This is a genomic window from Flavitalea sp. (assembly GCF_035489435.1).
Taxonomy (GTDB): Bacteria; Bacteroidota; Bacteroidia; order Chitinophagales; family Chitinophagaceae; genus DATHKG01.
The window spans coordinates 115343-162277 of the sequence record NZ_DATHKG010000039.1; the positions used below are offsets into that span (position 1 = coordinate 115343).

Below are 46935 nucleotides of genomic sequence, written 5' to 3' on the forward strand. Positions count from 1 at the left end.
TGATCCTGATGCTAAGGCAATCAAGCTTGCTGCGAAAATGGTCGGACGCTGGCCCGAAGGACAGTCGCTCGCCGTTTGTCCCGAACTGCCTTGCAAACCTGATCACGACCTGAACAATTTCCTGTATTATGAGGCTGACAAAGCTGGTACAGGTTGCCCATTTGGTGCCCATGTGAGACGAACTAACCCGCGTGACCAGGTACATGCCGGTCGCGATGGTGATAGCAATCTTTCACTTGCTATGTCAAAAAAACACCGGATTCTGCGCAGGGGAAGAATTTATGGTGAGCCATTGGGCAAGGAGCTGAAGGCTGAGTCAATCTTAAAAACTGCTAAGAACAATGCCTTTAAAAGCAAATGGATACCCAATGAAAATGCAAAAACAAATATTAACAGGGGCATTCATTTTATGTGTTTTGTGTCGGACTTAAGCAGGCAATTTGAATTTATTCAAAGCGTGTGGTCAAACACGTCATCCTTCGCGGAACTAAACAATGAAGTTGATCCCATCATATCTCCGAGACCAACACCGGATCAAAGGGAATGTCATGAATTCACAACTCCCCAGGCCATTGTCAGAAACAGGTATAAAAATGTACCCGAATTCACTACAGTAGTCGGAGGAGCTTATTTTTTTATGCCAGGGATCCGGGCCTTGAAGTTTATTTTGAAATAATTCCAACAGAACCACTACTCGAGGAACAACTAATATGAGTGTTATCAAAACATTTATTATAAAAACTTTATTGCTGATAATAGTCTTCGGCCAGGCTCAACTATTCTGCCTCGGGCAGGCAATTAATGTGACGATATGTGATAGCACTACCCGGTTCCCTGTAACCAAATACGTCTATTACCTTCAAACAACAAAACAGGTTTCTTTAGATTCAGTCCTCAGATCCCAATCAAACTTTAAAAAATCATTTAGAAGCACGGTGATGGTGTTTAATTATGATCCCTACTATTATTGGTTCAGAATCACTGTCAGGAATACGCCTGATACAAAAAAAGACCTGATGTTGTTAATGGCACCATTTGGTCTGAATGACGGCCATTTGTACCAGCAGATTAATGGAGCCTGGAAAGATGTAGCACACACAGGTCTTAAATATCGTTTCCGCGATCGAAGCTATCAATTCACTCATCATGTGTTTCCATTCACGCTTGATCCGAAAAGTGTAGACACACTTTATCTAAGCATCGACGCAAGCAATGCATATAAATCGTTTGGATTTGCGCTCTTAAGGCCAAGAGAGCTTTCCATCTTTGCAAACAAAATCTATTTTGTTTTCGGTATTATAGAAGGCCTGCTGATTCTGCTTTTCATTCTTAACATTGCTTTGTTTGTTGCGCTGAAAGAAAAGCTCCATCTATGGTATGCGCTGTATATAGCTTTACTATTCGTTATTGTACTAAAAAATGACCACCTTGATCAGCAGTTCCTCGGCCTGGATTCCGAGCTGGCTTTTCGGTTAACTCCCTATATGACTATCGGCGCATTAGCTATTGCAGTATTGATGCATGTAGCACAACGCTTTTTAAAACCCGTGCTCAGCCATAACAAAAAGTTATACCGGCTATCCATTTTTTTAAAAATAAACGTGTTGAGCGCCGCGATTGTTCATGCATTTGTATTTGCGTTGAGCCATGATTACCGGTTGCATTCAGCTGTATTCAGCTGGGCCAAGCTCAGCGTCTTTATCGGGGTATGTATGATCATCATTAATTGTATCTATTGCGTCAGGAGGGGGTTCACCGGGGCATTATTTATTTTGGCGGGCTCTTTGTTATTTATGATAGGCTCAGTTCAGCGGCTCTATTTCCCAAGTACTTTATCATTTCTGTTTCCGCCCACTACCTTCCATATTGGGATCATCCTGGAAACATTGGTGGTCAGCATGGCACTTATCTACAGGTATTGGTCAGAAAAAGAATTACAAAGAACCAAAGAAGAACAGATACAGACACAAACACTGAATGATATCTCCGAAGAAATACATGACAATATCGGACAAACCCTGGCGCTGGCTAATCTCAACTTAAGGACCATCAACTTTGACAACGAAACTTCCATTCAAAATAAGACAAACGAAACAAAAACGCTGATCAGCAAAGCAATTGCCGACCTGAGAGATTTGTCGAGAACGATTAAAACAGAATCATTTTCACGTATCGATCTGATCGACCAGATAAGAACCGAATGTGCAGAGCTTGCGAAGCCGGGCACATTCAAAATCGACTTTCAATCAAATGTCGAAACGCTCCCGATCGAGAACAAAAAACAGGTAATTATTATGAGAATAATGAAGGGAGTTTTTCAGAATATTATCAAACACTCACAGGCTTCAAAAGTAGTTGTTGCATTGTTTGTGAAACCAGGCTTATTGTCTGTCCAGGTAACCGATAATGGTGTTGGTTTTGAATTATCAGATGACACTTTAAACAGCAATGGATTAAAAAATATCCGCAACAGGTGTGTGTTGCTAAAGGCGGCCTGTTCTATTGAAAGCGAAGTAAGCCTGGGCACCACAATCTCCATCGAAATGCCGGTTTAACTATACGGTATTCAACCTTCCATGCCAATCGCGATAACATCTCCGGCTTCTGACACACTATGCATTCTAAAGATGATGAATTATCGTACAATTTTTACACAATCATTTCATTCGCTCTAAAATAAATACCACTGGTCGATCCGTCCAAGCCATTTTAAGGTGCAAATACTGATCTTTGATCCGGTAACTAATCTTTTCAGTTCGAATTATTCCATCGTCGCCAATGGCGTCACACTCAAGTATTCCACCTTTTTTATCTTCTCTGTACTTCCCCTCGTCCAATGGAAAGGAATCGTTAAGGAAAGCTTTGTACTTTCCGTCGTTACCAAAATGATATTGCATGTTCTGCCACATTACAATTTGAATATTAACCAATTGTTTTTGCTTTTCCGGTTCGGGGTATGTCAACTTTATTTCATCAGAAACAGAAAATGAATCGGTTTTCAGATTAAAATATATTTCGTCATCCGATAAACAAAATAACTTCCATTTGCCGACCAGCGAAGACGTTGACTGGCTGATACAAGTGCTATGAATAAGCAGAAGACAAGCCAGCCAGATTATCTTATTCATTTGTCAAGGTTTAGTTTTGTTGTCAATAGAATTTCTAATGATTGAAGTTCTAATTCACCCGAACAATCCCATGTCTGATTGCAAATAACACAAGGCCTACACGACTTTTTATATTAAGTTTATCAAACAGTGCATCCCTGTATCCATCAATTGTACGAACACTTAAGTTCATTTCAGAAGCAATTTCCTTATAAGTCATTTCGGAAGTTGCCAATTTTAGAAAATGAATTTCCCTGTCATTCAGTTTGCTGAAAACATTGTACTCGGATTTTTCTGAACCATCTTTATCCCAAAGTGAATGAACCAGCTTGCCGGTTACCAGGTCAGAATAATAAAACCCTTTTGAATAAATCGCATCTATCGCGTATTTCAAATGTTGTGGCTCTATATCCTTAACCACATAACCCCTGGCGCCATTTCTTATCATCCTGATTACCGAATCTTCATCTTCATACATAGTAAGAGCGAGCACGCGCACCAGGGGATAATTTTCTTTCAACCAAAGAGTAGACTCGAATCCATCCCTGTTTGGCATATTTATATCCATCAGAATTATATCCGGTTGATTGTCCTTATCCAGCTTTGCTACCAGATCCATCCCATTATCAGCTTCAAACAACACTTCATAATCGAGGCCGCGGACCAGGTCTGCCAAACCCTTTCGAAGCAGAACATGGTCATCAACAAGAGCGACTTTTATTGGCTGGTTCATACTGTTTGTTTATAAGGTTATTTGTTGAATGTTACTGACGAAGAAAAATTGCGAATCAATTTAAATATTGAATAACGCAAAGCAGGTATCTTGAAAAAATAAGGCAGGGAAGCGATTGAATAAACTATGAGTTAAATATAGACTCGAGATCAGGTATCAAAAACGAGGAAAACACCTATTTTATTAATAATTGTAGATGAACGGGTACACACCTTCTTAAATCTACCTAAAACCGCATTATAAAACAAATTGAGCATAATCACTATTAACGCAATCAAAGCTGTAGATCTATGCGGCCCTCGTAAAGTGACATTGCAATAAAACGCTGCTTCCCCTGTTTCGAGTCTTTTCTAACGTTTCCCGTGATTACACCTGTTAATATCAAGAGAAACACCCGGTGAAGGGTGTATTTCACCCTTCAACAATAGGTCTTATCATCGATAGGAATCGCTCCTCCCAGGGGTGACATTTACAATGAAATCAAACAATAATTTAACCACTTAAAAATCACAAAACATGAAAAAGTTTATTTGCTCAATCGCCATCATGATTATCTTCGGCTTGTTAATCCATAGCATGGCAAATGCCCAGTTGCGCACACTTTCGACAACCCTGGCCACCGAAAATTTTAATTCCGTGGCAGAAGCAAAAGCGAATGCCAAAGCCGTAGTGTCCAAAGCAAAAGCTGAACGGAATTTTAAAAAGAACTACAAAACATCTGCTGAAGTGCGGTGGAGTAGTAACGCGAAATCCATCCTTGCCTATTACAAAGAAAATGATGTGGCTACCAGGATCACTTATGACAACAAAGGCAGATGGTTCCGTACAATCAAAACCTACAATGCGGATAAGCTGGACAAAAGAGTTGCCGGTACAGTAAAAAGACAATTCAAAGGCTATACCATTACCTGCATTAATGACATACAGGAAGGCACTATGCATTGTTATTTCTTAAACATTATGAAAGACAAGGACTTCAAACAAGTCATTTTCTATCAAGGCGAGATAACAATCTATGATCAATTCCAACTTCAGTGATGTCTTTTAAACCCGTAGGTTAATAAAGCTGTTTCAGTACCTGGAACAGCTTTTATTTTGTATTCACAGCGTTGCCATATCAATCACAAACCGATACCGTACATCGCCCCTGATCAGTCTTTCATAACACTCATTAATATCCTTCATATTGATAATCTCAACATCGGCAGTGATATTATGATCCGCACAATAGTCAAGCATCTCCTGGGTTTCGGGAAGGCCACCGATCAGTGATCCGGCAACAATTCTTCCATAAAATATTACTCCAAGTGTTGAGACTTTAATCGGATCAGTAGGAATGCCGACACAAACCAGGGTTCCCTTTGGCTTCAGCAATGCCAGGTACATTTCATAATCGTGTGCCACTGCAACTGTATCCAGGATCAGATCAAAATAGTTGGCAACATTTTTCATTGCTGTTTCATCTGTGGAAAGCACAAAGTTATGGGCGCCGAGCTCTTTTGCATCCGCTTCTTTAGACGCGGTGCGGCTTATCATAGTAACCTCTGCTCCAAATGATGCGGCAAACTTCACTGCCATATGACCAAGTCCACCTAATCCCAATACGCCAACCCTCTGGCCTCTGCCAACTTTGAATCTTCTTAATGGTGAATAGGTAGTAATGCCAGCGCATAATAAAGGAGCAACATGTCCCAAAGGCAGTTTATCCGAAACCCTTAAAGTAAAATCTTCCTGCACTACAATTTCCTTTGAGTATCCACCGAAAGTGGGAGTTTTGCCGTCCATGTCGAGGCTGTTATAAGTTGCTGTCCACCCATTGAAGCAATACTGTTCTTCGCCGATAATGCAATTATCACATGTGCGACAGGAATCGATCAGGCATCCAACCCCGGCTATGTCACCTACTTTAAACTTCTTAACATGGTCACCAACTTCGGTTACCCGGCCTACGATCTCGTGACCTGGCACCATTGGATAAATCGAAAAGCCCCAATCGTTGCGAACCTGGTGAAGGTCTGTATGACAAACCCCACAATAAAGAATTTCAATCCTTACATCGTGTGGACCTGTTTCTCTTCTTTCAATAATAAAATCGGATAGCCGGTCAGTAGGAGATTGAGCCGCGTAACTTTTTGTTTGCATAATCCATGAGTTTAGTGATTACTACAATTGTCGCCTCCGGTGCTCGAGGTGGTACGACCTGGCTCACGGCAGATATAAAGCAGGCAAATTGATGGGGAGCTCTCGAATAATATATAAAAGTTATTTCATTTGTCTGACACTATCAATTCATTTTTTTAATTTTTTCAAACAATGGAGAATAAAATATCAACCAGTTCAAAATAAAATGGCTACAGGCTTGTTTTCGGTTTATGTAATTTGTCCGGCAATCGCATCTTCCCCTAAACTGCCTTATGAGAATTACATTGCTTGTAATTGTTTGCCTGATTTCCTGGCCGGTGTTTGCACAACATAACCTGTCTGGCACCCGCAAATCAGGAGCCTATACATATATCTATCGGATCACACCAGGTCAAACGCTTGCATTCACAACAAACAGTGCTTTAAAAAACAATTCTAAATCCAGGCGCTCAACGGCAGCTCTCATCAAAAAGCATCTCAATCAATCTAACAAAACCGACTCTTTTCTTACGGATAATTCCATGCCCAATTTATCTCCTGGCAATTACCTATTGGTTAGCGCTATAAAAAGTAAGCTTCATTATGAGTTGAAAACCTACGGTGACCTGGAATATAAGATCATCGAAAACAATCATGACCTCGCTGTTTACCTACATACAAAAAACGGCGACCCGATACCAGATGCCAAAGTTCAGGTTGGAAAAAAAGTGATTCATTACAACTCAGCCGGACGCTACTACCTGCTAAAGAACACAAAGAAAAAAGGCTTGTTACAAGTGCTTCATAAAAACATTCTGTATTTGGCAGATATTGAAACCAACAAACAAGATGAATATCGGAAACAACCAGGCGTTGCAAGGTTATGGTCAGACATCAAAACTGCTTTTCCATTAAAATATCTTATAGCCTTCAGCTCAAGACGCAATTCTTATAATGACTATCAAACCTTTTTTGATAATATAACAGGTTACGAAACAAAATTCAAAGGTTTCATGGTTTTTAACAAACCCATCTACAGGGCTGGAGACACCGTGCGCTTAAAAGCTTTCGTCACCACAAAAAAAGGAAATCCTGTCAACAGGCAGATGATACTCAGGCTGAGTGGGGCCGATTTTTATACTGACACCATATTGTCGACCATCGCTCCATACACTAAGGGTGGATATGAATTCTCTTTTGTATTAAACGATGACCTTGATCTAGACCTTGATGAAAAATATCTGCTGACCCTCGAAGAAACAAAAAGCTCAAAATACGATGTTAACGAATACGATGGGGATCTTGAGGAAGATGAATATGCCATGAAACGCAAGGTGGTGATGAGGAATACTTTTGAATTTGAGGAGTACGAACTGAAATCTATTACATTCAATGCGCGGACAGAAAAAAAGAAAACACATCGCGGTGAACAAAATTTTTTATACCTGAAAGCCAGTGATGAGAACGGCTTGCCGGTGCTGGATGGAAGGGTTGATATTACTATAGAACCAATTCAAAATAACAACCTGAGGTTTCACGACGAATCTATTTATCTAAAAGATACCCTGTTTACAAAAACAATTAACCTGGAACCCATGGGAGACACCCGTGTTTCCATTCCTGATTCTATATTTCCTGCGATTTCCCTGGATTACAAAATCACCTGCGATTTTCTAAACGCTAACAATGAAAGTCGGAACAAGACAATCACAAATAGCTTTGAAAATACAAATGAGAAGATCTTATTCGAACTGGTTAATGATAGTTTGCTGATTACAATCAACCGCTATAAAACAATGCGGGATGCCAATACAGGCCAGGATACAAAAGAAGTTCCGGATACAAACACAAGGAGGGAATCTAACACGTTTATAACGGCGATCAACACCCGGGGCGATACAATCCTGCAACAAAGTATTGAACTGCCCGCAAAAATTAAGCTGAACCCCTTCGCTTCAATATACAAATTATCTTCCGGTGAATTACAGGATTCGTTTGAACTGGACAATAGCAGTAATCTTATCTCCTGTGCCGTTATTCGTACCAAAGATTCATTATCTATTGAACTTAGCAATCCTCATCAACTTCCGGCCTGGTACACGATTTTCGCTGGCAAAGATCCGGTTCAAAGGTCAACAGTTGGTGATACCATCATCTACCTGGAATCAATCACAAAAAACAATTATTTTGTTTCGCTTCAATATGTATACGGAAACCGGGTGTTTACCAAAGATTATACTGTTCCGTTTTACGACAAACAATTGCAGTTAAACGTTGACCAACCCGGTTTTATATACCCCGGGCAAACAGCAGAAATAAAAATTAATCTGACAGATATCTCAGGTCAACCGGTAAAAGATGCAGATCTGACGGCCTGGTCATACACAAATAAGTTTGAAAACAGCCGGGATCCATCAATCCCATATTTTGGTAAACGCTACCGCAACCGTAAGCTGATCAATGATTATGATGAGGCAGAAGAAAGAAATACTGAATTCATACAGCCTTTAAACTGGACCAGGTGGAGCAAAGAAATGAAACTTGATGCCATTGAATACTATAAGTTCCTTCATCCTTCCGGCATTTACTACAATCATCAACCCGCACCAGGATATCTGACACAGATTGCACCCTTCGTGGTTAGCAAAGGTGAGTTACAACAGATCCATTTTTTATATATCGACGAACAGCCGGTGTTTTTCAGTAGGTCGGAGAATCTGTCTAGATATAGTTTCCCTGTTTCTGATGGAAGACATTCTATTCGTATCCGGACCGACAAAGCATTAATTTCTGTTGACAGCATTCAGGTTGTCTTCGGAATGAAAAATGTTTTCAGCATTTCTCTCGACAGCGCAAATCCAAAAGTCCGGATCGTGAAAATGCCTTCGAAGCTAACTCTCCAGGAAACGGCATTGTGGAGTAAATACATGATACTCATCGAGAGTAATTATGGCGAAAACCTGGCTTATATAAAACAGCACAATAGAATATTTACCATAAATAAAATCGAAAGATACTTTGGTTCAAGGTCGAAAAACTTCATGATTGGACCCCTAAAATACCAGTATGCGGAACTGGTAGTAAAGACCGAATTTACCCAACCTTTCGAAGCGGAAGGTTCATATCAATACCAGATACGCAAAGGCCTTGTCAAACAAAAACAACTGCCTTATCCCCTTATTCAAAATACAGAACTCTCTAACGGTGATATGGACAATGAATTCAGCGATCTTGCTATGACTGAAAAAGAAATAGACAGCCTCTGGCGCGATTATCTTGACCAGCGTAGTCAAAATGAAAACTTATTCTGGAACCGAACATTTAAAGGTTACAATAATGCCAGGTTGCGGATAGCGGTCACCCATGATGCACGATTGAAAGAACCATTTGTCAGGCAGGTGATAGTCTTCAAAAAAGACAATTCGGACTTTATACTGATGTTTAAAGGGAGCGAGCGGGATCTCGGTTATTTTGATCCCGGCGAATACAGGATCTTTTTACTACTGAAAGATGATGACTACTTTCTTAAAGAAGGGATAATAATAAAGCCAAATGGCATCAACTATTATACGGTAAATGTGAACCGTCTTAAAAGAAAAGACAGCCTGAGTACGAGTATTGCCAATACCATTGATGAAAAGAGTCTATACAGACAATTTGAAACTACCGGAGATCTTGATGCAATAAAACAATCATTCAACACTGTATATCTCGACCCTAAAACCTTTACCCGGCGGGTATCGGGTAGAGTGTTGGACGATAAAAAGACTCCTGTATCTGGCGCCACCATTTCCATAAAGGGATCTACTTTTGGCACCGTGTCAAACGAACAAGGATTTTTTTCGCTGGCAACGCCGGATCAATGTACGATATCGATTGGTGCAATAGGTTATACGTGGATCGAGATAAATGCAGCCAGCCTCAGTGAAATCATCATCCTGAAACCACTGACCAGTGCTTTGAACGAAGTTGTTGTAGTCGGCTACGGCGCATCAAAAAAGAAAGAGATGACCGGCGCCATCACTCAATCCGCGGAAATGTATGCATTAAGTGGCCGCGTTGCTGGTGTTAGCATACGTGGTGGATCGACTATTACTTCTGGCAATGCACCTCTCATCATTCTTGATGGCCTACCTTATTCGGGAAAACTGGAAGACATCGACAAATCGCTGATAAAAGATATAAATATTCTTAAAGGAGAAGCTGCCTCATTATATGGTGCAGCAGGTTTAAATGGAGTAATTATTATAACATCAAACTCAACAAAATCGGTGGAGGTAAACGAGCAGGAGTTACCACAATCACAAAACAGTATTCGTAAAAACTTCAGGGATTATGCCTATTGGCAACCAAAACTTCGCACAGATGCAAATGGATCGGCCAGCTTTCGCACAACATTTCCTGATGATATTACAAACTGGAAAACATTTGTGATTGCTATGGCCGATAAAAAAAGAACCGGTTTTACAACCGGAAATATCAGGGCGTTTAAGACAGTGAGCGCAAGTTTAAGCCTGCCTGCTTTCCTGGTTGTGGGTGATTCAATCAACATAATTGGCAAAGCTCAAAACTACCAGGCTGACTCAATCCGGATAACCCGCGTGTTCAGTATAAATGACAGCATCATCCAACAAAATCAATTTGCTATTACCAGTTCAAGGATCGACACATTTGCTATTGGTATTAAGGATGCAGATTCGATTTCCTTCACCTATTCGTTGCAAAAAACGGATGGCTACCGGGATGGTGAAAACCGGAAGCTGGAGATAGTAAAGGCGGGCGTGCTTGAAACTTCAGGAATGTTTGTGGCTTTGGATAAAGACACTTCTTTTCTCCTGGCTAACAATGTGGCGGCGGGAGAAGTAACCATCCATGCGGAGGCCGGGGTATTGCCTGTTCTACTGGACGAAATTGAGCAGATCCGGAGTTACGCATATTTTTGTAATGAACAGATGGCTTCAAAATTAAAGGCACTGCTTCAACAAAAATTTATCTATAAACTACTCGCAAAAGAATTCAAAGCAGAACGCGATATCAAAGACTTGATCGGCCGGATAACAAAAGCGACTTCAAGTGACAACCTCTGGGGATGGTGGAAAAATGACCGTTCGCAATTATGGATAAGCAAACATGTACTGGAAGCTTTGATATTAGCTGAGCAAAATGGATATCCTAATTCTATAAACAAACCTGCTGCGATAAATTATCTGGTTTATAATCTTGAGAAAGCGGATAGTATTTCAAAAATATCATCGCTGGAATTGCTGCATATACTGGGAGCAAAGGTTAATTATCAATCATACCTCGATACAATCAATAAATACAGGCACAATCTTCCGCGACAGTCTGCATTGGAATTGATGGCGCTCCGGCAAAAAGCAGGTCTTCCCATTGAGTTAGACTCTGTTGTCCGAACATCGCATCATACGATGATGGGTAACATATATTGGGGAAATGAAGGTTATTATCTTTTAGATAATTCGGTAAATAATACCATTAGCATTTATAAAATGATGAGAGCTTCGGGTGGATATGAGCGTGATCTCGCTAAAGTAAGAAACTATTTTTTCGAAAAACGGCGCGATGGAAGATGGCGGAACACTTATGAATCATCGCTGATTCTTGAAGCTATCTTGCCGGACCTGGTTAAAGAAGGATCAATCAACTCAAAGCCAACTCTTAATTTTTCCGGCACCAAAACGGCTGTGATCACAGAGTTTCCCTTTACTCAAAAGTTCAGCCCTTCTGATACGATAAGGATTACCAAAAGCGGCGTAGTACCTGTGTATTTTACAAGTTACCAGCAACAATGGAACAGCAAACCTGCCAGGGTGGAAAGCGATTTTACAGTGTCTTCGGCTTTTGAGAAAAACGGAGTGAAATTAAATACGCTTACAGCAGGAAAAGCTGTTGAATTAAAAGTGATAGTAAACGTAAAAGCTGATGGCGATTATGTGATGATTGAAATTCCCATCCCGTCTGGTTGTTCATATGAGAGCAAGCCCCAGCCATACGGCAACAATGAAGTGCATCGGGAATATTTCAAAAACAAGGTGAGCATATTTTGTACTTATTTGAAAACCGGTTCATATACATTTACGATTCCATTAATGCCCCGTTATACCGGCAGGTTTAACCTAAACCCGGCAAAAGCTGAGCTTATGTATTTCCCGGTGTTTTATGGAAGGGAAGGGATGAAAAAGATAGAGATCAGGTAATACCTTATCTTATACCAACTCAAAAACACCTCTTTAAAACTGTATTGCAAAATCAGGATTTGACGGCTACAGCATTTTTCAGTTGACTATTGCTGATAACAACATGCATAATCTTTTTCCTGTTCCATGTATAAGTAATATGAACTGAACCATCTTTGGATTCTATCACAGCCGGGTATGAATATTCGCCTGGCTCGTTTTCCAGCACAATTATGTCTGTCCATTTTTGCCCATCTTTTGATACCGCTACATTTAACGGACTTCTGAGTCCACCCCATTTGCCAGCCGCTTTTTCAGTCGGATTATAAACCAAAACATGCAATCCGTTTTTCAGTGTTACAGCGTCTGTGCCGGAATTAGGATTCGGCAGATCAGTAAGAACCGGTGCCAGCCAGGTTTTTCCGTTATCATTCGACCAGTTAGCGACTATTCGATTTTGTTGGCTCCTGCTTAACAACTGAAGTGTATTACCAGGATGAATGAGTATGCTTGGCTGAATGATATTAAAATGCTGACCGTCATTAATCGGTTCAGTTTTTGTCCAGGTTTTGCCCTTATCAACTGAGACTTCAACATGCGCCAACCAACGTCCGTCTTTGTATTCGATACTGCTTGGGCTCAACAATCGGCCATCAGCGAGTAATACCGGCTTATTTTTAATCGGGCCAAGTATACCATCGGGAAGTTTTTCGGGTTTTGACCAGGTTTTACCATTATCCTCAGAGCGTATGATTTCTCCCCACCACTCAACCGGATTGGGTCCTACTTTATAGAAAAGCAACAAAGGACCTGAAGGTAACTGGAACAACACCGGATTCCAGGTTGGATACCTAGTGGTCGCAGACTGGACACCATTTGCAACTGATACAGGTTTCTCCCATTTACCATTTATTTTTCGGCTTAACCAAATTTCCACATCAGGGTTCTTTTCGTGTTTACCACCAAACCATGCAGCGATCAATCCCGCAGGAGTTTCAACTATCGTTGAAGCGTGACAACTGGGAAAAGATGCCGTGTCATAAATAAATTCCTTCACATATAAATTTTTCGATTCTTTTGTTTGAGCTGTCAGCACTTGCGACAGCAGGATAACAGACAGGGAGAATGTACCGATGTATTTAATCATAATAATGCTTTTAAAAAATACCGATTATATATTTTACCTCGCTTGAATTCAGCTATTAAATTTTGATACCAAGATTGAGTTCGTTCACCATTGCAGTGTATTCGTCGTGAAGCCTGTTTATATTCATAATAACCGCTGCAGATAATTCACTAACCTTTTGCCTCGTAAAGGTTGTAATAGGCATACCTCTTTTCTGCCAGTAGTATTTTGTTATAGCGGGATAAACATCATGCATCAATTGCATATTTTTTTTTAAGAAATCCATGATCATAGTTCGCTCAGTTGCAACATCCGGATTTTTATAATTATCACATATCCAGACGATGAGCTCTGGCCAGTAATTTCCCTGTATGCATGAAAGACCTGCCGAACCCGCTGTTAGTGACTCAATCGCATGAACCATATAAGCATCATACAATCCAAATTGAATATAGTCTTTGGTAGCATTTAGTTTTTGTTTTACCTGTTCAATATCCAGGCAGGTATCTTTAAGATAGATAAGCCGGCTGGTATCCGCAAACAGTTTCAACTGGCAGGCATTGATCGTTCTTTTATATGGACTGGGGCATTCATATAAACCCATTGGGATATTTGATGTGTGTTGAAATAACTGAAACACTCTTTCTTCAAAAACAACATCGGGTTCGTCTTCGGTAGCCAGCATATTTGTAATCGCAATAACTGCATCAACTCCAAGATCATATATTTTTTTTACAAAAATTGCCTGTTCATTAATTGACCCCCCAAAAGTTCCAGTAGCCATGACGGGCACTGTACCATTCACTATATTAATTACGTGTTTTACAAGTCGCAATCTTTCCGTCTCGCTTAAATCAAACATTTCACTTGAAAGGCAATTGGCAAACAGACCCGTGACACCTGCTTCGAGGTATCTTTCGGTCAAGCTGGTCAGGCCATCGAAATCAATCTCTCCTGTACTATGGAAAGGAGTGATCATTACCGGAACAAACCCTTTTTTGATGGCCTTCATTATATTTGGTTTATAGTACCTGCTGAACCAGGTTATTTTCTTTTTATCGCCGTTAACAGAAGACCAACCAGGAAGATAGACAAGGTTCCAATAACTATGGCCATATTAACATGAAGTGTGTTACGCAGCATACCAAAGCTTGCCGGCAGACGTGGTGAAAATGTGAGCCAGAGTATCACCAGCAAACCAATTATTGTTGCTGTTAGTGCCTCAGTATTCCTGGTGTTTCTACTGATGATGCCCAGCAGAAACAAGCCCAACACTCCCCCTGCAAAAATTCCTGACAACTGCCACCATATATCGAGCAGACTCTTCACACCAATCATCATGATACCAGTTCCCATACCCAGCAGTCCAAAGCAGATAGTGCCAAAGTGTAATACCCTCAGGTTTTGTTTGTCACTCATATCAGGTCTGAAATATCTTTTATAAATGTCAACTGCAAATACAGTTGCCGACGCATTCATACCGGAACTGATAGTACTCATTGCGGCAGAAAGTAAAGCTGCAACGATGATTCCCATCAATCCTGTCGGAATTTTTGTGACAATAAAATAAGGCACAATTTTATCGCCATAATCGGCCGGAGTTAAAGTTGCAGCATAAGCTGACAAATCCAACATGGACGCGTTGGAACCCAATTGTTCCTTTGCCACCTGCAGGCGGACAATATCAATCGCCTCCGGATTCACCTGGTAGTATGCATATAAACAGCTGCCTATTACGAAGAACAAAAACGATACGGGCACATACATCCAGACGCTGAACCATACTGAACGGGAAGCTTCTTTTGCCGAACCAACAGTATGATAGCGCTGAACATAGTTTTGATCCATGCCGAAATTGTTCAGGTTGATAAAAAAACCATATAAAAGTACCATCCAGAATGTTGACTGGGTAAAGTCAGGGGAAAAGCTACCTAAACTGAATTTATTGTTTTGCTGACCAATCTCAATAATTTTTGATACGCCCCCGGGCATGTCATCAATTACCAGGTAAAGGATCAGGATTGCGCCCGCAGTTTTGATAATACCCTGCACTACTTCTGTCCAGATCACTGCTTCAATGCCACCCATTACAGTATAGAAAATAATACAAAGTCCCATCACCATCATTATTAGTGACATTTCATATCCGGTTAATGCCTGGAGTGCGAGGGCAATGCCAAAGAAGATAGAACCCATCCTTGCCAATTGTGTAAGTAAAAAACAAATGACAGCATAAGTTCGCGCCCAGGGGCCAAAACGATGTTCAAGATGTGAATAAGCAGAAACGCCGCCATTTTTTCGATAAAAAGGAACAAAATATTTAGAAGCGACCCAGGCTGCGAGTGGTAATGAAAGACTAAAAACAAAAGCATTCCAGTTGCTTCCGAAAGCCTTACCAGGAACTCCGATAAAAGTATTACTGCTTAAGAAAGTAGCATATATAGAAAGACCGATAGCCCAGGATGGGATTTTGCCTGAGGCTTTTGTAAACTGATCTGAGCTTTTTTTCTTCCGGGAAAAATAATAACCTACAACCATCATCCCCAGCATATACAAGATAACTATGGTAATATCTATAATTGACAATTTGCTCATATCGGTAGTTTACATCGTATCAGTTCTTCAACTTACCGAAACTATTATTATAAACTTTTCCTTTTTTAGGGAAAGTGAATTTTAATTTGGCTTAATTCCCATTTTGTCAGCAACTGACGTTTTCATATAATGAATAATTCCTGCTGTTGTAAATATAGCCTGAAATAAAATTATGTTTTGATAGAAGGCTTCAGCAAATCAATTAACTCTTCCTGCATTTTTAATAAATTTTTTTTGGTGGGAACTTAAAAATAAATCTAGATTTATGTGCCGGTACCTACCGGAACTATATTGCTCACATCACTTAACCTCACTGTTTATGAGAAAAAACGCAACACGTGTTTTGCTTTTCTGCATGCTCGTACTGTTCACTATTGCCGGTTTTAGTCAGCAAAGAAGAAGTGTTACAGGGCTGGTGCAGGATGATAAAGGTGTTCCGGTCGCGGGTGCCTCTTTTGTAGAAAAAGGAACACCTAATGGTACTTCGAGTAGTACTGACGGTACATTTTCCCTTTCAGTTCTCCCCAATGCAATTTTGCAAATTTCTGCGGTTGGTTTTGAGACACAGGAAGTAAATACCGGGAACGAAACAAAGATCACCGTTATCCTGAACCCGGCTACTACAGAATTGGGTGGAGTAGTTGTCACTGCCTTAGGGGTTACCAAGCAAAGGAGACAGCTTGGGTTTTCAGTTACTGAATTAAAAGGATCTGAAGTAGCAAGAACGAATGAAATAAATCCTATTAATGCACTACAGGGAAGAGTAGCAGGTGTACAGATAGACCAGGGTGCCGGTGGATTGTTTGGTAACACCAAAATAGTTATCCGCGGTAATTCAACTCTCGGCACTAACAATCAACCAATATTTGTTGTAGATGGTGTGATCATGGATAATGGAACTTTTAGCGGAACTGGAAGAGATTTCGGAAACGATTTTAAAAATCTGAATCCGGAAGACTTCGCATCAGTATCGGTATTAAAAGGATCCGCAGCTGCTGCCCTGTATGGCAGCAGGGCTATCAATGGAGTGGTATTGATCACAACAAAGAAGGGTTCCTCAGGAAAAGGCATCGGCGTTTCGGTTGCCCAGTCGGTTAATGTCAGCAATCCATATGCAGGTCCTGATTTTCAGAACGAATTTGGTGGAGGTACCGTTGGTGCATTTTTCACAGATAATCGTGAACCAAATTATAAACCTGATGAAGCCTGGACCACAAAAGTTTTCCCGGTTGATCCGGCAACCGGCGAACAATATATCGACAGGCAGATTTATCGTGAACTGGAAAACTGGGGGCCGCGTATGCTGGGGCAGGATGTGAGAAATTATGATGGCACGCCAACGAAATATCTTCCGCAGCCAGACAATTTCCTGGATGCTTTTCAAACAGGATTAGGCTCCAACACTAACATAGCCCTGGACGGAGCGACTGAGAAATCCACTTTCAGACTATCGTATAATCACAACCAGGGTAAAGGCATTGTTCCCACAAACAAATTTACAAAAGATGCCTTTGACATGCGGGCCACTCACCAGCTAACAAAGGCTATCCTGGTTGATGTTGGCGCATATTACAGCAATTTTGAAGGGGAAAATCCACCGCGCCTTGGAGGACTTGATGCATTCGCTTCTTATAATTTCGGAAAGCTATTCTCATGGATGCTTCCGCGGAACTATGATACCAAATACTGGATGCAACAAGATAAATACACAAGCATATTGGGCGGAACACCGCAGTTAAATGATCCCGACGAACCAAATAAAGCACCTGAATCAAGATTCTGGTTTAGTCTTTTTGAAAACAAATATTTACAGAACGAGCAGTTGCTCCGCGGTAGAATTACAGTAACCGCAAATCTTACTTCATGGGCAAAGCTGCTTGTTGAAGGAAACATTAATAACGTCTATATAAAAAAGGAGAATAAGGAACTGGGAGAGCAGAGAAAATTCGCCGGTGGATTGTATGGTATTGGCTTTGAACAAAAAAGAAGCAAGTTTCTTAAGGCCATGCTGATGATGAATAAGGAATTCAACTCAGACTTTGCCGTATCCGGATATGTCGGAGCAGAAACACAACGTTTTGAAAACTCTTATTCTTACAATGAAACAAGAGGCGGGCTAAATTATCCTGGCAATTATTTTATCACCAATTCAAGAAACCCGGGAACTGTTGAAGCGGGAATCAGCAGCTCAAAAAAATTCAACTCGCTTTATGCAAGTGCCGATTTCAGCTGGAAGAACATGGTTTTTTTACAGGCTACCTGGAGAGGTGACTGGTCATCTGCATTGACTTATTCTGACGGAACCGGTAACAACTTTTATAATTATCCTGCTTTAAGTGCATCATGGATCTTCACTGATGCCTTCAAAGGACTTCCTGCATTCATCAGTTATGGAAAACTTCGGGCTAACGTTGCATGGCTGGGTTCGGACACTGATCCTTTCCTGATCAATCCTGGTTTCTCATTCAATGGATTCAGCAACGCAAATGGTGGAACTGTTCCAACATCTACCTATAATTCATCATTTGTTTTACAAGAAAATCTTCAGCCTTCAAGAAAGTTCTCAAGAGAACTCGGCCTGGAAATGAGGTTCGCGAAAAGCAGGATTGGCTTTGATTTCACGTTTTACCAGGACAACACCAAAAACCAGATATTACCTATAGAGGCCCCATTTGAATCCGGAGCAACTTCAATTTTGATTAACGCAGGTAATATCCAAAACAAAGGAATTGAAATTACAATTGATGGTACTCCTATAGCCACGGCAGATTTCAGATGGAACACGGCGCTGAATTATTCGAGGAACAGGAATGAAATAATCGAATTATATCCCGGCAGAACTGAATACCAGCTTCCTGGAACAGATGTAGGTGAAATCAGTTCATGGGCTATAGTTGGCGGTTCATATGGCACACTCAGAACATTGATTCATTCGTCTGCATACCAGGCGAAAGATGCCAGCGGAAACGATGTAGCGGATCCAAAAAACGGTTTACCTATACTTACCTGGAGATCTGATGCAAGGGCTGCTTTCCCTGCCCGAAGCAATGTATGGCAGGATGTTGGCGATATGAATGCAGACTTCAGAGGCGGCTGGGATAATACATTCACTTACAAAAATTTTAGTTTGAATATATTGTTCGATGCAAAGATCGGCGGTGATTTTGCATTGATGAGTTATCGCCAGGGCACACACTCTGGTGTTTTTCCAAATTCAATATTTGGCAGAGATGCTCAAAGCGGCGGTATTACTTTCACCAGTAAATATGATAACAAACAATATGACGACGGACGTATTGTGGATGGTGTATTTGCCCCGGGCCAGATGATCAGCCAACCAAATGGATCGCAGGTTGACGTTGGTGGAATGAGTTTCAAGGAAGCCTATGATGCCGGCTATGTTGAACCGACACATACACCACAATTTTTCTATCGTTATGGTTCGTCTTCAACCGGTGTAGCTGATTTCTGGGTATTGGAAAATTCATGGATATCATTGCGCCAGGTAGCTTTGACATATAATTTTTCGAAAACATTTGTTCAAAAACTTAAACTGAACAACTTGTCATTCGCGGTAATCGGACGTGATCTGTTTTATGTCTATCAGACACTACCCCACAATTGGAACCCGGCTTCCAATAGTTCAAACAATACCGGCTTCTCCGGTGAAAATGGCTTCCTGCCAAAAACAAGAAACATCAATTTTACACTGAGAGCAGCATTCTAAACGGTTAACCGACTAATTATTTAATTATGACAAGTCTAAAAAAATATATCTCTGCAACCTTAATAATCGCTGTACTCTTTGGAGCCGGCGGATGCAGAAAAAACTTCGGAGAAATTAACACCAATCCAAGTGTTGTTATTAATCCTGATATCGGCTTTCTGCTCTCTTATTCGGAAGATAGGATGATTACTTATCAATACACAGAATGGATCTGGGAAAGTATGGAGCAGCTAATGCGTTTCACGCAACATCTCACTACCGATCCATATGAACTTACAAGTAATGTAAATCTCCGTTATGGTACGCTTTACAGAGACGTTCTGCCAAACCTGGTTGAAATAAGAAACCAGATATCGAAGAAAGAAGATAGCAGCAGTTATAGAAAAGCCACAGCGCTGACTTATGTTGCCGGTATTCTGCATGCATTGAAAGTAACCGATATGAATGGATCGATTCCTTATATCAATGCAATAAAGGCAAGAACTGAAAACCGCTTTGATCCGGAATACGACAGCCAGGAAACCCTGTTTGCCTTATGGCTCAATGAACTCAATGCCGCTATTGCTACGATGGGTGATAATTCACTGACAGGTCAGTATTCATTCGGCACCGCTGATGTTTTTTATAAAGGTGACTGGATAAAATGGATTAAACTCGCAAACTCACTGAAGCTAAGGATTGCTGCAAGGCTTGAAAATGTTGACAATGCCAGGACCAGGACAATCTTTCAACAGGTGCTTGCCGATACAAGAGGACCGATCACCGATATCGCAGACCAGCTTAACTACCAGAGCCTGGAGTATCTTCCTTTCGGCAGCGGCGGGGAAATAGTATATAGAAGTCAGCGTTTTGGAACTACTTCCATCATTGATTTCATGAAGAAAGTCAATGATCCGAGATTACCCATTTATTTTGAACCGAACGGACTTACAGGAAGTTTCAAGGATACGTTAACAAAATATGGATCAACACTTCCTGCGTTTATTGCTATCAATGATCCATTGATAGCATACCAGGGAGGACCAGCAGATTTTACTACAAACCCTACACGTGCCGGTTATATAAAAAATGCTTTCCCGGTTGGCAACAATAACCCCGGAAACTCTGTAACCAATTATTTCCTGATATCACCGGTTAACAGGTTTTTCTTCTCTCCTAAATTCAATAAACCCGATGGTGGTCAATATAGAGAAGTGGCAGTTAGTGCCGCAGAAGGCTGTTTACAGATTGCTGAATTTATTCAGAAAGGATATGCAGGTACTGTAAATACAAAAGGCACATTGAAGGAATGGTATGAAAAAGGCATCAGGGCTTCCATTCTCACAATGAATGAGATTGCCACAATTGCCCAGTCTACTACAGGCTTTTCGGGAAATGGTTTATCTGAAATTAATGCTTATCTCGCCAGCACAAATGTTGCGCTTAACGGAACAAACGATAAAGAGAGAATTTATATTCAGCAACATCTTAACTTCTATCGCAATCCGAACGAGGCTTATGTTTTTTCAAGGCGGACGGGTTATCCAAGAACAGGGTCTGCTTATTATGGAAGAGAAACATTTAATGAGCCAATCCCAAGAAGGTTCTGGCTTTTAGATCCGGGAGAAACAAACAGGGCTAACTGGCAAAAAGCAATGACCGACCAGGGCTTTACTCCCAATGCACAGGATCTTCCAACTTTAAGCACTCAAAGAATCTGGTACGATAAAACTGCACCGGCATTTGGAGCTGGCAATTAAAGCAAAGTAGCTGCTACTTAATTTCCAGTCCACGAAAAACGTCAAACAATAAAAAAAATGTCAGTAAAAAGGACTCTTGAAGTTTGCGCGTTTAATATTCAATCATGTATCGTTGCAGAGAAAGGTGGGGCAGTCAGGGTAGAACTTTGCGATAATCCTGTTGAAGGCGGCACTACGCCAAGCTATGGTACCATCAAACAGGCAAGAGAAAAAATATCAATATTGTTGTACCCGATTATTCGTCCGCGCTCCGGAAATTATTATTATAATGAAGATGAGTATGATATTATCAAACATGATATTATGATTTGCCGCGAACTTGGATGCAATGGAATTTCAGTTGGAGCCCAGAATATTGATGCGACTATTAATATTGAAATGCTGAAAAGAATTGTTGAATGGGCGGGACCTCTGGGTGTAACCTGTAACCGGGCATTCGATGGCACTCCGGATCCTTTCCAGGCACTTGAAGATATTATTGAGGCCGGCTGCGAACGGGTACTTACTTCAGGACAGGAATCGGCTGCTCCTGATGCAGGTGAACTCCTGGGCAAGCTGGTTAAACAGGCGGCGGGACGAATAATCATTATGCCAGGTGCAGGTGTTAAGTCTTCTAACATTAAAAAACTAGCTGAACAATCGCAGGCTACTGAGTTTCACTCGTCTGCCAGGGTAGTTGCTGTCAATCCGCAGACTTATATTAACGAACGGGTTACAGATTATGGCAAGGTTTATATTTCAGATGAAGATGAAGTGAGGGCAATGGTGTCTAACCTTGTTTAACCTACCTGGTCATATTCACGTTCACAATTTTTGCAGGTGTCAAATTTTTTTGCATCGATTCCTTCATTCTCTTGCAGTGTATTCAGGGTTTTATCCTGTTGTACTTTTTCAATACATCCAATACCTGCTTATGGGGCAATGCATATGCTTTGTTACCATTGATTCCTTCCATTGTTTCAGCAGCCACCATTGCATTCACAATTGCTTCTTCCACAGCCTGAACCGTTGCATCAAACAAAGGATTCATCAGGTCATTGGGCAACACATCTACCTTGGTAAAATCTTCTCTCTGAAAGGCACTAGCATTTGCCGTTGAAAATGTAATGAAAATATCGCCTGATCCGTTCTCACCGCGGCCACCCATTTTACCCACGCCAATTGCCACTCTTGCAGCTAATCTTTTTAACTGGTGAGGTAAAAGCGGGGCATCCGTTGCAAGCACTACGATAATGGAACCATCGCCTGGTTGATAGGAAGGTGGTGCTTTCAGTTCATAGTTCAGTGTATCTATTAATTCTTTTCCAACCGGAACGCCTGCAATAGTAAGATTTCGTTTGGAACCAAAATTGGATTGAACAAGTACACCTACTGTATAGCTTGAATCATTTATCTTTATAATCCTTGATGAGGTTCCTGTGCCGCCTTTAAATCCTAAACACATCATCCCCGTTCCACCTCCCACATTACCTTCCATTATATAACCTGATGTGGCGCTGTCTAAAGCTTCAAATGCATTGCTTTCCTTTACATGGAATCCATAGATATCGTTCATAAAACCATCATAGGTTTCTGCAACCACCGGATATGTATACCAGAAATTTTCCTTGTACCAGGCTTTCTTTACATACCATTTCAGCACTGCGTCCCTCACTACTCCTACACTGTTGGTATTTGTTATCATTATTGGGCCTTCCAAAAAACCAGATTCGGTAATCCAGGTTGTACCCGTCATTTCACCGTTTCCATTTAATGAATACCAGTTTGAATAAACGGGATTGTTATTTCTGGCCCGGGGGAAGATCGCCGTAACACCAGTACGCGCCGGACCTTTACCCCGGATATTATTTCCCTGCCCGGATATAATTGTACTGTATCCTACCTCCACACCTTTTACATCTGTGATGGCATTATACTTACCGGTAATCCCATCAAAGGGGATCCCGATATCACGTGCACGTGGTTTTTGCGAATATGCAATATGCGTAATGGAGCAAAAACAAAATAATAGAACAATGCTTTTCATGATGTAATTTTTTTTTGACAATTCTTATTTTTTATACTCAATAGCTATTGCGATCTTTTTTTTCTTCACAAGTTTCATGACGAAATAAATAATTGAAAATATCAGAATAAAACCCGCAATACCGATGAGTTCCGGTTTGGTTAATTTTGAAAGCAACCATAGAATTCCTGCTGCTGCGAGAACTGGAATAATAACGCCGCCGGGCACCCGAAAAGTTTTATCAGTTATTGCTGTTTCTGTTTTCCGGAGTTTGATGCTTGCCAGCACTACTCCCAGGTAAATGATCAACAAAGCTGCACTGGCAATCGTGGCTAATTGCTTGAATCCTCCTGAAACCGCCAGCACAAATCCAATCAAAGCATACACTGCGATCGCGAGATAAGGTGTATTAAACAAAGGATGCACTTTTGCCAATTGCTTTGGCATCAGGCCGTCTCTTGCACCGGCAAATAATATCCTGGGAATAGATAAGATTTCCCCTCCCAGGGCACCCATCATTGATAGTGCAGCAGCCGCAGTTATCAAAACAGCTCCTGCCTGTCCCATTGAAATCGTTGCAACGGCGGCTAACGGCGCATCCTTATATTGCCCGATATTTGACCCCAATACTCCCTGTGTTACGGTTTGGATGCAGATATATAAAAGCAACACGGCAGATAACCCAAGAAAAATGCCCAGGGGCACGGTTCGTTTCGGATTTTTCATTTCACCACCATTGCTCAGCGGACCTTCCAGGCCAATAAAAGCAAAAAACAACAGCAGTGAAGCAGTACCGATATTGTTAACAGTAGGCGCAATTTCCCAGGCAAGGTTAGAGGGCACTACAAATCGGGCGGCTACAATTACCAGTATAATCATCGGGATCAATTTTCCCAATGTGGCAAACTCAATAAATCGTATGCCGTTTTTTACACTGCGGATATTTAGCAGAGCCAATCCACCGAATACAATCAACAGAATCAATACCCGGAAGATTTCGATGCCTAATGCAGGAACAAAAAACTTTAATGTATTGACCAGCGCATTGGCAATAGCGGCATCTGACATTACGCATCCTCCTAACCAGAAAATATTATTTGCTATAAAGCCCACATAAGGGCCGAAAGCGTTTTCTATAAAAGTGTATGCTCCACCACTGATATTTGTTTTGCTACCGAGTTCAGCAAAACATAATCCAATTAAAAAAATCAATGCCCCACAAACCAAATAGGCTAATATCGCTGTTGCCCCGAGCCCTTCAGCAATAATCGCAGGGATCACAAAAATGCCCGAACCCGCCGTGATATTGATAATTGCCAGGGCCAGCGACCTGATACCAATTGCACGCTTAAGATTTTCTTTGGGAATAGTTGGAGTCATGGGTTTGTACCTGTTGTTTTAAGTTGAATTTGTAGCTGGTTTTTCACACAGATGCTTATTAACGCAGTATTAATTCAAAGGGAAGGATAATCAGATTAATTTTACCTCCCATTGGACGAATTTTTGAAGTACTGGATTAAGATGAAATATTCAATCTCCATTTTCGGGTTATTACAATTTATGGCATTAATGCTCTGGGTGGCACCTGCCACAGCTCAGCAGAAATACGAGCGCGAATATTCCATCAAAGGAACTCAAATACATCCGGACGCACTGAGTTTTGTGAATGAATACTTCAAAAATGTAAAAATCCATTGGTATGGCGAGGAAAGCTTAACAGGTACGAGCATTGAAGCTAAATTAAAATATTCCGGAAAACAATATAGCATTGAATTTTCCAATTCCGGTGAAATTCATGACATAGAAATTTTGACACCGTTGAATGCCTTGCCAGAAAATACCAGGAGCCTGATGATGAAACAGTTTAAAGATGAATTCAAAACTTTCAAAATTGTCAAAACACAAACACAATGGAGTGGTGGCAGGGATCTATTGAAAGCCGCACTAGTAAATGAAAAGTTACCGGCCGGTATATTAATACAATATGAGCTGATTTTAAGAGCAAAAAAGACTGACTTGTCAAAGTATTATGAGGTGCTTTGCGACCAAAGCGGCAATATTAAAAGTATGCACGAAATTATTCAACGAAACGTCGACAACCTGGTTTATTAATGCGGCGACTTATCATCTTTTGTTTGCTTTTTAGCATTGGCATGGACAGCCTGTTTTCACAGGAGAACTATCTTGCCGGAACCCTTACACAGGTTAACATAAACTTCTCAATTCCCAGGGATTTCAAACTGAACACGAAGCTCGAGTCGAGACAGATATTCTCTGAAAAGGAAACTTCTAAGGAAGCCAGCAAAAAATTTCGTTATGAAAGAACGGATCTTCATCTCGTCCTGACCAGGAAAATTTCTGCAGACAATTCGATTGGTGGTGGATACCTCATCCGTCTGGAGGATGGTCAATTTATTCATCGTTTCATTCAACAGTTTAATAGTGTACGTAAGTTTGAGATCTTAACGCTGGCCCATCGGGTAGTGTTGGATGAAACCTTGCGTACAGACGAGCCAACTGAAATCAGACTACGTTACAGGCTGGGTCTCGAAAAGGCATTGAATGGCAGGACGATTGATCCCAAAGAGTTTTATGCAAAATTTAATAACGAATACCTCGGGATCTGGTCCAGCGCCAACACCGATCTGGAAATACGTGCTTCCGGTGCGATGGGATATAACGCCAGGGATAATAGCAAAATTGAGCTTGGATTGGAATACCGCGTCAATGAATTTTATACGGCAGCCAAGGCCCAACAGTTCTGGGTGACTGTTGCGTGGTATTTGAGTATCTGAAGATTAGAAAAAAGGAATAAGTATTTCATAAAACAAGGGCAGATTAAATAAGAATCGCAGCAGCAACAGCGTCCCCGAGATGATCATCATCGCCATAGCATGGTTGCGGGAATATTTGTCATATCCAAAGATTAACTCACCGTCCGGAAGCGTTTTTCGGAACACCAGTATAGTCAAAGCCATAAAAAATCCAATGAGACTACCAATAACTGCGAGAACGTAGCCGATGACAATCCAATAAGTGCTGAGCTCAGCAGGCTTTTTAAGTTCCAGGAGCCTTTGTGAAGTGATTTCGTTTTCCGCTTCGCTGGTAATTGCCGAACCACGCTCACCAAGCAGGTGTTTCGCAAACACATAATCGAATTGGCCCCATTCATCTTTCTTTTGAATTAAATCTTGTAGTTCAACATCTGAGAAATTATTCAGATAATAATCTGAGGGGACATCACTAATCATTTGTTGATAATGGGAATCCAACAGATTCCCTGCCCGTTGAAAATCTTTTTGTTTAATTTTTAACTCAACTTCAGGCTCATAGGAAGTGAAAGTAAAAGTGGGATCAAATGGAGCTTTCGTGCCTTCCAGCTGATAGTCAATACCTGCAGAGCGAAACAATTCCACGATTTCTTCTGCCTGTGCCTGGTGAGTGAATTTCTGAAAAACGACGAAGTGATCAGACATATATATTATGATAATTTTGTAACTCTTTTCATTGAAGATGTTATATTGAGTAACAATTGAAGCAATGCCGTTTGTTATTACTATATCAAACAAGATAATATAATTCTTATCAACCTTCAATTTATCGCTGGAAGAATAAACATTCTATGTTAACCGAAAAGGTTTTAAAACTGACATGATTTTATGTATTTTGAAGTCTGTCCAAAACATTAACATGGAAACTCAATACCCGGAACTAAAAACAAGAATACAATCAACATTCATCGACACCATTTTTATTGTCGTGCTAATGTTTGTTTTTACAGGTTTGCTTGACAAAATGGCGAGCCCGCCAGACTGGCTCAGAGTTGTAATGTTTTTGACATTGTGGTTAGTTTATGAACCAGTATGCACAACGCTTGGTGGAACTATTGGTAACAGGATGAATGGAATCCGCGTCCGCAAATCGACCGATCTAAACGCGACTATAAATATCTTCCAATCGCTCTTGAGGTATGTATTGAAACTGGCTCTCGGCTGGCTGTCTTTTTTAACCATTCACAGTTCGCCGGAAAAACGTGCGATTCATGACCTCGCTGCAGATAGTGTAATGATAAAAATTTGATCGCATAAAAATTCTGATTGCAAACTTTTCAAATCATCATTCCTTTTGACGTATGCCAAAATTCATATATCATTGTGGACGACTTGATATGGTCTCATGCTATGAAATTGAAACTAACTGCAATACCAGTATTATTTCTTTCACTTTGCTTATCCATTAACGTTAACGCACAAAAATTCAAAATTAAGAATTACTCCTTCGGATATCGAATTTTTGAACTCAGTCCCGTAGGTAACAATCCGATCACAATCTCACCGATACTAAAAAATCCTGAAGCATATACTGATTACCTCAACTCTATACCTTACAATGGATTTTCTGGTAACACTGCACCCTTCCGGTTACATACTTTCTATCTCAACGCTGAATTTTCTAAATCCGGCACCTCATCGAGGTTCTGGAAGACACATACCCTGCAGGCAGGATTTGTTATTACCGGTAAACTGACCACAGATGCAGGTTCGGTTGAAAATCGTTATCATCCGGGGGATACAATGATGGTTATTGACAAATATTCTTTGACTAAGAATCAACAATTTTTTGGGGTTAATTTTGGCCTGAATCATAGGTTCAAAATCTCTGGGAAACTGCAATTTCTCGCTGGTGTGCATGCTCAAGGCAGTTTTGCCTTAGTTAACAACTATGATCAACGATGGGATAGCAGCATTTATCTTCCAAATGGCAGGGGAAGCCTTACAAAAACAACGGTTCTACCTGCTTTGAAAGGAAAAAACTTCTTTCAATGGCAGCTAATGTTTCCTCTTGGGATTGAGTATGATCTTTATCATAAACAGCTTTTTGTACGGATTGAATTTAATCCCGGCATTGTGGGTGGTCCATACAGGCCAAAATCCTTTGCTTCAAGAGAAACTTATGGCGCCGGAATCTGGTTTGTATATCAACGCCGATAAATGCTTTTTTAATGTGGATTCGCTATCCACTTCCCCTGATTTCCTTCCCAGACCCACTTAAGCGGATTGCCTGACATTTCCTGGGCCGGGGCGGCCTTTCGATGCGCCTTCCACATCGCCGTCACAAAAGGATCAAAAGTAGTTGTCTCCATTTTAGGCCGGCCTTTCTCACCTCGTTGTGCAACATATGGATCATCTTCACGCATCCACCTGTCTAAATAGTCAAAGAATGCATCATGTCCCCAGGTTTTAATCGCTTTCATATACCGCGCAGTCAATGCCATACCAACCCAGCTTGCTGCGGTGCAACAATTGCGATAGCTCTCAGATGTCTTATCCCATTGTTCCCATTCTGCTGGTGGCTTTTCTTCATAGGTTGTTCTCTGGCCATGATGTTGTATGATCTGCCATAAAACATCCTGTCCAAACCAACCCTTTCCATAATATGTTTGGGTATCTTCCTGGAAAAAAGCTGTATCAGGAAGTTTGCTAAATTGTGGTTTATTGAGCATAATGCCTGCAAACACAATTGGCCATTTACGACCACTGGAATGACCGCCCCCTTCATTCCAGTAACCACCGGCCATGGCAAGGCCATAAAGATCGATACCGCGTTGTATTAATCCGATCGCGAGTTTTTCTTTTTGTTGTTTTGGAACATCAAGTGATAACATTAAACTTGCAATGGAGATAATTCTCGCATGTTCGCGACCGTAAGGCGGCCCATTTTCATTAGGAACAAGCTGTTGTTGAGACCAGCTCATAAGATGATCTATCCATGGCCTTTGCAGATATCGTTCGAACTCCTGCCATGAAGGCACTTCACCTGCAGGTGAAAGTTTTGGCAACAAATTCCATCGGATATCTGAAGCCTTGAAAAAAGGCTTTGTTGTTCCGGCATATGGAGGGCGAAAAGCATCTGCAGGCGGAGTAGTCTGTACACAGGTCAGCACCGCTGCGGCTTTCATCACCGTCTCGGATTTTGTCTCTCCCTCCCACATAATATTTTTCGCAAAATGATCAACTGGCAATGTTTCATTACTTATTGATGAGATAAGGGAGAGCGATGGCTTGAGTATAAAAGGAAATTGAATTACATCTTTTTTGCTGAATGCAGCTGCCCTGGAATCATAGCTTTGTTTGTGACCTGCTTTTAATACAATCATAGAACCATTCCGAAGCGTGGTATCATTTTTAAGACTGGTATCATTCCAGCGATTAACCTTCAGCTTTACCGTGTCTGTGCGAACCGGACCCGGTGCGGGAGACACTTCCAATATTAGTACCGGTCCCTGCACCCACCAATCGCCTGTAATAAACCGGCCTGTCTTCATTGGCTTGTCGAAGGTCCAGGTTATTCCGTACTGGCTTATTTCCTTTCGGAAAGCTATATCTGTATTTACCTGGGCATTGACGTATTGCCCTGGATTGATGAGAAGAAATAAAAAGAATTTAACTCCTGATGCGGAATACATAGCCTTGTTTGTTCGAAAAATTGAAATGCTTTTTGAGGATAGAAAACCCATAAAATCGTTGATTTGAGATCCAATATAATGGCCAGCAATTTACAAGCAGCCGTTCTGTGAATATCAATCAAATTTTTTACCTAAGGTCGGTAACCGGATTAAAATGCATTGAGACGCATTTATTCAAGATCCATTTTCATTGCCTTTATCACCGTCTCCGATACTGACATAACACCAAGCTTCCGGCAAATATGTTTCACATTTGTTCTTACTGTTTCATAGTAGGTACCTATATTATGTACCGGAACCGCAAGTTATCTTGGTAATATCAAAACTTTTAAACTCCGGTGCGGTAAAGAAATCAGTCGAGCCTTTTTCATCAGCTGCAAATCCATCAAGGGAAAACCATTCCTGTAAAATGATCTTTCTCATTATTTTCTATTTAATGTTGAAAAAATATGCCGGTTTGTGCGAAATGTGATTCGGTTTTCGCTTCTCCAAGATAGGCAGTCGTAAAATGATGATAGTGATATCTTTTTTGCAGCGATATGCCGTAACCATCAAACTAATCTTAGTTAATCCTTTAATTATTTGTATTGCAAATCTCGCTTTATCATACTGTTTCCCTGACGGTAGATAAGGGGTGAGATTCCGAACTGTTTCCGAAAAACAGTGGCAAAATACTGGCTACTCGAAAAGCCGCATTCATAGCCAATTTCATTCACGTTTTTTTTCGGTGAACTTTTCAGCTCCTGTACAGCAGCTTCCAAACGTAAATAGGTTAAATAATTCATTGGAGTCTTGTTCGTATACAATTTAAAGTAGTGTACAAACCGCGTTACTCCAAGGCCGCAGTGAGATGCCATTGACTCCAACGTCCAGCTATTGTAAAATGTATTTTTGAGATCTTTAATAAACAACTCAATAGTTCGGCTACTATCGGTAAGCGACTCGTTATAAGAAAAATGCCCTTGCCTGAACAAAGCGAGCAAATTCATCAACAACTCATTGATATAGATAGCAATCCAGGATTCGTTTCTTTCCTTATCCGCCTCACCTAACAACTGACCTATTTTTTGAAAACATCTTCTTATTTCTGCATTCACTTTCCACACAGGTTGCTCATTTTGTCTTAGCATCCGGGAAAGTTCGTCAATGTCATTTTTAGTTAACACGATCCAGGACGGCCATTGCCACTCCTGATGTGGATGTCTTACATTGACATCCAAAATAATCCAGTAAAGTTTACCTATACCAATGTTAGGATCACCAACTCTATGTGGCTGCCATGGCCGGGTAATAGTAATCTCATCAGGCAGCAACAAATGTTTTTCATTTTCCAGTTCAAAAGATAGTGAACCTGTTTCAAGGTAAGTGATTTCCAGACCCTCATTCCTATGCCAGTCAAGACCCCAATCCTGGGTTGTGTGGGCATTCCAATATCCAATGGTGTTGATGCCAGGTAAAATATATTCATTCATCCTATAACCGGGATAACTTAAACGGGCCCAGGCCTGAAGTTCAATCTTATTCGCATTCCATGCGTTAATCAATGGCTCACAAGTATCAGGATGATACTCATGATCCTTTTCCAGATAGATTGGTTTGTTATCGATCATATGGCGCTTATGAGGACTCTTCCTGAAATTAACCAAAATATAATGATGTACATTATATTTAAGAATTATTATCCTTGAATAAACTTTAAACAGTAACCCCATTTTCACTTTGAGAGCCTGTATCGGAATTTAATAGAACGATTTTTTTAATCTTGTTTTAATAAGTACGTATACAACTTGCTAACTATTCAAAGCAAAAGCTTTCTTCATTGCTTCCGCAGTGGATTTGATTGCAGATTCATCATCCAAATTATTCAATCTGTCATTAAATGGTTCAGCCTGTATCGGGCCATCATATTCAATTTTTATCAGGGCATTTAAAAATCCCTTAATATCAATTACACCGGTCGCTGCGGGCAACTCTCTTTGATAACCTGGCTGATCTTCCCAGCTTATACCAGCTATAGCATCGTTTAAATCACAGCCAATTACTTCTCCGTTTGTAAGAGAAAGAATATCAGAAATGCCTTCTCCAGAAGTAAACCAATGCGCCGTATCTAAATGAAAACCAACGTTCGGTTGCCCAATCGCAGCAATCAATTCCTTTGTCTCCGCCATAGTGTGTATAAAGGGGAACCTGTTGGCTGACCAGATAGATTTTGGCCCCACATATTCCAAACCCAATCTTATATTATGATCATTTAATATGCTGGCTATTTCACTCAGCCTGACTGCCATCTGTCGAAAATTGCGGAGATAATTTAGTTGTTCGTGGTTCGACATGATCCAGGTCATCATTCGTTTCGCCCCAATTTTATTTAAGACACTGGCAATAGCCGGCAGTTCTGCGATTCCTTTTCTAAAAGTAGCTTCATCTTTCCTGTATTCGACTGTCAGGCCGGAAACACCCCAATGCAGCCCGGCCTCTTTCATTTTTGCCACCATGAGATCCAGTTGTGTCGTGGACTGTTTCATGATGTCTTTAGTGACCACGGATACAGATTCGAATCCATATCTAATAGCAAATGCATTCAACTTCTGCTGTGAAATATCCGAACTCACCCCAATGGAAAATGGATTCAAACTCATCGAAAACTTTCTTTTCGCTGCCGGCATATATGTACTTTTATCTGAGACGAAAGAAGACATCGAAAAGGGTATCGCAGTTGCAACAGAAGCTTTTGCTGAATGACTTAAAAAATCCCTCCTGTTTGTAAACATTATTTCTATCAAAATTTAATAAGGACAACACTATCCCAAACTATTGTTTGGATTTATTAAATCAGTGTTTCGCTACAGCACCAAAATTCTTTTGTGCAAAAAACATTAACTTATCCTGGATCATAAAAGCTTTGCCTTTTAATACAAAATACAAATCATGTTTACCATTCAATCCGCTAATATTGATTCTATACTTTCCAGACTTATTATTTTTGTTTATAGATTCAACTTTTGACTGCTTTTGAGTTGAATCTACCTGCCCTATTATTTTTCCCGTTGGCGAGTCAAGCCTTAATTCCAGTGTCCCATTGGCACTGCCCGAAAATTCAATTGCTGAAAGTTCAGTCAGATCGATTTGTGAAAAGGCAAAATAATCACCTGATTTTGGCAACATCTCTATCTCGCCACCAGTCGAAGGCAGTTTAACATTCATGGACCCTTTGCGTATTGGAATCTCTGAAAGCCGGACCTCTGGGTTTCTCAGAATTATGACATCTTCAGTAGTTACTGCAGTTGCTTCGTTCCGGCTATTATCAGTATACGAAGCCTTTAACACGTAAACAGCCTTGGAATTACTTGCTTTGGCTTCCATCTTATATTCTCCGCTTAATGGCAGCGATGGCAGTGCCGGTGCAGAAAGTGCAAGTATAAATTCAACCATCCTTTTTGCATTTTCAACTGGAAGATCAGGATGTGCACTCATAGCAACTTGTCCCCAGCTTCCGGATCCTCCATTGATAACTTTGTTTGCCAACGGAGTTAAGGCATTTTTATCGCCTTTATATCTGTCAGCGATATCTTTGAACTTAGGGCCGATAGAGTTCTTACTTATAGCATGACATGAATAACAGTCGCTCGAGTTAAGAGCCATACCTGCAAAAACCGACAACCCTTCTGTTTCCGGAGTCGGATCGCCTAAAACAGGACTGTATCCTCCTGATGCAAAATCAAAGTTCAGGCGTACCTTGTTTGCGGGAATTTTACCATTTGACAATGTCCCATCTTCCTTATCATCAACTTTCACTTCATACGTGATTGTTTGTCCCGGAAAGAAAAACGTACTGTTGCCTTTAACGATATCGAGTTTTACCTTCGGTGGTTCATTACCTCCGATCAACTCCAGGCTGGCGCTGTTGTTTGCGCCATGTTCATCCGTCACTGTCAGTACAGCATCGTAAACTCCGGCCTTCGTTAAAGTAAAAGAAGCATCAGTACCTTTTGCAGTTTGAGCTAAGCTTCCATCTTTGTTTGAGATCTTCCATTCAAATTTCAATTCGTCTTTATCATAATCATAGCTGCCCTTTGACGACAGAACCACTTTGAACGGCAGGGATCCTGCCATTTTTTCGGCCTGTACTTTAACCACAGGTTTGCGGTTACCACCATTATATTCAATGCGAACTAGTTTTGCGTCTTCATTAGCCTTGAACCAACCTTTGCCATATTCAAGCAGATACAAGCTTCCATCATGACCAAAAGTCATATCCAGAGGCCCATCGAATTTAGCACTGGGCATAAACTGTTCCATCGACTTATAGTTACCATTTTCATCAATAGTAACAACAAGTATCCATCCTCTTAACCATTCTGTGATAAACCATTTGCCTTCATAATACTTTGGAAAAGTATTTTTTGCATCTTTAAAATTTTCTTTTCTGAATACAGGCCCGCCGACAGCACTTCTTGCGCCGGTTCCCATCAATGGAAACTCTTTCGATTTAGCATAAGGATAATATAAAACCGCGGGTTGAGCCGGAGGCAATATAGATATACCGGTATTATTTCGCGAAGCATTTTCAGGTTTTGCAGAGTCGAAAGCATCACCTGATTCACCCGTTACAAAGTCATGTTTGTAGTAAGGCTTATTTGGACCTACAAAATAGGGCCAGCCATAATTGCCTGGTTTTTTGATGATATTATATTCATCATAAGATTCAGGACCAATCCTTGCCGAGTCTTTCCTTGAATCCGGACCTACTTCTCCTTCATATAACCAACCTGTTTTTGTATCCATAGAAATACGCCAGGGTTGACGATGACCCATACTGTAAATTTCCGGGCGGGTGCGCGGCTCTCCTTTTGCGAATAGATTTCCTTTCGGAATGCTGTAAGTTCCGTTTGCCTCTGGGTGTATCCGTAAAATCTTTCCTCTTAAATCATTTGTATTACCCGAACTTCTTTGTGCGTCCCAATGTTCCCTGCCTGGCCTTTCATCTATTGGGGCATAAACCCAGCCCCTTGGACTGCTGTTATCACCAACTGTAATAAAAAGATCTCCGTTTCCTCTTGGGTCAAACAATAATGCACCACCGGTATGGCTGCCATCCAGAATGTCTTTTGGAATTTCTAACAACAATTTTCTTGAAGCCAAATCTATCATCCCGGCATCATTCAATGTAAATCGGCAAACATTGAAAGCCTTACCTCCCAGGTTGGTATAGTAAGTATAGATCCAGCGATTATCGCTGAATCCAGGATCCAGGGCTAGCCCAAGCAAACCATCTTCATACTGACTGAATACCGGTATAGTACCTACCGATCTGGATATTTTTTTCTGTTGATCGTATTCTATAATCTCTCCTCTTCGCTGGGCAAAAAAAACTCTGTCATCATCTGCTATTGCAAGTTGCATTGGCTCATCAAGACCCTTCATTAAAACAGTCTTTACGAACCTGTTTTCCTCTGGAATAACATTTGTATAATCGAGTGCCTTAGGCTCCTTGCCACCCATGGTCCAGTTCAACCCTTCCCATAGCTGTTTTATAAAAAATGACTCGCTATAGGTTTCTTTTGTATGCCCCATTGAAGTATAAAAAGAACGTCCTCCATCATATTCATGATACCAGACAGCCGGATGATTCTGACCCATGTTACCTCCCTCGTACGAGTTTTCATCAAGCGTCATTAGCACTTTGATATCAGGATTTAACTGTTCAAAGTTGTAATATTCATCTGTCCTTTCAATACTGTCAGGCATAAATGCCGAGGCCGGATGATTTTTATCAATAGTGCGGTAGACAGCTTGCTGAATTTTGGGGTGACTGTGAAAATATCCACCTAATAATTTTCCGAACCAAGGCCAGTCGCGTTCGGCATCTGCTGAAGCATGAATAGCCAGGAAACCGCCACCTGCCTGGATATAACGTTGGAGACTGGTTCGTTGTGATGCATTTAATATGGAACCGGAAGCATGTAAGAAAACAATGGCCTGATATTTTTTCAGATTATCTTCATTCAGATTATTTGCATCTTCTGTAGTATCTGCAATAAACCCATGCTCTTGCGCCATCTTAGTGAATAGCAATTGAGCAGCGTCGATAGATTCTGAATGGCGATAGCCCTCGGTTTTGCTAAACAGCAAAACACGTGGTGTGCTTTTTTTCGAGGGATAAAACCATATAACTCCGACAATCAAGATCAATACGCCTGCACCTATGGCGAACAATTTTTTATTCCGCATATTTTATTATTATTACATTATACTATCCTCAACTATATAGCGATCTGAGTTTTACCCCTGGTATTATCCTTGATTAAAAACTTACCAAGAGCCTTTTCAAGGAATACAATGCTTCTTTCAGCTTCATCTATTTTTCCGCATTCAACACTTAGGAATATTTCGCGATCAACCGGTTCGAGAATTTCGAAAACCTTGTCCCAATTAACCACCCCTTCACCACAAGCACATCCAACAGGTGTTCCCGTTACCTTACCACGTTCGTGTTCACCTTGCTGAAGACTGATATCTTTTGCATGAATATGCATCACATGATCCCTCACCTGCATTAACCCATCATATGGATCTTCAACGCCGGCGAGGTAAGAATTGCCTGTATCCCAGTTAACACCTATCCAGGGAGATTTAACCAGGTCAACGATCTTCAACAATCCCTCTGCGGTTTTGGTGAATTCACCATGTGGCTCGATGCAGATATTCACTTTATGACGCGCTGCTACCAATTCAGCCTTCATTAGCGTATAACGCATAACCTCATGTGCAAAATCGTCAGTCATCCAGTCTGGTTTGATCATTTCGTCTGTATTCACGAACGGTGCGTTTAATGCGTCTGCAAATATTATTGCCCGGGTCAATCTTGACACAGCAGCTTCGGGCTTCATTAACGGGCTATGTCCACTCAGGCTACTTACCGTTACACCGTACCGGTCGCAAATCTCTTTCATAAGCAAAGTATCCTCCTCCATAGAAAACGAATGGAAATATTGAACCTCACTTAGTAGTTCCCAACCGGTATGCACCATCGGTTCTATATACTTATAGCCAATTTCTGAAGCGATACGCACACCTTCTTCAAAACCCTTATCCGCGCTGCGACAGTATTCCATATTCAAACTAATTCTGAATTTTGCCATTGTTGTACTTGATTAATTATAAAATAAGATTCTAATATTTTAATTACGATATATGCAAAACATGTGCTTCCGCGGGCTTTAGCTTGTGATCGTTAATGAATCTGCTTAAGAAAAGCCAGGCAGCCCGTTGTTATCAATAACCTGGATTTTGTTTTAAGGTTGGGGTTCCATCGACTGATGTTAAATCAATTTGTGCCTGTGGAATTGGATAATACTCGTTTCTGTTTTTTGCGAAAAGGGCACCTACAAGATCGGTGGTGAGTGGAGCTTCGTACTGAAAATACGCGTTCATAGTTTCAGCTGCAATTCCCCATCTCGATATATCATAGTAACGATGACCTTCCATTGCAAGCTCCAGTTTTCGTTCAAAATAAATTGCTTTCAATGAAAACGGTTTCCCCTGTGCGGCAAATGTACCGGTTGAGTAAGGTTGTATGTTGTAATTAGCAGCCGGAACATTGGAGCGGGGCCCTGTTGGATTTGAATTGTCAACATATTTATATACCCATCCTGCCGGATTCGCAGCACGGTTACGAACACGGTTTACATATTCTTCCGCCTTGGAAAAATTTCCAAGCTCGGCTTCAGCCTCTGCTGCCAATAACAGCACATCGCCAAACCGGATTAGATTCAGATTAATAGCATTACCAGGTGCCCAATAAGCATAATTTGCAAACTTGTCCTGCGTAGCTTTCATATGTACATTTTTTATCGGAGAGTATGGACCGGCTTCGGCCTGATCTCTGATCCATGCTTTGCCTTCATGAACACCGTAATCGAGATAAGGTATCCCACGACGGCCTACTGTCCAATCCAGGCGAGGATCTAAAGGACCAGCATCAGGTGTAAATGGATCATTTGAAGATAATCCCTGATCACTCTTAACCTGGAATTGATTATAATTATCAATATATGGTAGACCGCTTACATTTGTTCTGTATGAATTAACAAGATCCTGAGACGGTATGTAAATTCCGCAGCAAGCAAAAATCGTAACCGGATAGTTTAGTAAGTCTCCACCGTTCGAGTTTGATACATCGTTCGTTCCAAGGTTTGGAACCATTTGTACAACGAACACTGATTCTTTATTATTTTCTGTTGCAGCATCAAAGCTGTCATGGAAGTTTGCCACCAGGTCATATTTCAAGCCACTAGCTGTTGTTCCCTGTGTAATCACCTGGTCGAATATCGCTTTCGCCTCAGCCCATTTCTTCTGGTATAGATATGATTTACCTAAATAGGTTGCTGCACCCCATTTATTCACTCGTCCGATATCGACCCCGAATGTTACCGGAAGATTATCCATTCCAAATTTGAAGTCATTTACGATGTTGGGCCAGATATCTTTGTCATTTGGAACCGCATATTCCGTAGCTGTCTCATCGATCCATGGAACCATATTGAAGTTCTTTTTAAGATCAAAGTAGAAATGACCCCTTAGTGTTTTAGCCTGTGCCTCTACAACTAGTTTTTCTGCATCGGACATATCTTTTACGTCAGGCAGAATCCTCAAAACTGAATTAGCGCGTGCTATCCCTTCATAATCTGCTTTCCATTTCAAATTCAGATAAGGATTTGCGGCATCCATAGAATTCCATCTCTGGAAAGGCGCCATAGGAATTTCAGAACCACCGCCCGCACCCTTATGTGCTTCACTGCCTGCAATGCTTCCATGAAGAAAATTACTGGGAGATGCACCCCACATTGAGCCTCCACCACCAACTGCGGCTCCGCCTGTGGTTGCGCCGTCCATAGCAGCGTATGTACCAATCAATAATGAATTTATACCTTTTTTATTCGCCAGTGTAGAGGGAGACAATGCGCCTTGTACCGGTTGATCTAGAAAATCTTTGTTACAACTGCAGAGCAGTGCCAGTAATGAAACAACTGCAACTTGTGTTATAATATATTTTTTCATTGCTTCAGTTTTTTTGTGTGATTGAATTAAAATTGAAGGTTAACGCCAATCAGAAATTGGCGTGGCTGTGCATATCCACCTTCATCGATACCGAAATTGGTAGCAGCACCTGTTACTTCCGGGTCTATGCCACTATAATTTGAAATTGTCAGAAAGTTGGCCGCCTGAACATAAACACGAAGACTTTGTATTCCTGTTTTACCGATGATGGATTTAGGTAACGTGTACCCCAATTGTGCATTCCTTGCTCTGAGATATGATCCGTTTTCAACATAATATGAATTAGGAACACCGGTTGAACTAAAGGAAGCCACTGTTTCCTGGATGGCTACTTTGGCATTTTTATTTTGTGGCGTCCATGAATCATTTAACGCCGTATTGCTTTTTGCTCCGGGTCCTAACGTTTGATAAAAATCGGTCCACCACTTTGTTTGATTCCAAATCTCGTTACCCTGTACGCCATAGAAGAAAATACTGAAATCGACGTTTTTATAACTGAGCCCTATGTTTAAACCATAACTGAAATCAGCATTAGCATTTCCCAGAATCGTTCTGTCACTATCTGTTACACGTCCATCACCGTTAATATCTGCATACCGGAACCTGCCCACTTTCACATCGTTCTGGTAAACAACACTTACATCATTGGCTGCTTTTCTTGCAGCTTCATCTGCTGTCTCTATCTCATCGGCGTCATCCCAAAATCCCTCAATTACATATCCATAAAATGATGAAATGGGACTACCTACCTGGTTGCGTATGATATCAACTCCGAAACGCTTTGCATCTGAGCCAAAGAAATTTGAGATATTGCTAACCTTTGTAATCGTGTTTTTATAAGTTGTAATGGTCGCTGTTGTTGATAATTTCAGATCTGCACCCAGATCAAAATTACCTGTGATAGATGCATCAAAACCAGCGTTCTTCATGCTGGCGATATTGATAAACGGTTGTACAGCATTTCCTGCCGTTCCAGGAAGTGTTGGGTTATACAAAAGATCCTTAATGTCTTTTCTATAATAGTCGGCAGTAATTGCGAGTTTGCCATTAAACAGGCTGGCATCGAAACCAATATTTACATTGATGTTTTTCTCCCATCTGGCATCAGGATTACCTATATATATCTGCGAAACACCAGGCGCTAAAATACTGTTAGAACCTGTGATATCATAAAAGCTGCTTTGACGTACACCTCCATATTGGTAGTATGAATTTGGTGGTGCCACATTATTCTGATTTCCCATTACACCCCATGATCCCCGGATCTTAAGATCATGAAGCCAGGATATGTCCTGCATAAAATTCTCTTCTGATAAACGCCATCCTGCGCTTACAGCCGGGAACCAACCATAGGTATTGATTAGAAACTTCGAAGAACCGTCTCTTCTTAGAACAGCACCTAATAAATATCTGTCCATGAAGCTATAATCGATCCTTCCAAAATAAGACTTGATAGAAACCCCTTCGCGTGAGCTTGTTGCTGTGGGCGTTCCTGTTCCACTGCTTAATGTAGTAAAGTTTGGATCGAAGGTAAAATAGTCAGTGACTGTAGTTGATTGGGAACGGGCAGCACTATTCAACGCTTCTGTTCCAACCAGTAGTTTTAAATTGTGCTGTTTAAACTGTTGTGAATACGTCAATGTATTTGTCCAAACCCAGTTATAAACAAGACCGTTTGATTCACTATAAGCATTTAGCTGCGAGTTTTCAGCGTTTTCATATTCCGGGTATGTGAAAGATCTGGCAGAGTTTGTGGAATAATCCCCCCCGAAGCTTGTACGGAAAGTAAGTGAATTTAGCAAGTCGACCTCGCCATAAATGTTACCAAATAAACGACCTGCGAGGTTATTGTTGTCTTTAACCCGATCCCGTATGGCAACCGGATTTCTTGAGTTGCCCAGCAATTGACCACCAACTGTAAAGGTGCCTGCATAATTACCCATGATATCATGAACTGGTATAATCGGCTGTTGCCTGAATGCCATTCCAATAGCACTACCTTCGGAATTTGTACCCGATAATCGGTTTTCCATAATTGAATATGATAAGTTTTCACCTATTCTTATCCTTTTTGAAATGTTGAATTGAGAGTTTGCACGGATACCATAGCGCTTTAAACCGGTATTCAACATCATTCCTTCCTGATCAAGATAATTGAGGGATAATAAATAATTACCCTGGGGTCCGCCACCGCTGACTGAAACGTTTTGACTGTTAACCGGTGCAGGTTTGAATATCTCATGGTACCAGTCAGTACCTGTTTTGTTTGTTCTTACCATCCTGTTGAAAGAATTGAATTCGGCTGCACTGGTATAAAATGGATTAACATTATATAAAGATGGATCAACAGCCGGATCACCTTCCATCTTTCCTACCGGCATTATATAATCAGGTAAAACGGGATTGGTTCCCCGGCCATATAAATCATTACCCGGTGTTAATCCCGAGTTACGAAACGCGCTCCATTGCAAATCCGCCATTTGCTGCGGCGAAAGCAGATCATACACATTCCCTTGCTTTGGACGCTGGGTACCATAATAGGCGGAATACTGCACTTTCACTTTACCGGTTCCACGTTTAGTTGTGATAATCAAAACGCCGTTTGAAGCACGTGAACCATAAATAGATGCGGCACCCGCATCCTTCATGACCTGAATAGATGCGATATCATTAGGGTTGATATCGTTCAGGTTATCAGTGGGCACTCCATCTACCACATATAAGGGTGCATTGTTTCCAAATGTATTCAAACCCCTTATGCTTACTCTTGGTTGTTCGCCGGGCTGCCCTGATGTAAGAACTGTAACTCCGGAGGCCTGACCTTGCAATTGACTTGCTACCTGCCCCGTCGGTTGTTTATTCATTTCCGATACGTTGACGATAGCAACTGAACCTGTCAGATCTTTCTTTCTTTGTGAAGTGTAACCTGTTATAACTACTTCGTTAAGTGAGGCATCCACTTCAGTTAACCTGATAGACATTGACAGTTGCTTACCCACCGTAACTTCATTAGAAACATAACCTACAGATGACACTTCCAATACATCTGAGCTTTTTGCATTGATGCTGAAGGTTCCATCCGGCAAGGTTGCCACACCTTCAGCCGTTCCTTTTATCTTGATGGATACACCGGGCAATGGCTCATCCTTTGTATTTGAGACTTTGCCGGTAATTCTGGTTTGTGCGACGATGAATGAAGTGAAAAACATACATAAGATCGTTATGTACATTTTACTGTTCTTGCCAGGGAATTTTAGGAGCATAATCGTTAGTTTTTGAGTTGGTCTTAAATGAAGACTTTAAATAATAATGCGATAAAGAACCTGTGATGTTTCAAAATGTATCCTGCCAAAAAAGGCGATGTTAATTATGACTATGTCAGGTGCCAGTTACTTTTTGCACTGCAAACTTTCCTGATCTTTCTTTTTTTTGAATTATGTATAGGACTCCAAAAGCAATTATTAAAACAGCAGGCATGATAGAAACATATCTTAATGTATGAGCACCTGCTATCAGTTGCGCCTGACCTGTAACAGCTGCGATTTCCATTTGAGTACCTGCAAGGCCTTCAGAAACCGATTTGATTTGATTTTCATATAGCGCTCCCATAAACGGCAGAACCAAAGCAGTAGATAGTAAACCAACACCTCCCATAAGTGATAGACCCAGAGGGCCGGTTCTGGGCAGATTTTCAGAAACAAATCCTATCATAGTGGGCCAGAAGAAACATACACCAAGGGCGAATACACCGGCAGCTACAAATGCCATATACCCTTCTGCATATCCTAACCATAATAGTCCTGAGAAAGAAAGAACAGCAGAGATAAAGAGCAGAGCGGCAGCTGAAACGCGCTTTAAAATGAAGCCGGCATTAGCTCTTCCGAGTGCCATGATGCCGTTGATAAAAACTAACAAAAGAATTGCAGGGACACCAATATTGGAAAGCAGTTCGGCTATCCATTGATTTGTTCCTAATTCAGTAGCCGCTGTAAGAAACATACATAGTATCATGAAAATGAAAATAGGCCTGCAACATTCCTTTATCATTTGCCTGTCAGATATTCCCATAGTAATACGTTCAGATTGGGGAAATTTCTGTTTGAAAAACATGATACCATAAATCAGCGTTGGTGGAAGCATGATTAGTATCTGCAGTTTCCAGTTGCCTGGATCGGCTAAAGAAAGGCCATAGGAGATCAACCCGCCAATCACAATACCACCTGGAAACCAAATGTGCCAGTCATTAATTTTTTTTGTCTTATTGTCGGTATACATACTGCTTACCATTGCGTAGCTGGCAGATTCTATAAATCCGTTTCCCAGGCCTACAAGCAATGTTGAGAGAAATAAGGGCCAGTATCCTGCAGAAAAAATCGTTAAAATAATTCCGGCTACATGACTAATAAAAGCTATTAGATACATTCGTCCGATTCCAAGTTTATCACATAAAGGTCCCCCGATAAACATGGCGATGGTAAATCCCCAGAAAGCCGCTGATGCAATCTCTCCGATTTCCTGGAGTGACAATCCAAATTCCTGAGCAAGTGTTCCCAATAAGTTTGCTCTTATGGAAAATGTCATTGCTGTTACAACAAGAGCAAGCGAGCAGGCGACAAATAAACGCCGCTTATTAATATCAGAGCCCATATGCAGTTTAGAATTAGTTATCAGTTAATACAACTATCCAAATCAATCGTTAGATCAGAAATCAATACTATATACTTAACAAGGTTACATCTAAATACAACAGATAAAGTTCATTTATATTCAGTGAAGAGAATTATACATCCTTATCTACTTCGGATTTTAATCTCAGGCTTGCCATACTTCATGAAAAAAACAGAAGCTTTGTAGAAACAAAGCCTCTGACTAATACTGCTTTCAGAAACGTTTGTAAATCCTGCTTGTTCAATGTTACTAAACAATTGTATTAATCTCATTCAATTCTATTCATTGAATAATATTGAACAGCTTTTTTCATCGGCGCAATTCTTAATATGAGGCTGGCATGGTTAGAAATAATTTTTTTGCCGTTATAATAACATTAGCCATAATTATAATCGTCAATAGGACCATCTGTTACCTTCTACCGGCTTGGGATCATCCTTACGATTATATTTAATATCAAAGAAGTTTAACCAATATGTATGAATATTTTTACGCTTTGAAAAATTTTGATAATCAGTAACCGATCGGTCGGACCATGCTCTTTCAGCTAAAGCAAGTGCCCTTGGATAAATATGATAGTCTATTCTTGATTCGGTACGCGCGATATGTGACCAGAAATTAGCCTGAATTCCCAACACATGCTTCTGCTGGCCACTTGTGATATTATCTTCGTCGCGCAAAGGCTCATACGAATACACTTTTTCAGTATTGGTAGTAGCATAATTATAATCAAAGTAAAGATGAGAAGTAGGTGTCATGACCACATCATAACCGGTTTTAATTGCTTTTACCCCCCGCTGATGATTTTGCCAGGCCATGATGATCCATTTCTTTTCAAGATTGTCACCATCCAGTACTTCGTCCCATCCAATTGGCCTCTTTGAACCTGTGGGTAGAAAGTTGCCTATCCGGTTCATCACGTAGCCCTGCAATTGTTCTTCATTCTGTAATCCCAGTGTCTTCATTTTATTCTGACATTTAGGACAAACTTTCCAATGAGCTTTAGGTGCTTCATCGCCTCCTAGGTGAACATATTTTACTGGAAACAAGGATGTGACTTCGTTGAGGACGTCTTTAAAAAAATCATAGGTACCCTCGTTACCCGCACAAAAAATATCGTTTGCAATTCCTGGTCCGGAAAAAAATGGAAAAACCGCTGGAATGTTTCCAGTACAGGACAACTCAGGATAAGCATACAATGGTGCTATACTATGACCTGGTATCTCAATCTCAGGCACAATGGTTACGTGTCGTGCAGCAGCATATTTCAGTAGTTCCGCGATCTCCTTTTGACTGTAAAACCCTTCAAACTCTTTGGGTTCGTTATAGTTTTTCGCAAATGTTGCGCCCTTGGTTTGCAGCAATGGACGTTTCTTTATTTCAAGCCTCCAACCCTGATCGTCAGTCAGGTGCAGATGAAGTGTATTTAACTTATAAAATGACATCCGGTCGATGTTCCTTTTTAAATAGTCAATCGACAAAAATGTCCGGGAGCAGTCTAACATTATTCCTCTCCAACTGAATCTCGGTTTATCCTGAATTATTACAGGACGAACATTAAATAATTTTTTAGCTGTGTCAAGCGGAGTCAATAGTTGCACGAAGGAGACTCCCCCGTAGTAAATGCCTGCCGCATCCCCGGCTGTAATAATTACCTGGTTTGCATTAACTGAAAGAGTGTATGCCTCCGGTTGCAAATTGCCACTGGCCGCATCTTTCCTTAAAGTTATATTAGCATTCGGTCTTTTACTATCCGGTTTTTTTCTTACCCTGATAGTAAGTCCTGTTGCTGCTTTCAGATATCCGGCCAACAACTCTGCTTCTGTTGAGAAACCTTCATCCGCAATTATCTGGGTCTGTGCTTGTATTACAAAGTCATTACCTGGGTTCAGTGTCATTGACGCGGGCCTTGGAATAATTACATCCTGCCCCATAGCAAGAGAAATATTAAAAATTGAAAAGATTGCTAAAAAAATAATTTTCGTCATGTTTTTATTTATAATATAGTGAGTAGTAATGTTAAACAAAGGCAGGACGTGGCTTCGGGAGGCCAGCTTTATATCCGGCCGCTGAAAAATAAAATATGAAAAGATAGAAGGGTATTAGCAACCAGTATGCTACCTGTGGATTGGTTTGATCACTAAATGCTCCATATATTAAGGGTGAAATTGCTCCTCCAACAACTCCCATTATCATCAACGCCGAACCCTTGCCTGTGAATTTGCCCAACCCCGTGAGCGAAAGCGGCCACAGTGATGGCCAGATAAGTGCGTTGCCCAATCCAAGTAAAGCTATGAACCAGATAGAAACCAATCCATTGAATGAGAGCGCAAGTAGAGTAAAAACAATACCAACAATTGCGGATAGTTTTAATATATTTCTTTGGCTAATGATCAAGGGTATGATGAATATACCAATGCAATAACTGATGATCATGAAGATCAGTGTATAAGAAGCAAAATATTTTGCTTCTTCGAAAGCCAGGCCGGAATACTGCGCATAGTTGATAATAGTATCTACCGCCAATACTTCTGCACTCACGCCACAGAAGATTGCAATTGCTCCGAGCATCAGGTGCTTAAACTGAAATACACTTGTTTTTTCCGGTGCCATTCCTGTTAACTCAACCGAAACAAACCCTTCTTCTTTTATATCCGGTAAACGAGTAAACCTAATCATAAGAGCCAGAAAAGTTAAAACACCGGCTACAACAAGGTAGGGTACGATTAATCGGCGCGAAAGCTCATCTAAAGCAGCGTTTTTACCATCCGGTGTTAACAGTGGCAACTGGATCTGTAACTGGTCAATTTCAGCTGGGTTACGCATAATCACACCAATCAGGATCAATGGCGCTATGGCACCTGCAACCTTGCTACAAACTCCCATAATGCTAATTCTGGATGCGGCACTTTCGATAGGCCCCAGTATAGTTACATAAGGATTCGAAGCAGTTTGTAAAAGAGTTAACCCGGTGCCCTGAATAAATAATCCTAATAAAAAAATACTATATACCCTTGTCATTGCAGCTGGTATAAAAATGAGAGCCCCCGCGGCCATTATCAGTAATCCTGCTATCATTCCATTCTTATATCCAACCTTTTTAAGGATCCAGGATGATGGAAAAGCCATAACGAAATAAGATATATAAAAAGCGAATGCAACCAGCATAGCCGCGTTTGTAGAAAGTTCGCAGGCTAACTTGAAATATGGAATCAGGATTGCATTTAACCAGCTGATAAATCCGAAAATAAAAAACAGTACTCCGATTATTATCATTGCCCCCATCCCGTCTCTGGAACCATTGCTCATACTCATTTCTTTAAATAATCAACATTGATTAAGAATCTTTATCATTTACCGAATTCTTCATTTTTCAGTATCCGGTTTCCGG

Annotated in this window: 32 protein-coding genes (1 of these 32 running past the window's edge); 12 read left to right on the top strand and 20 right to left on the bottom strand. The window is 40.9% G+C overall.

Translation table 11 applies throughout. The features are described from left to right. Both VK664_RS06605 and VK664_RS06610 read left to right on the top strand, forming a co-directional pair. Positions 1-676, top strand: the 3' portion of a protein-coding gene (locus VK664_RS06605) for a Dyp-type peroxidase (RefSeq protein WP_461397838.1). It extends 920 nt beyond the left edge of the window; the window shows 676 of its 1596 coding nt (coding positions 921-1596); the start codon falls outside the window, past its left edge; the stop codon is at positions 674-676. 34 nt (positions 677-710) lie between these two features. Then, entirely contained in the window at positions 711-2555 is a 1845-nt protein-coding gene (locus tag VK664_RS06610) for a sensor histidine kinase (RefSeq protein WP_461397839.1), read from the top strand. Positions 2556-2657: 102 nt separating this feature from the next. Here VK664_RS06610 and VK664_RS06615 read toward each other — a convergent pair whose 3' ends face one another. Then, the gene (locus VK664_RS06615; protein WP_461397840.1) at positions 2658-3128 is read right to left on the bottom strand and encodes a hypothetical protein; all 471 of its coding nucleotides are present in this window, start codon (positions 3126-3128) and stop codon (positions 2658-2660) included. 49 nt (positions 3129-3177) lie between these two features. Further along, a complete protein-coding gene (locus VK664_RS06620) occupies positions 3178-3840 on the bottom strand; it encodes a response regulator (RefSeq protein WP_461397841.1) in 663 nt (220 codons plus the stop codon). A gap of 516 nt (positions 3841-4356) precedes the next feature. Here VK664_RS06620 and VK664_RS06625 point away from each other — a divergent pair. Then, complete coding sequence (locus VK664_RS06625; protein WP_461397842.1) at positions 4357-4878, top strand: hypothetical protein; 522 nt, start codon at positions 4357-4359, stop codon at positions 4876-4878. A gap of 63 nt (positions 4879-4941) precedes the next feature. Here the strand turns inward: VK664_RS06625 and VK664_RS06630 are convergent, their stop codons facing one another. Next, on the bottom strand, positions 4942-5982 hold the full coding sequence (locus tag VK664_RS06630; protein ID WP_461397843.1) for an NAD(P)-dependent alcohol dehydrogenase: 1041 nt from the start codon (positions 5980-5982) through the stop codon (positions 4942-4944). Positions 5983-6254: 272 nt separating this feature from the next. Between VK664_RS06630 and VK664_RS06635 the strand changes: the two genes are divergently transcribed. Then, positions 6255-12179: an alpha-2-macroglobulin family protein gene (locus VK664_RS06635; RefSeq protein WP_461397844.1), complete on the top strand. Its 5925-nt coding sequence runs from the start codon at positions 6255-6257 to the stop codon at positions 12177-12179. A 52-nt stretch (positions 12180-12231) separates the two neighbouring features. Here the strand turns inward: VK664_RS06635 and VK664_RS06640 are convergent, their stop codons facing one another. From VK664_RS06640 to VK664_RS06650, 3 genes are read right to left on the bottom strand one after another with little or no spacing between them, the layout of a single operon-like run. Continuing rightward, a complete protein-coding gene (locus VK664_RS06640; protein WP_461397845.1) occupies positions 12232-13305 on the bottom strand; it encodes a sialidase family protein in 1074 nt (357 codons plus the stop codon). 55 nt (positions 13306-13360) lie between these two features. Beyond that, on the bottom strand, positions 13361-14296 hold the full coding sequence (locus VK664_RS06645) for a dihydrodipicolinate synthase family protein (RefSeq protein WP_461397846.1): 936 nt from the start codon (positions 14294-14296) through the stop codon (positions 13361-13363). 32 nt (positions 14297-14328) lie between these two features. Next, complete coding sequence (locus tag VK664_RS06650; RefSeq protein ID WP_461397847.1) at positions 14329-15879, bottom strand: sodium:solute symporter family protein; 1551 nt, start codon at positions 15877-15879, stop codon at positions 14329-14331. A 319-nt stretch (positions 15880-16198) separates the two neighbouring features. On the opposite strand from VK664_RS06650, the gene VK664_RS06655 reads away from it, so the two are divergent. The 3 genes from VK664_RS06655 to VK664_RS06665 are packed head-to-tail and all read left to right on the top strand — an operon-like array spanning position 16199 to position 22128. Next, positions 16199-19606, top strand: a complete 3408-nt coding sequence (locus tag VK664_RS06655; protein ID WP_461397848.1) for a SusC/RagA family TonB-linked outer membrane protein — start codon at positions 16199-16201, stop codon at positions 19604-19606. A 26-nt stretch (positions 19607-19632) separates the two neighbouring features. Then, positions 19633-21345 carry a SusD/RagB family nutrient-binding outer membrane lipoprotein gene (locus VK664_RS06660; protein WP_461397849.1) on the top strand — a complete coding sequence of 571 codons (1713 nt, stop codon included), beginning with the start codon at positions 19633-19635 and terminating at the stop codon, positions 21343-21345. Between the two features lie 57 nt (positions 21346-21402). Continuing rightward, positions 21403-22128 (top strand): copper homeostasis protein CutC, encoded by a 726-nt coding sequence (locus tag VK664_RS06665; RefSeq protein WP_461397850.1) that lies wholly within the window; start codon positions 21403-21405, stop codon positions 22126-22128. An 82-nt stretch (positions 22129-22210) separates the two neighbouring features. Here VK664_RS06665 and VK664_RS06670 read toward each other — a convergent pair whose 3' ends face one another. Beyond that, complete coding sequence (locus VK664_RS06670; RefSeq protein WP_461397851.1) at positions 22211-23371, bottom strand: DmpA family aminopeptidase; 1161 nt, start codon at positions 23369-23371, stop codon at positions 22211-22213. 24 nt (positions 23372-23395) lie between these two features. Next, entirely contained in the window at positions 23396-24730 is a 1335-nt protein-coding gene (locus VK664_RS06675) for an APC family permease (protein WP_461397852.1), read from the bottom strand. Between the two features lie 180 nt (positions 24731-24910). Between VK664_RS06675 and VK664_RS06680 the strand changes: the two genes are divergently transcribed. Together VK664_RS06680 and VK664_RS06685 are read left to right on the top strand one after the other, a co-directional pair. After that, positions 24911-25462 carry a hypothetical protein gene (locus tag VK664_RS06680; protein ID WP_461397853.1) on the top strand — a complete coding sequence of 184 codons (552 nt, stop codon included), beginning with the start codon at positions 24911-24913 and terminating at the stop codon, positions 25460-25462. Then, entirely contained in the window at positions 25462-26145 is a 684-nt protein-coding gene (locus tag VK664_RS06685; RefSeq protein WP_461397854.1) for a DUF2490 domain-containing protein, read from the top strand. The genes VK664_RS06680 and VK664_RS06685 overlap by 1 nt, the downstream gene beginning before the upstream one ends. A gap of 3 nt (positions 26146-26148) precedes the next feature. Here VK664_RS06685 and VK664_RS06690 read toward each other — a convergent pair whose 3' ends face one another. After that, positions 26149-26826, bottom strand: coding sequence for a hypothetical protein (locus tag VK664_RS06690; protein ID WP_461397855.1), 678 nt, complete (start codon positions 26824-26826; stop codon positions 26149-26151). Between the two features lie 214 nt (positions 26827-27040). Between VK664_RS06690 and VK664_RS06695 the strand changes: the two genes are divergently transcribed. Further along, complete coding sequence (locus VK664_RS06695) at positions 27041-27430, top strand: RDD family protein (RefSeq protein WP_461397856.1); 390 nt, start codon at positions 27041-27043, stop codon at positions 27428-27430. Positions 27431-27531: 101 nt separating this feature from the next. Then, positions 27532-28341, top strand: coding sequence for a hypothetical protein (locus tag VK664_RS06700; protein ID WP_461397857.1), 810 nt, complete (start codon positions 27532-27534; stop codon positions 28339-28341). An 8-nt stretch (positions 28342-28349) separates the two neighbouring features. On the opposite strand, the gene VK664_RS06705 is transcribed toward VK664_RS06700, so the two are convergent. From VK664_RS06705 to VK664_RS06720, 4 genes are all read right to left on the bottom strand, one after another. Then, a complete protein-coding gene (locus tag VK664_RS06705) occupies positions 28350-29867 on the bottom strand; it encodes a hypothetical protein (RefSeq protein WP_461397858.1) in 1518 nt (505 codons plus the stop codon). Positions 29868-30101: 234 nt separating this feature from the next. Continuing rightward, positions 30102-30239, bottom strand: coding sequence for a hypothetical protein (locus VK664_RS06710; protein ID WP_461397859.1), 138 nt, complete (start codon positions 30237-30239; stop codon positions 30102-30104). Positions 30240-30394: 155 nt separating this feature from the next. Beyond that, on the bottom strand, positions 30395-31426 hold the full coding sequence (locus tag VK664_RS06715; RefSeq protein WP_461397860.1) for a helix-turn-helix transcriptional regulator: 1032 nt from the start codon (positions 31424-31426) through the stop codon (positions 30395-30397). A gap of 180 nt (positions 31427-31606) precedes the next feature. After that, the gene (locus tag VK664_RS06720) at positions 31607-32482 is read right to left on the bottom strand and encodes a sugar phosphate isomerase/epimerase family protein (RefSeq protein ID WP_461397868.1); all 876 of its coding nucleotides are present in this window, start codon (positions 32480-32482) and stop codon (positions 31607-31609) included. On the opposite strand from VK664_RS06720, the gene VK664_RS06725 reads away from it, so the two are divergent. Further along, positions 32433-32558, top strand: coding sequence for a hypothetical protein (locus VK664_RS06725; RefSeq protein ID WP_461397869.1), 126 nt, complete (start codon positions 32433-32435; stop codon positions 32556-32558). The two genes, VK664_RS06720 and VK664_RS06725, sit on opposite strands and share 50 nt — an antisense overlap. A gap of 90 nt (positions 32559-32648) precedes the next feature. Here the strand turns inward: VK664_RS06725 and VK664_RS06730 are convergent, their stop codons facing one another. The 7 genes from VK664_RS06730 to VK664_RS06760 form a co-directional block, all read right to left on the bottom strand. Continuing rightward, complete coding sequence (locus VK664_RS06730; RefSeq protein ID WP_461397861.1) at positions 32649-36047, bottom strand: ThuA domain-containing protein; 3399 nt, start codon at positions 36045-36047, stop codon at positions 32649-32651. Between the two features lie 32 nt (positions 36048-36079). After that, positions 36080-36958: a sugar phosphate isomerase/epimerase family protein gene (locus tag VK664_RS06735; protein ID WP_461397862.1), complete on the bottom strand. Its 879-nt coding sequence runs from the start codon at positions 36956-36958 to the stop codon at positions 36080-36082. A 133-nt stretch (positions 36959-37091) separates the two neighbouring features. Further along, the gene (locus VK664_RS06740) at positions 37092-38876 is read right to left on the bottom strand and encodes a RagB/SusD family nutrient uptake outer membrane protein (RefSeq protein ID WP_461397863.1); all 1785 of its coding nucleotides are present in this window, start codon (positions 38874-38876) and stop codon (positions 37092-37094) included. Between the two features lie 26 nt (positions 38877-38902). Then, entirely contained in the window at positions 38903-42139 is a 3237-nt protein-coding gene (locus tag VK664_RS06745) for a SusC/RagA family TonB-linked outer membrane protein (protein ID WP_461397864.1), read from the bottom strand. Positions 42140-42254: 115 nt separating this feature from the next. Next, on the bottom strand, positions 42255-43523 hold the full coding sequence (locus VK664_RS06750; RefSeq protein WP_461397865.1) for an MFS transporter: 1269 nt from the start codon (positions 43521-43523) through the stop codon (positions 42255-42257). Positions 43524-43939: 416 nt separating this feature from the next. Next, entirely contained in the window at positions 43940-45532 is a 1593-nt protein-coding gene (locus VK664_RS06755; RefSeq protein ID WP_461397866.1) for a beta-N-acetylhexosaminidase, read from the bottom strand. Positions 45533-45563: 31 nt separating this feature from the next. Beyond that, positions 45564-46853 (bottom strand): sugar MFS transporter, encoded by a 1290-nt coding sequence (locus tag VK664_RS06760; protein WP_461397867.1) that lies wholly within the window; start codon positions 46851-46853, stop codon positions 45564-45566. Positions 46854-46935 lie beyond the last annotated feature (82 nt).

Bases quoted from the DNA above. Each gene is read 5' to 3' on its own strand.
- VK664_RS06705 (WP_461397858.1), bottom strand. From the start codon at position 29,867: ATGGGTTTTCTATCCTCAAAAAGCATTTCAATTTTTCGAACAAACAAG.
- VK664_RS06620 (WP_461397841.1), bottom strand. From the start codon at position 3,840: ATGAACCAGCCAATAAAAGTCGCTCTTGTTGATGACCATGTTCTGCTT.
- VK664_RS06610 (WP_461397839.1), top strand. From the start codon at position 711: ATGAGTGTTATCAAAACATTTATTATAAAAACTTTATTGCTGATAATA.
- VK664_RS06670 (WP_461397851.1), bottom strand. From the start codon at position 23,371: ATGAAAAGCATTGTTCTATTATTTTGTTTTTGCTCCATTACGCATATT.
- VK664_RS06745 (WP_461397864.1), bottom strand. From the start codon at position 42,139: ATGCTCCTAAAATTCCCTGGCAAGAACAGTAAAATGTACATAACGATC.
- VK664_RS06695 (WP_461397856.1), top strand. From the start codon at position 27,041: ATGGAAACTCAATACCCGGAACTAAAAACAAGAATACAATCAACATTC.
- VK664_RS06685 (WP_461397854.1), top strand. From the start codon at position 25,462: ATGCGGCGACTTATCATCTTTTGTTTGCTTTTTAGCATTGGCATGGAC.
- VK664_RS06660 (WP_461397849.1), top strand. From the start codon at position 19,633: ATGACAAGTCTAAAAAAATATATCTCTGCAACCTTAATAATCGCTGTA.
- VK664_RS06645 (WP_461397846.1), bottom strand. From the start codon at position 14,296: ATGAAGGCCATCAAAAAAGGGTTTGTTCCGGTAATGATCACTCCTTTC.
- VK664_RS06725 (WP_461397869.1), top strand. From the start codon at position 32,433: ATGGAAAATGGATTCAAACTCATCGAAAACTTTCTTTTCGCTGCCGGC.
- VK664_RS06750 (WP_461397865.1), bottom strand. From the start codon at position 43,523: ATGGGCTCTGATATTAATAAGCGGCGTTTATTTGTCGCCTGCTCGCTT.
- VK664_RS06720 (WP_461397868.1), bottom strand. From the start codon at position 32,482: ATGCCGGCAGCGAAAAGAAAGTTTTCGATGAGTTTGAATCCATTTTCC.
- VK664_RS06675 (WP_461397852.1), bottom strand. From the start codon at position 24,730: ATGACTCCAACTATTCCCAAAGAAAATCTTAAGCGTGCAATTGGTATC.
- VK664_RS06665 (WP_461397850.1), top strand. From the start codon at position 21,403: ATGTCAGTAAAAAGGACTCTTGAAGTTTGCGCGTTTAATATTCAATCA.
- VK664_RS06740 (WP_461397863.1), bottom strand. From the start codon at position 38,876: ATGAAAAAATATATTATAACACAAGTTGCAGTTGTTTCATTACTGGCA.
- VK664_RS06700 (WP_461397857.1), top strand. From the start codon at position 27,532: ATGAAATTGAAACTAACTGCAATACCAGTATTATTTCTTTCACTTTGC.
- VK664_RS06715 (WP_461397860.1), bottom strand. From the start codon at position 31,426: ATGATCGATAACAAACCAATCTATCTGGAAAAGGATCATGAGTATCAT.
- VK664_RS06635 (WP_461397844.1), top strand. From the start codon at position 6,255: ATGAGAATTACATTGCTTGTAATTGTTTGCCTGATTTCCTGGCCGGTG.
- VK664_RS06710 (WP_461397859.1), bottom strand. From the start codon at position 30,239: ATGAGAAAGATCATTTTACAGGAATGGTTTTCCCTTGATGGATTTGCA.
- VK664_RS06615 (WP_461397840.1), bottom strand. From the start codon at position 3,128: ATGAATAAGATAATCTGGCTGGCTTGTCTTCTGCTTATTCATAGCACT.
- VK664_RS06655 (WP_461397848.1), top strand. From the start codon at position 16,199: ATGAGAAAAAACGCAACACGTGTTTTGCTTTTCTGCATGCTCGTACTG.
- VK664_RS06650 (WP_461397847.1), bottom strand. From the start codon at position 15,879: ATGAGCAAATTGTCAATTATAGATATTACCATAGTTATCTTGTATATG.
- VK664_RS06630 (WP_461397843.1), bottom strand. From the start codon at position 5,982: ATGCAAACAAAAAGTTACGCGGCTCAATCTCCTACTGACCGGCTATCC.
- VK664_RS06730 (WP_461397861.1), bottom strand. From the start codon at position 36,047: ATGCGGAATAAAAAATTGTTCGCCATAGGTGCAGGCGTATTGATCTTG.
- VK664_RS06625 (WP_461397842.1), top strand. From the start codon at position 4,357: ATGAAAAAGTTTATTTGCTCAATCGCCATCATGATTATCTTCGGCTTG.
- VK664_RS06735 (WP_461397862.1), bottom strand. From the start codon at position 36,958: ATGGCAAAATTCAGAATTAGTTTGAATATGGAATACTGTCGCAGCGCG.
- VK664_RS06690 (WP_461397855.1), bottom strand. From the start codon at position 26,826: ATGTCTGATCACTTCGTCGTTTTTCAGAAATTCACTCACCAGGCACAG.
- VK664_RS06760 (WP_461397867.1), bottom strand. From the start codon at position 46,853: ATGAGCAATGGTTCCAGAGACGGGATGGGGGCAATGATAATAATCGGA.
- VK664_RS06680 (WP_461397853.1), top strand. From the start codon at position 24,911: ATGGCATTAATGCTCTGGGTGGCACCTGCCACAGCTCAGCAGAAATAC.
- VK664_RS06640 (WP_461397845.1), bottom strand. From the start codon at position 13,305: ATGATTAAATACATCGGTACATTCTCCCTGTCTGTTATCCTGCTGTCG.
- VK664_RS06755 (WP_461397866.1), bottom strand. From the start codon at position 45,532: ATGACGAAAATTATTTTTTTAGCAATCTTTTCAATTTTTAATATTTCT.